General features: G+C 32.5%; 49 protein-coding genes (2 of these 49 running past the window's edge). 48 read left to right on the top strand and 1 reads right to left on the bottom strand.

Features of this window, described 5'->3' with window-relative positions; all coding sequences use genetic code 11:
* From QBK95_RS19565 to QBK95_RS19460, 22 genes are all read left to right on the top strand, one after another.
* A protein-coding gene (locus QBK95_RS19565; protein ID WP_280936243.1) for an IgGFc-binding protein crosses the window boundary here: on the top strand, window positions 1-1096 show its 3' portion. 464 nt of this gene lie to the left of the window's left edge; 1096 of the gene's 1560 nt are visible here — the last part of the coding sequence; its start codon lies off the left edge, out of view; its stop codon occupies window positions 1094-1096.
* Window positions 1018-13011 (top strand): CLIPPER-2 domain-containing protein, encoded by an 11994-nt coding sequence (locus tag QBK95_RS19560; RefSeq protein ID WP_280936242.1) that lies wholly within the window; start codon window positions 1018-1020, stop codon window positions 13009-13011. The genes QBK95_RS19565 and QBK95_RS19560 overlap by 79 nt, the downstream gene beginning before the upstream one ends.
* Before the next feature lie 56 nt (window positions 13012-13067).
* On the top strand, window positions 13068-14015 hold the full coding sequence (locus QBK95_RS19555) for a PorP/SprF family type IX secretion system membrane protein (protein ID WP_280936241.1): 948 nt from the start codon (window positions 13068-13070) through the stop codon (window positions 14013-14015).
* Window positions 14016-14033: 18 nt separating this feature from the next.
* Window positions 14034-16010 carry an OmpA family protein gene (locus QBK95_RS19550; RefSeq protein WP_280936240.1) on the top strand — a complete coding sequence of 659 codons (1977 nt, stop codon included), beginning with the start codon at window positions 14034-14036 and terminating at the stop codon, window positions 16008-16010.
* A gap of 145 nt (window positions 16011-16155) precedes the next feature.
* Entirely contained in the window at window positions 16156-18645 is a 2490-nt protein-coding gene (locus QBK95_RS19545) for a zinc-dependent metalloprotease (RefSeq protein WP_280936239.1), read from the top strand.
* A 250-nt stretch (window positions 18646-18895) separates the two neighbouring features.
* A complete protein-coding gene (locus QBK95_RS19540) occupies window positions 18896-19990 on the top strand; it encodes a S41 family peptidase (protein ID WP_280936238.1) in 1095 nt (364 codons plus the stop codon).
* A gap of 113 nt (window positions 19991-20103) precedes the next feature.
* Window positions 20104-20340 carry a hypothetical protein gene (locus tag QBK95_RS19535; RefSeq protein ID WP_280936237.1) on the top strand — a complete coding sequence of 79 codons (237 nt, stop codon included), beginning with the start codon at window positions 20104-20106 and terminating at the stop codon, window positions 20338-20340.
* Between the two features lie 4 nt (window positions 20341-20344).
* Window positions 20345-20635, top strand: a complete 291-nt coding sequence (locus tag QBK95_RS19530) for a hypothetical protein (protein ID WP_280936236.1) — start codon at window positions 20345-20347, stop codon at window positions 20633-20635.
* Between the two features lie 275 nt (window positions 20636-20910).
* Entirely contained in the window at window positions 20911-21567 is a 657-nt protein-coding gene (darT, locus tag QBK95_RS19525; RefSeq protein WP_280936235.1) for a type II toxin-antitoxin system toxin DNA ADP-ribosyl transferase DarT, read from the top strand.
* A 10-nt stretch (window positions 21568-21577) separates the two neighbouring features.
* Entirely contained in the window at window positions 21578-22615 is a 1038-nt protein-coding gene (darG, locus tag QBK95_RS19520; protein WP_280936234.1) for a type II toxin-antitoxin system antitoxin DNA ADP-ribosyl glycohydrolase DarG, read from the top strand.
* A 231-nt stretch (window positions 22616-22846) separates the two neighbouring features.
* On the top strand, window positions 22847-23716 hold the full coding sequence (locus QBK95_RS19515; protein WP_280936233.1) for a CPBP family intramembrane glutamic endopeptidase: 870 nt from the start codon (window positions 22847-22849) through the stop codon (window positions 23714-23716).
* A 273-nt stretch (window positions 23717-23989) separates the two neighbouring features.
* Window positions 23990-24616 (top strand): hypothetical protein, encoded by a 627-nt coding sequence (locus QBK95_RS19510; RefSeq protein WP_280936232.1) that lies wholly within the window; start codon window positions 23990-23992, stop codon window positions 24614-24616.
* Between the two features lie 80 nt (window positions 24617-24696).
* Window positions 24697-25560 (top strand): hypothetical protein, encoded by an 864-nt coding sequence (locus QBK95_RS19505; RefSeq protein WP_280936231.1) that lies wholly within the window; start codon window positions 24697-24699, stop codon window positions 25558-25560.
* Window positions 25561-25726: 166 nt separating this feature from the next.
* A complete protein-coding gene (locus tag QBK95_RS19500) occupies window positions 25727-26383 on the top strand; it encodes a hypothetical protein (RefSeq protein WP_280936230.1) in 657 nt (218 codons plus the stop codon).
* 192 nt (window positions 26384-26575) lie between these two features.
* Window positions 26576-26926 (top strand): hypothetical protein, encoded by a 351-nt coding sequence (locus QBK95_RS19495; protein WP_280936229.1) that lies wholly within the window; start codon window positions 26576-26578, stop codon window positions 26924-26926.
* Window positions 26923-27354, top strand: a complete 432-nt coding sequence (locus tag QBK95_RS19490) for a hypothetical protein (protein ID WP_280936228.1) — start codon at window positions 26923-26925, stop codon at window positions 27352-27354. The genes QBK95_RS19495 and QBK95_RS19490 overlap by 4 nt, the downstream gene beginning before the upstream one ends.
* A gap of 168 nt (window positions 27355-27522) precedes the next feature.
* Complete coding sequence (locus QBK95_RS19485) at window positions 27523-28089, top strand: hypothetical protein (RefSeq protein ID WP_280936227.1); 567 nt, start codon at window positions 27523-27525, stop codon at window positions 28087-28089.
* Window positions 28090-28214: 125 nt separating this feature from the next.
* Window positions 28215-28856, top strand: a complete 642-nt coding sequence (locus QBK95_RS19480; RefSeq protein ID WP_280936226.1) for a hypothetical protein — start codon at window positions 28215-28217, stop codon at window positions 28854-28856.
* Window positions 28857-29040: 184 nt separating this feature from the next.
* Window positions 29041-29736 carry a DUF6896 domain-containing protein gene (locus tag QBK95_RS19475; protein WP_280936225.1) on the top strand — a complete coding sequence of 232 codons (696 nt, stop codon included), beginning with the start codon at window positions 29041-29043 and terminating at the stop codon, window positions 29734-29736.
* A 181-nt stretch (window positions 29737-29917) separates the two neighbouring features.
* Entirely contained in the window at window positions 29918-30421 is a 504-nt protein-coding gene (locus QBK95_RS19470) for a hypothetical protein (RefSeq protein ID WP_280936224.1), read from the top strand.
* 53 nt (window positions 30422-30474) lie between these two features.
* Complete coding sequence (locus tag QBK95_RS19465) at window positions 30475-30822, top strand: hypothetical protein (RefSeq protein ID WP_280936223.1); 348 nt, start codon at window positions 30475-30477, stop codon at window positions 30820-30822.
* Window positions 30823-31014: 192 nt separating this feature from the next.
* Window positions 31015-31689 (top strand): HAD family hydrolase, encoded by a 675-nt coding sequence (locus QBK95_RS19460; protein WP_280936222.1) that lies wholly within the window; start codon window positions 31015-31017, stop codon window positions 31687-31689.
* A 193-nt stretch (window positions 31690-31882) separates the two neighbouring features.
* On the opposite strand, the gene QBK95_RS19455 is transcribed toward QBK95_RS19460, so the two are convergent.
* Window positions 31883-32767, bottom strand: coding sequence for an SDR family oxidoreductase (locus QBK95_RS19455; protein WP_280936221.1), 885 nt, complete (start codon window positions 32765-32767; stop codon window positions 31883-31885).
* Window positions 32768-32887: 120 nt separating this feature from the next.
* Between QBK95_RS19455 and QBK95_RS19450 the strand changes: the two genes are divergently transcribed.
* The 26 genes from QBK95_RS19450 to QBK95_RS19325 form a co-directional block, all read left to right on the top strand.
* Entirely contained in the window at window positions 32888-33220 is a 333-nt protein-coding gene (locus tag QBK95_RS19450) for a winged helix-turn-helix transcriptional regulator (RefSeq protein ID WP_280936220.1), read from the top strand.
* A 130-nt stretch (window positions 33221-33350) separates the two neighbouring features.
* Window positions 33351-34205 carry a tetratricopeptide repeat protein gene (locus QBK95_RS19445; RefSeq protein ID WP_280936219.1) on the top strand — a complete coding sequence of 285 codons (855 nt, stop codon included), beginning with the start codon at window positions 33351-33353 and terminating at the stop codon, window positions 34203-34205.
* 79 nt (window positions 34206-34284) lie between these two features.
* Window positions 34285-35433 (top strand): helix-turn-helix domain-containing protein, encoded by a 1149-nt coding sequence (locus tag QBK95_RS19440; RefSeq protein WP_280936218.1) that lies wholly within the window; start codon window positions 34285-34287, stop codon window positions 35431-35433.
* A gap of 63 nt (window positions 35434-35496) precedes the next feature.
* Window positions 35497-36336, top strand: a complete 840-nt coding sequence (locus tag QBK95_RS19435) for a CPBP family intramembrane glutamic endopeptidase (RefSeq protein WP_280936217.1) — start codon at window positions 35497-35499, stop codon at window positions 36334-36336.
* Between the two features lie 193 nt (window positions 36337-36529).
* Window positions 36530-37129, top strand: coding sequence for a hypothetical protein (locus QBK95_RS19430; RefSeq protein WP_280936216.1), 600 nt, complete (start codon window positions 36530-36532; stop codon window positions 37127-37129).
* Window positions 37130-37371: 242 nt separating this feature from the next.
* On the top strand, window positions 37372-37914 hold the full coding sequence (locus QBK95_RS19425) for a hypothetical protein (protein WP_280936215.1): 543 nt from the start codon (window positions 37372-37374) through the stop codon (window positions 37912-37914).
* Between the two features lie 401 nt (window positions 37915-38315).
* Window positions 38316-38888: a LytR/AlgR family response regulator transcription factor gene (locus QBK95_RS19420; RefSeq protein ID WP_280936214.1), complete on the top strand. Its 573-nt coding sequence runs from the start codon at window positions 38316-38318 to the stop codon at window positions 38886-38888.
* A gap of 116 nt (window positions 38889-39004) precedes the next feature.
* On the top strand, window positions 39005-39655 hold the full coding sequence (locus QBK95_RS19415; protein WP_280936213.1) for a CPBP family intramembrane glutamic endopeptidase: 651 nt from the start codon (window positions 39005-39007) through the stop codon (window positions 39653-39655).
* A 377-nt stretch (window positions 39656-40032) separates the two neighbouring features.
* Window positions 40033-40476, top strand: a complete 444-nt coding sequence (locus QBK95_RS19410) for a hypothetical protein (protein WP_280936212.1) — start codon at window positions 40033-40035, stop codon at window positions 40474-40476.
* 95 nt (window positions 40477-40571) lie between these two features.
* Entirely contained in the window at window positions 40572-41297 is a 726-nt protein-coding gene (locus QBK95_RS19405; RefSeq protein ID WP_280936211.1) for a tetratricopeptide repeat protein, read from the top strand.
* Window positions 41298-41501: 204 nt separating this feature from the next.
* Complete coding sequence (locus QBK95_RS19400; protein WP_280936210.1) at window positions 41502-42149, top strand: TaqI family restriction endonuclease; 648 nt, start codon at window positions 41502-41504, stop codon at window positions 42147-42149.
* 182 nt (window positions 42150-42331) lie between these two features.
* Window positions 42332-43162, top strand: coding sequence for a LytR/AlgR family response regulator transcription factor (locus QBK95_RS19395; protein ID WP_280936209.1), 831 nt, complete (start codon window positions 42332-42334; stop codon window positions 43160-43162).
* Between the two features lie 198 nt (window positions 43163-43360).
* The gene (locus QBK95_RS19390) at window positions 43361-44014 is read left to right on the top strand and encodes a hypothetical protein (protein WP_280936208.1); all 654 of its coding nucleotides are present in this window, start codon (window positions 43361-43363) and stop codon (window positions 44012-44014) included.
* 334 nt (window positions 44015-44348) lie between these two features.
* Window positions 44349-46511 (top strand): LodA/GoxA family CTQ-dependent oxidase, encoded by a 2163-nt coding sequence (locus QBK95_RS19385; RefSeq protein WP_280936207.1) that lies wholly within the window; start codon window positions 44349-44351, stop codon window positions 46509-46511.
* Between the two features lie 14 nt (window positions 46512-46525).
* Window positions 46526-47650, top strand: coding sequence for an NAD(P)/FAD-dependent oxidoreductase (locus QBK95_RS19380; protein ID WP_280936206.1), 1125 nt, complete (start codon window positions 46526-46528; stop codon window positions 47648-47650).
* 212 nt (window positions 47651-47862) lie between these two features.
* A complete protein-coding gene (locus tag QBK95_RS19375; RefSeq protein WP_280936205.1) occupies window positions 47863-48756 on the top strand; it encodes a TolB family protein in 894 nt (297 codons plus the stop codon).
* An 82-nt stretch (window positions 48757-48838) separates the two neighbouring features.
* Entirely contained in the window at window positions 48839-49378 is a 540-nt protein-coding gene (locus tag QBK95_RS19370) for a GNAT family N-acetyltransferase (RefSeq protein ID WP_280936204.1), read from the top strand.
* A 168-nt stretch (window positions 49379-49546) separates the two neighbouring features.
* The gene (locus QBK95_RS19365; RefSeq protein ID WP_280936203.1) at window positions 49547-49900 is read left to right on the top strand and encodes a helix-turn-helix domain-containing protein; all 354 of its coding nucleotides are present in this window, start codon (window positions 49547-49549) and stop codon (window positions 49898-49900) included.
* Complete coding sequence (locus QBK95_RS19360) at window positions 49894-51195, top strand: type II toxin-antitoxin system HipA family toxin (RefSeq protein WP_280936202.1); 1302 nt, start codon at window positions 49894-49896, stop codon at window positions 51193-51195. Before QBK95_RS19365 ends, QBK95_RS19360 begins: the two co-directional genes overlap by 7 nt.
* Before the next feature lie 98 nt (window positions 51196-51293).
* A complete protein-coding gene (locus tag QBK95_RS19355) occupies window positions 51294-52277 on the top strand; it encodes a hypothetical protein (protein ID WP_280936201.1) in 984 nt (327 codons plus the stop codon).
* A 56-nt stretch (window positions 52278-52333) separates the two neighbouring features.
* Window positions 52334-52831, top strand: a complete 498-nt coding sequence (locus QBK95_RS19350) for a DUF7000 family protein (RefSeq protein ID WP_280936200.1) — start codon at window positions 52334-52336, stop codon at window positions 52829-52831.
* A 25-nt stretch (window positions 52832-52856) separates the two neighbouring features.
* Window positions 52857-53399, top strand: coding sequence for a hypothetical protein (locus QBK95_RS19345; RefSeq protein ID WP_280936199.1), 543 nt, complete (start codon window positions 52857-52859; stop codon window positions 53397-53399).
* Window positions 53400-53498: 99 nt separating this feature from the next.
* Window positions 53499-53864, top strand: a complete 366-nt coding sequence (locus QBK95_RS19340) for a DUF2200 domain-containing protein (protein WP_280936198.1) — start codon at window positions 53499-53501, stop codon at window positions 53862-53864.
* Window positions 53865-54011: 147 nt separating this feature from the next.
* Window positions 54012-54788 carry an agmatinase gene (gene speB, locus QBK95_RS19335; RefSeq protein WP_280936197.1) on the top strand — a complete coding sequence of 259 codons (777 nt, stop codon included), beginning with the start codon at window positions 54012-54014 and terminating at the stop codon, window positions 54786-54788.
* Window positions 54789-55290: 502 nt separating this feature from the next.
* On the top strand, window positions 55291-57267 hold the full coding sequence (locus tag QBK95_RS19330; protein WP_280936196.1) for a tetratricopeptide repeat-containing sensor histidine kinase: 1977 nt from the start codon (window positions 55291-55293) through the stop codon (window positions 57265-57267).
* A 167-nt stretch (window positions 57268-57434) separates the two neighbouring features.
* On the top strand, window positions 57435-57671 hold the 5' portion of the coding sequence (locus QBK95_RS19325; protein WP_280936195.1) for a hypothetical protein. Its footprint extends 93 nt past the window's final position; 237 of the gene's 330 nt are visible here — the first part of the coding sequence; its start codon is at window positions 57435-57437; its stop codon lies off the right edge, out of view.

Below are 57671 nucleotides of genomic sequence, written 5' to 3'. Positions count from 1 at the left end.
ACAAAATAGTCTAAATGCAACCTTAGGTATTATGGCTACGGATCCTGGAACTACGACTATAAACATTTATGGATATGGTACGGATTGCGAATTTAGATTGCAAGGTGATAATGACGGGATTACGGATGATACATTAACCATTACCTTAACACAAGGGCAAACATATGTTCTAGAAGCATGGCGAAACGCCACCATTGCTAACATTGACTGTTGGTTGGGAGCCACTATCCAATCTGATAAAAAAATCGCCATTTCTAATGGAAATCTAAATGGAGCTCCCCGAATTGGATCAAATAACAGAGATGCCCTAATTGATCAACCTGTGCCTGAGAATGTATTAGGAAGAGAATATATATTTATTCGTGGTAATGGTCAGAACGATATCGAAACCCCAATTATTATTGGAACACAAAATGGTACGGATATTTTTGTAGGAGGCGTTCTGGAGACAACAATCAATACTGGAGAATATTATGTGATCGATGGAAGCAATTATACTCCAGCAGCAGTTAGCGGAAATATGTATGTAACCACTTCTAAAGAAGTGTATGCTTATCAACATTTAGCTGGTTCAGGTTCAGCATTTACTGGCGGTTTAAATTTTATTGCTCCAGTAAACTGTTTACTTCCTGATAGATTAAGTAACATCTCAAATATCAGGGATGTCGATGGTGCCAATTTTAATGGAGGTATCACAATAGTAGCTTCTACTACAACTCCGAATACAAATATTATAGTTACAGACGATACAGGAACGATAGCATTGGCCAATGAGCAAGCAGTAATTGGTACTGGAGATTGGAAAACTTTTTACATTCCTGGCCTAACAGGCAATGTTTCTGTACAATCCACAGGTCCTATTGCAGTAGGTTTTCTAGGAGTAAGTGGTGCTGCAGGGATTGCGGGATATTTTTCTGGATTTGATACGGTTCCTGTAGTAGAACTTGATGTAACTGGTGGCGGTTGTCTTCCTGGTGCTGATGTTTTCGAAATTTCATCAAGTTTTGATGCTTATCAATGGTTTCAAAATGGAGTACAAATTGCAGGAGCAATTACCAATGTATTTACGCCTACCGAGCCAGGAGATTTTTTGTAAGAGTTACCAAAGGAACTTGTACCTATGATTCTGCAATATTATCCGTATATAATTGTGATCCGGAAATCGTATTAACAAAAACAGTAGATGCTAGCCCAGTAATAGAAGGAGATACAGTTACGTTTACCATTACTGTAGAACATTTAGGTATTAACCCTGTAACTAATCTTGTAATTAATGATGCGCTACCTTCAGCATTAACTTTCGGGACAGGAACTCCAAGTTTTGGAACCTGGACAGCTCCTGATTGGACGATTGGTTCTATGTTTAGTGGAGAAATACATACACTAACACTAGAGGCAACAGTTAATGAAGGTTCTGCGGGATTAACCATTACGAATACTATTAGTAATACGCAAACCGAAGTAGAAGCAAATGCGTTACCAGACGATCCTACAGAAGATGTTACAATCATTAATAACGAATTAGAAATTACTAAAAGTGATCAGCCAGCTCCTGATGGGAGTTATGATACTGTTGGAGAAATTATCACGTATGATTTTGTAGTTACCAATACTGGTAATCAAGTGATTCCTAGTGTTACTATTTCAGATCCTAATATAGATGCTGGAAGTTTATCTCCTGCATCTGTTTCTAACTTAGGCATAGGAGCTGTTGCTAATTTTACTGCAACGCATACAATCACTCAAGCAGATATAGAAGCTGATCAAGTAGTAAATACAGCTACTGCAGAAGGTACTTTAGCTAATGGATTTGTAATTTCTGATACTTCGGATGATCCAGATACTATTGCGTTAGAAGATCCAACTATCTCCCCAATCGAGCAATTAGGTGCATTAGTGCTTGAAAAAATTGCACAACCATCTCCTGATGGTCTATATGATACACTTGGAGAAGTTATCACTTATGAATTTACAGTGATCAATACAGGAAATGTAAGTTTGGATAATGTTACCATTACAGATTCCAATATTGATGTTGGAAGTTTAAGCCCTGCATCTGTCGCAAATTTACCTGCAGGAGCTTCGGCTGTATTTACTGCAACCCATACCATTGTTCAACTAGATTTTGATAATGGAAATGCGACAAATACAGCGACTGCAAATGGTACAGAACCTGTAGAAGGATTAGTAGTCTCTGATACATCAGATGATCCAACCACTTTAGCTCCGAACGACGCTACAGTTGTCACAATTCCGCAATTTGGTCAATTAGAGGTTACCAAAGTTGATGATGCGCCTACAAATGGCCCATACAATACTATAGGGCAAACAATTACCTACACAATAATAGCCACTAGTGTAGGAAATGTAACATTGACAGATATAAATGTTGTAGATCCTAACGCGGATACACTTACATTAATAAGCACTACTGGAACGGATACAGGAACTGATAATATAGTGGATAGTATGGCTCCTATGGATACCGCAACTTTTGAAGCAACACATACAATTACACAAGATGATCTAGATGCTGCTCAGGTTGTCAATACCGCAACAGTTGGAGCCCAAGATCCTGGTTTAGGAAGTGTAACCGATCTATCGGATGATCCTGACGACCCAACCACAACAACTAATGACCCTACAATTGTTACTCTCATATCTAATCCTTCGATAACAGTAACCAAAATAGCAGATGATGACAGCAATGTCGCAGAAGGTCAAACGATAACGTACACATATACTGTTAGTAATACAGGAAATGTAACATTTGATGAAGTTAGTCTTGCTGATGTCCATTCAGGTAGTGGCACTCTTGGCACAATTACCTTACAAAGTACAACAGGAACAGATGATGGAGCAGATAATGATGTAGATCAATTGGATCCAGGAACGAACGCTATTTGGACAGCAACTTATACGGTCACTGCTACAGACATCATAAATCAATCCGACATTACCAATACGGTAACGGCGACTGCTACTCCAAGAACAGGAAGCATTGCTGATCCAGCAGACCTTATAGCTACCGAAACAGTAACTGTAAATCCAATAGAAACCATATGCGGCGGAACAACTTTAGCACATGATCTAACAGCAGATGTTGATCCAACTATAGTTTCATTTAGTTGGTCCGCTACAAATAACCCTTTTGTTTCAGGAGAAACCTCTGCTACTTCGACCGATTCTAATATTACAGATACTTTAATAAACACAAGTATTACAGATCAAGAAGTAATTTATACCATAACAGGATTTGATTCAGGAGGAATAGTGCTGGATACTTATACTTATACTGTAACAATACAGCGAACTCCTAGAGTAAACAATACTACTCGCACTGTAGACATTTGTACAGGAGATACACTTAATCAAAATTTAATTACACATGTTACCAATTATACTGATGGTGTTACTTTTTCTTGGCAAGCATCCGATAATATTAATGTAACTGGAGAAACCACCGCTACCTCAACAGATGACAGAATACAAGACACTCTTATCAATACTTCAACTACTCCTCAGGATGTAGTGTATACCATTACTCCTACTGCAGATGCTAATGGATGTTTAGGAACAGTCTATACAATTACTGTAACCATAGAACCTCCTTTGGTATTACCTCCAAATGATTCAACTACTGTAGAATGTATTGCAGATGCGACACAACCAACAGCGCCAGTAGTCACTGATAGTAGTGGTACTCCTATTACTCCAGTAATTACAGAAAATACAGATCCTACTTGTGAAGGTGATAAAATATATACCTACACCTATACCGATTGTGCAGGAAATGCTTCTGTATATACATTTACATATACAATTGATGTAACTACTTTACCTGTAGTACCTGCCAATGGTACCGCAACAGTAGAATGTATTGCTGATGCGACACAGCCAACAGCGCCAACAGTAACGGATGTATGTGGAAATGATATCACTCCAGTAATTACAGAAAATACAGATCCTACTTGTGAAGGTGATAAAATATATACCTACACCTATACCGATTGTGCAGGAAATGCTTCCATATATACATTTACATATACAATTGATGTAACTACTTTACCTGTAGTACCTGTTAATGGTACCGCAACAGTAGAATGTATTGCTGATGCGACACTGCCAACAGCACCAACAGTAACCGATGTATGTGGAAATGATATCACTCCAGTAATTACAGAAAATACAGATCCTACTTGTGAAGGCGATAAAATATATACCTACACCTATACCGATTGTGCAGGAAATGCTTCTGTATATACATTTACCTATACAATTGATGTAACTACTTTACCTGTAGTACCTGCCAATAGTACCGCAACAGTAGAATGTATTGCTGATGCGACACAGCCAACAGCGCCAACAGTAACGGATGTATGTGGAAATGATATCACTCCAGTAATTACAGAAAATACAGATCCAACCTGTGAAGGTGATAAAATATATACCTACACCTATACCGATTGTGCAGGAAATGCTTCCATATATATATTTACATATACGATTGATGTAACAACTTTACCTGTAGTTCCTGCCAATGGTACCGTAACAGTAGAATGTATTGCTGATGCGACACAACCAACAGCACCAACGGTAACGGATGTATGTGGAAATGATATCACTCCAGTAATTACAGAAAATACAGATCCAACCTGTGAAGGTGATAAAATATATACCTACACCTATACTGATTGTGCAGGAAATGCTTCCATATATACATTTACCTACACAATTGATGTAACTACTTTACCTGTAGTACCTGTTAATGGTACCGCAACAGTAGAATGTATTGCTGATGCTACACAGCCAACAGCACCAACAGTAACGGATGTATGTGGAAATGATATCACTCCAGTAATTACAGAAAATACAGATCCAACCTGTGAAGGTGATAAAATATATACCTACACCTATACTGATTGTGCAGGAAATGCTTCTGTATATACATTTACCTACACAATTGATGTAACAACTTTACCTGTAGTACCTGTTAATGGTACCGCAACAGTAGAATGTATTGCTGATGCGACACAACCAACAGCACCAACGGTAACGGATGTATGTGGAAATGATATCACTCCAGTAATTACAGAAAATACAGATCCTACTTGTGAAGGCGATAAAATATATACCTATACCTATACCGATTGCGCTGGAAACGCTTCTGTATATACATTTACCTATACGATTGATGTAACAACTTTACCTGTAGTTCCTGCTAATGGTACTGCAACAGTAGAATGTATTGCTGATGCTACACAACCAACAGCACCAACGGTAACGGATGTATGTGGAAATGATATCACTCCAGTAATTACAGAAAATACAGATCCTACTTGTGAAGGCGATAAAATATATACCTATACCTATACCGATTGCGCTGGAAACGCTTCTGTATATACATTTACCTATACGATTGATGTAACAACTTTACCTGTAGTTCCTGCTAATGGTACTGCAACAGTAGAATGTATTGCTGATGCTACACAACCAACAGCACCAACAGTAACGGATGTATGTGGAAATGATATCACTCCAGTAATTACAGAAAATACAGATCCAACCTGTGAAGGCGATAAAATATATACCTACACCTATACCGATTGTGCAGGAAATGCTTCCATATATACATTTACCTACACAATTGATGTAACAACTTTACCTGTAGTACCTGTTAATGGTACCGCAACAGTAGAATGTATTGCTGATGCTACACAGCCAACAGCGCCAACAGTAACGGATGTATGTGGAAATGATATCACTCCAGTAATTACAGAAAATACAGATCCAACCTGTGAAGGTGATAAAATATATACCTACACCTATACTGATTGTGCAGGAAATGCTTCTGTATATACATTTACCTATACGATTGATGTAACAACTTTACCTGTAGTTCCTGCTAATGGTACTGCAACAGTAGAATGTATTGCTGATGCTACACAACCAACAGCACCAACAGTAACGGATGTATGTGGAAATGATATCACTCCAGTAATTACAGAAAATACAGATCCAACCTGTGAAGGCGATAAAATATATACCTACACCTATACTGATTGTGCAGGAAATGCTTCTGTATATACATTTACCTACACAATTGATGTAACAACTTTACCTGTAGTACCTGTTAATGGTACCGCAACAGTAGAATGTATTGCTGATGCTACACAGCCAACAGCACCAACAGTAACGGATGTATGTGGAAATGATATCACTCCAGTAATTACAGAAAATACAGATCCTACTTGTGAAGGCGATAAAATATATACCTATACCTATACCGATTGCGCTGGAAACGCTTCTGTATATACATTTACCTATACGATTGATGTAACAACTTTACCTGTAGTACCCGTTGATGGTTCGGCAACGGTAAATGACATAACTGATGCCACACAACCTACAGCACCAACAGTAACCGATGTATGTGGAAATGATATTACTCCAGTAATTACAGAAAGTGCCGATCCTACTTGTGATGGTATCAAAACATATACCTTTACCTATACAGATTGTGCAGGAAACAGCAGTATATACAATTTCATATATACCATCGATGTTACAGCTACACTAGAAATTTCAGATACTTCAACTTCTGTTTGTAGCAATAACTCTCTTGCATTTAATTTATCAAACTTAACACCCCTTTCTGGAGTGACATTTGATTGGGTAATTACACCAAACCCAAATGTTACTGGTGCTACCGATGGTAACGGAAATACTATTCCTGATACTATACAAAATACCTCAGGGACTAATCAAGATATAATATATACTATTACACCATTCAATAATAATGGATGTAATGGAAACACATTTACGTTCACTGTTACAGTATTACCAGAACCTTTCAACAATACACCTCCAGTTAGCACTAGTTGTAGTAATATCTCGTTAAACCACAGTTTAGGCTTAGACGTAGATATTCTAGGATCCACTTTCTCATGGGTTGCAGCAGACAACCCAAATGTAAGTGGTGAAACAACTACTCCAAGTACTGCTTCAACAATTACAGACACCTTAATTAACACTTCTGGAAATATTCAAACGATAATATATACGATTACTCCAACTAGTCCAGATGGGTGCGTTGGAAACCCTTACACTTATACAGTTACCGTTAGCCCAGAAGCTGAAATCATATTAACCAAATCTTTTCTACCAGCAACCGATGGAAGTTATGATGCTGTTGGAGAGATTATTCAGTACGAAATAATTGTACAGAACGTAAACGATGTTGAAATAAATAACATCAATGTTACAGACGTCAATGCGGATGCAGGAAGTATTTCTCCAGCTGTAATAACTACAATACCAGCAATGAGTTCTGTAACAGTTTCAGCATCACATACAATTACTCAAAGTGATCTGGATTCGGGACAAGTAATTAATAGTGCAGCGGCAGAAGGTATAGATCCTTGTGGGACCATAGTTTCAGACATTTCTGATGATCCAACTACGGCAACTCCTAATGATAATACAATTACACCTATTGACCAAAAACCTTTTATTTCTTTAGAAAAAACGGCCATTTTCAATGATGAAAACGGAGATGGGTTCCCGCAAGAAGGCGAAACATTGACTTACAATTTTTCTGTATTCAATACTGGAAATGTAACGCTTACTAATATTAGCATTTTGGATCCAGTGATTACAATTAATGGAGGCCCAATTAATTTAATTCCAGGAGCATCTGATACAACAACTTTCTTTGGAAATTACGTTATAACGCAAGGAGACATTGATTCTGGGAGTATTACGAATTCAGCTGTAGTTTCTGCAGTAGCGCCAGATGGAAATACTATTAGTGATATCTCTGATGACCCAAACAATCCCGATAACAACGACATTAATGGAGATGGAAACCCTGATGATGTTACCATAACAACTTTACCATCTAATCCCGAATTAACAATCTATAAAACTGGAGTTTTTATCGATGGTAATAGTGATGGATTAGCACAAGTTGGAGAAACCATTCAATATAGTTTTGATATATCCAATACAGGAAATGTAACGGTATTTGGTATTAACATTGTAGATCCTTTGGTAACCATAAATGGAGGACCTATCAATCTATCTCCAGGACAAAATGATAATACTACATATACTGCAACATATATTTTAACTCAAGCCGATATAAACACTGGAAGTGTAACCAATTCTGCTATTGTCTCTGGAACTGATCCTAATGGAAATCCTATAGAAGATGTTTCTGACGATCCTACTACTACAGATGATAATGACAATACAGTTACTTCATTATCTAGAGCCCCACAACTTACACTATTAAAAACAGCTGTATTTAATGATGAAAATGGAGATGGATTTCCACAAATTGGAGAAACTATTAATTACATATTTGATGTGAGGAATACAGGAAATGTAACTATCTCAAATATTGTAATTACAGATCCATTAACTACCGTTTTGGGCGGTCCAATAAATCTTGAACCTAACGAATCTGATACAACCACTTTTTCTGCTATATATACAATTACACTTTCAGATTTAAATAATGGTAGTATTACGAATTCTGCAACAGTTACTGGGCAAGATCCAGATGGAAATCCTATTACAGATATTAGTGACGATCCTAATAACCCAGACAATAATGATATCAATGGAGATGGCAACCCTGATGACATTACCGTTACTCCATTGGCATCAAACCCTCAGTTAAGCCTATCAAAAATTGGTGTATTCGAAGATGAAAATGGAGATGGACTGGCACAAGTGGGTGAAACCATACGCTATACTTTTGAAATTTCTAATATTGGCAATGTTACAGTAACAAATATTACAATAACCGATCCTTTAACAACAGTTATAGGAGGTCCAATCAACCTTGATCCAGGACAGAATGATACAACTACATTTACCGCATCATACAATATTAATCAAGGTGATATCGATGCAGGATTAGTTCAAAATAGTGCAATTACCAATGGACAAGATCCTAACGGAATTTTGATTTCGGATACGTCTGATGACCCTAACAATCCAACTAACAATGATACTAATGGTGATGGTGAACCTGATGATGTAACCAATACTATGCTACCTTTTTTAGGAAATCTTGGTTTTACCAAAACAGCTTTAGCTGCAGCAGATGGAAGCTATGACAGTGTTGGAGAACAAATCACATATGAGTTATCCATAACCAATACAGGAAACGTAACATTGACTAATGTTATGATTTCGGATGTTAATGCAGATATTGGAAGTATTACTCCAGCCGTGATTGCTAGCATATCTCCAGGGCAAACAATTGTTGCAAATGCGACTCACACGATTACGCAAAATGAAATTGATGCAGGTGTGGTTAATAACTCTGCTTCTGTTGAAGGCATAGATCCTTCTGGAAATACAATTGATGATATCTCGGATGATCCTAACGACACTACCAATAATGATATTGATGGAGATGGAGATCCAGATGATATTACAGAAACTAATATTACACAAAACCCATCTATTTCTTTAGAAAAAACAGCCAATTTCAATGATGAGAATGGAGATGGAATACCTCAACAAGGAGAAACAATTACATATAATTTTAATGTAATAAATACAGGAAATGTAACACTTTCGAATATTACAGTTTCTGATCCCTTAGTTACTGTAAGTGGCGGACCAATTAGTTTGGCTCCAGGAGTTTCGAATACGAACACTTTCTTTGCTTCTTATACGATTACTCAAGCAAATATTGATGCTGGAAGTATTACAAATTCTGCCACTGTTACTGCAGAAGACACTAATGGAAATTCAATTTCAGATACATCTGATGATCCTAATGATACTACAAACAATGATACTAATAGTGATGGCGAACCAGATGATGTAACGATAACAACATTAATTAGTAACCCAGAACTTACGCTCTTTAAAACAGGTGTTTTTATAGATTCTAATAATGATGGACTAGCACAAGCGGGAGAAACGATTCAATATAACTTTGATGTAACAAATACAGGAAATGTAACGATTACTAATATCAATGTTTCAGATCCATTAATTCCAGTAACAGGAGAACCAATTACATTGATTCCAGGTCAAACCGACACTACTACATTTACAGCTACTTATGTATTATTGCAATCTGATGTGAATACTGGTGAAGTTATCAATACAGCAACAACATCTGGTATTGATCCATCTACAGGAGTAGTAACAGATAATTCTGATGATCCTACTACTATCGTTAATAATGATGCAACCATCACAACATTAGCTAGAGCCCCACAGCTTACACTGTTTAAAACGGCTAATTTCAATGACGAAAACGGTGATGGGATTCCCCAAAACGGTGAAACTATTTCCTATATTTTTGATGTTAGAAATACTGGAAATGTTACCATTACCAACATTACAATTTCTGATCCAATAGTATCTGTAACAGGTGGTCCAATAAACTTAAACCCAGCACAAACAGACAATACAAGTTTTACAGCCACGTATGTTATTTTACAATCGGATATTGATTCTGGTAATATTTCCAACAGTGCATTAGTAACTGGAGAAGATGATGATGGTGGTATTATTACAGACGTAAGTGATTTCTCTGACGATCCAGACAATCCAAATAATGAAGATCTAAATGGGGATGGCGATCCAGATGACCCAACAGTCACAGACCTTATTGGAAGCCCTGAATTGACGTTATTAAAAACAGGAACATTCAATGATACGAATGGCGATGGTTTTGCTCAAATCGGAGAAACAATTACATATACTTTTGAAGTTATAAATTCAGGAAACACAACCATTACAGATATCATAATTACGGATCCATTAGTTACTGTTAATGGAGGACCCATAGATTTGATACCTGATCAGAACGACACTACTTCTTTTACAGCAACCTATATAATAACTCAATTTGATATTGATTCAGGAAACGTTACCAATGCAGCAGTTGTTTCTGGACAGGATCCTAACGGAATCACAGTATCTGATAACTCGGATGATCCAAATGACCCTACAGATGTTGATGATAATAATGATGGAAACCCTGATGATAATACTGTAACAACATTTACTGTTCAAAGTGGTATCAGTATCTTAAAAGAATCATTAAGTGCTACTGATGGGTTTTATGATACTGTTGGTGAACAAATTAATTATTCGCTAACAATTACCAATACAGGAACTACAACCTTAACAAATATAGTTATTACCGATGCGAATGCTGATACAGGAAGTATCAATCCATCAAGTATTACAATTTTACTTCCAGGTGAAACTATTTTGGCAACTGCAGCTCATACAATAACCCAACTGGATTTAGATGCAGGAATCGTTATGAATACCGCCAATGTAGAAGCCGATGATCCTTTTGGAAATATAGTAAGTGATATTTCGGATGACCCTAATAATCCTACAGATGCAGATAGCAATGGTGATGGTGATCCAGATGATATTACAAATACAGACCTGATTCAAAATCCATCTATTCAATTAACCAAGGCTGCAGACAATGCACCAGATGGATTATGGGATACTGTTGGAGAGATTATTACCTATTCATTACAAGTAACCAATACAGGAAATGTAACCTTAAGTAATATCGCTATTTCAGATTCAAATGCAGATACAGGTAGTATTATACCTGCTAATATCGCTACGTTACTGCCTGGAGAAACTATTGCAATTTCAGCTGCACATACAATTACACAACAAGATCTAGACACAGGTTCTGTAACCAATATAGCTTCAGTAACCGCAGAAGGCACCAATGGCGGTATAGTAACTGATGATTCTGATGATCCTAATAACCCTACTGACAATGACAGTAATGGAGATGGCGAACCAGATGACCCAACCATTACCTCTACTCCACAATTAGGAACTCTTTCAGTACTTAAAACAGTAGATACTATCACTTATACTGAAGTTGGAGATGTGCTGAATTATACAATCACAGTTACTAACACTGGAAACGTAACATTACTAAATGTAAATGTGGTGGATCCTAATGCAGTTTTAAACAATCCTTCATCCATAGCCACACTTGCTCCAGGAGAAACATTTATAGTAACTGCTACGCATGTGATTACAGAAAATGACATGATAAATGGTTTAGTTTCGAATACAGCATTTGCGAATGCATCGATCCCTAACTCCTCTAGAACTATCACAGAAGACTCAGATGATCCTGATGATCCTACCGATAATGATCCTGATAATGATGATGACCCTGATGATCCTACGATAAGTTATTTAGATACTGATGGTGATGGAATTCCTAACATTATCGATCTGGATGATGACAATGATGGTATTACCGATATCGAAGAACAAAACGGTGATCCTTTATTAGATACCGATGGTGATGGTATTATTGACAGTTTAGATCTAGATGCTGATGGTGACGGAATCTATGATTATATCGAAGCGGGTCATGATGGTATCGATAGTGACGGTGATGGAACCATAGACGGACCTTATGGAGATGACGGTATTCCTGATCAGGTGCAAGATGATCCAGATACTGGAGAAGTAAATTATGACCCTCAAGATTCTGATGGAGATGGAATCGATGATTTCCAAGATATTGATGATGATAATGATGGGATACCTACAGAGGACGAAAACCCAGATCCTGATGGAGATATGGTTCCCGATGATGCTTTTGACTCTGATGGTGATGGAATCCCTGATTATTTAGAACCTAATAATTCGGATCCAACAGCAGAAGATGATCTGGAAGTATTCAATGCCGTAACACCAAACGGAGATGGTGATAACGATGTGTTTATCATTCGAAATATTGAGAATTTCCCAGAAAATGAATTAAAAATATTCAATCGATGGGGTGTACTTGTATACGAAGCCATTGGATATGGTCAAAACCAAGAATATTTCAGAGGAGAATCTAATGGTAGAGCAACGGTAAATCAAGAGCGCCAGTTACCAGTAGGTACTTATTTCTATGTATTGGCATACAAGAATGATTCAGGAATATCCAAAACTAGATCAGGTTATCTATACATCAATAGATAATACCAACAATATAAACAACAAACATTTTTATTATTCTTTTCAGAAATAATAATCTTATGAAAAAAACATATTTATTAAGTATTATTTTATTTTCAGTTTCTATGTTGGGGATCTATGCGCAGCAAGATGCTCAGTATACACAATATATGTATAACACCATCAGTGTAAACCCTGCATATGCAGGATCAAGAAACGCAATAAGTATTACAGGACTATATAGAAATCAATGGATAGGTATTGATGGAGCACCCGTGACTCAGACACTAAATATTCATTCACCCATTGGTGCTTCAGAAAAAGTCGGACTTGGATTATCGCTGGTTAATGACAAAATAGGCCCTACTCAGGAAACATATATTGATATTGATTTTTCATACACCATTAATACTTCTGATGATGGCAAATTATCCTTTGGAGTAAAAGCAGGAGGACATTTACTTGATGTTGATTTTAACAGACTCAATCAATATGCAACCTCTGATATTTTATTAGATACTAATATTGATAATAAGTTCTCTCCTAATGTAGGAATAGGTGCTTATTATTATACCTCAAAATTCTATGCGGGAATTTCTGCTCCTAACTTACTCAAGACAAAACATTTTAACGAATCTTCAAATGATAATACAGCCTCTTCTTTTTTAGCTGTCGAAAGAATTAACTACTATATGATTTTAGGATATGTATTTGATATTAATGAATATCTAAAACTAAAACCTGCTGTTTTGAGTAAAGTAGTTTCTGGATCACCGCTTCAAGTTGATGTCTCAGCCAATTTCTTACTTTATGACAAACTTACCTTAGGGTTAGCCTATAGATGGAGTGCTGCATTAAGTGGTCTGGTTGGGTTTCAGGTTTCAGATAGTATGATGCTAGGGTTTGCATATGATTGGGAAACGACAGCACTGGGCAATACAGAATTTAATTCTGGATCCTATGAATTTTTCTTACGCTATGAAATCTTTAAGAAAAAAGAACGTGTATTATATCCTAGATTCTTCTAATTAAAATAAAAGGTTACTATGAAAATCGTTACGTATACATCTCATTTTATAAGTGGTATTATATTGATATTGCCGTTTCTTTTATTTTCACAAGAAAAATCACTAAAAAAGGCAAATAAAAACTATGAAAATCTGGCATATATCGATGCCATCGATTCCTATAGGGATATTATAAATAAAGGAAATGGTTCTATTGAAGTATATCAAAAATTAGCTGATGCCTATTACTATAATTCAGATTTAGAAAATGCAGGTAAATGGTATGGAAGAATGATTGAACACCGTATCGAACTTATAGAAGACAGCACTGTTGTTGAAGAACTACAACCCGAATATTATTACAGAGCCGCACAGTGTTATAAGCATATGGAGTTATATGATCAGGCAAATGAACTGATCGCTTATGTCAATAATCTGGATGTTAAAGATTCCAGATTAAAAAAATTAACAGAAAACCCAAACTACTTAGAAGACATCGTTAAACAATCTGGAAGATATGAGATTATCAATTATGAAAACAACTCTGCTTTTACAGATTTTGCTCCTTCCATCTATAAAGACCAATTGATCTTTTCTTCCTCAAGAGGAAAAAGCAAAGGAACTGCAAAACGAAATCCCTGGAATGAGCAATCATATTTGGGATTATTTAAAGAAGTATCCAACGATTCTTTGGCGCTCTCTTTTACCAAAGAATTTGCCAAAGAACTAAGTTCTCGTCTTCATGAATCCACATCTGTATTTACTATGGATGGAACTACAATCTATTTTACCAGAAATAATATATATAAAGGAAAGTCTAAAAACGATTCCACAGGAATTAACCGCCTTAAAATATACAAAGCTGTGCAAGGTGCAAAACAAAAATGGTCTCAACCAGAAGAACTTCCGTTTAATAATGACCAATATTCTGTAGCACATCCAACCTTAAGTTTCGATGGAAAAAAATTATATTTTGCCTCGGATATGCCTGGAGGATACGGAGCATCAGATCTATATGTTGTTAATATCAATGATGACGGAAGCTTTGGAACACCTCAAAATCTAGGGCCAGAAATCAATACAGAAGGAAGAGACACCTTCCCGTTTATTAGCAAAACAGGAATGTTATATTTTGCGTCAGATGGTCATCCTGGTTTGGGAGGATTGGATATTTTCGTTATCAATACAGCAACACCAAAGAAAAAAATATATAATATTGGCAGACCTGTAAACAGCAATTTTGATGATGTTACCTTTATAATCGATGATGATACTAAGAAAGGATACTTTGCTTCTAATCGATCAGGAGGCAGAGGAGATGATGATCTCTATAGTATTACAGAATTAAAACCTTTGGTCACTGATTGTGCTGGATCCATTAACGGTGTTGTACTCGACAAAAAAACTAATGAACTTTTGATTGACACAGAAATAACAGTTAACAATCAAGATAATGAAGTGGTCTATACAGGAGTAACTGATATGATAGGAGCTTTTACACTGAGAGTAGATTGTGATCATAAAAATTATACGATCCAGGCAAAAAAGAAAAACTATACGCCAATTACCACTACCATCTTAACCAGCAGAGATAGTACAGAAGTACATAAGGAGTTTTTTTTAGAAAATGATGCTCCGGATACTGGAATAGATTTGGCTAAATTGTTAAATCTAAAACCAATTTATTTTGCTTCTAGTAAGGCATTAATTTTAGGAAAAACAGCTGCAGAATTAGATAAGATAGCTACATATATGAAAGAATATCCTACTCTAAAAATAGAAATAGGATCTCATACAGATAGTAAAGGAAGTGATGCTTACAATCTGAAATTATCTTCGAAAAGAGCTACTGCCACTGCCAATTACATCATTAGCAAAGGAATCGATCCTGATCGGGTAAAAAGTAGAGGTTATGGAGAGACCTTGCTGCAAAATAAATGTAGCAACGGTGTTCGCTGTAGCAAAGAACAACATCAACAAAACAGAAGAAGTGAATTTATTGTTACAGAAAATTAATAAATCTTTAAGAAGACATTATAAATAATTCACAAACACACACAATAATATTTGCCGTAAACCCCAGTCTTTATTGCATTTAACGTTCCTTTCACTTTTAACGCCTTGTTATTTCTTTATCTTCGGCCGATAAAAAAAATTACTCATGCATAAAATTACGATATATCTATTACTGATATTGGGGTTAACATTATCTAGCTGTTCCGCATTTCAGAATAAAAAAGGAAAAACACCAGCCGCAGCTGCCGCCAAAAAACCAGGCAAAGACAAAAATGCGATCAAACCTTATAGTGAGGTAATTACTAAAAAAGCTAAAAGTGATCCAGGGCTTTTTACCGTTCATAATATAGAAGACAAATACTTCTATGAAATACCAGACTCTCTATTTAACAGAGAAATGTTGATGGTAACTCGTATTGCCAAAACTGCTACAGGTATTGGATTTGGCGGTGGAAAACAAAACACTCAGGTATTGCGATGGCAAAAGAAAAACAAAAAGGTTTTATTACGTGTGGTATCCCATCAAATATATGCCGCAGATTCATTACCAATTCATGAAGCTGTAGAGAATTCTAACTTCGAACCTGTGTTGCATGCATTCCCGATCAAAGCTTTTCATAAAGATTCTGTACACAACGCTACAGTGATTGATGTTACGAATTTGTTTAAAAAAGACGTAAAAGCGCTTGGTTTTCCTGCTGCTAGGAGGAAACAATATAAAATTACACGATTAGATGAGAGCCTTTCATATATAGATTCTATACGTAGTTATCCTATTAATATCGAAACAAGGCACGTAAAAACATACAATGCAGGAGAACCACCTTCTAATGCCAGTACAGGAACCATTTCTTTAGAAATGAGTAACTCTATGATTTTGCTTCCAGAAACACCGATGAAACGTAGAATGTTTGATCAGCGCGTAGGATGGTTTGCCAGAGGACAAACAGATTATGGATTAGAAGCTCAAGAAAGTAAAACGATCAGATATTTGGATCGATGGAGATTAGAAGTACGTGATGAAGATATCGAAAAGTTTAACCGAGGAGAATTAGTAGTACCCAAAAAACAGATTGTATATTATATAGACCGCGCTACACCAAAAAAATGGGTAAAATACATCAAACAAGGGATCGAAGACTGGCAAGTAGCTTTTGAAGAAGCTGGTTTTAAAAATGCTATTATTGCCAAAGATCCACCAACAGTAGCAGAAGATCCAGATTGGAGTCCAGAAGATGCACGTTACTCTGTAGTACGGTATCTGGCTTCTCCGATACCCAATGCCAATGGACCGCACGTAAGTGATCCCAGATCAGGAGAAATTCTAGAGAGTGATATCAACTGGTATCATAATGTAATGACCTTATTACGCAATTGGTTTTTTGTACAAACAGCAGCCATCAATCCAGATGCACAAGGAGTCGCTTTTAAAGACGAAGTAATGGGTAGACTGATCCGATTTGTATCTGCTCATGAGGTTGGTCATACCTTAGGGTTACCACATAATATGGGAAGTAGCGTAGCATACCCAGTAGAATCTCTACGTGATCCTGCGTTTACAAAAAAATACGGAACGGCACCTTCTATTATGGATTATGCACGTTTTAATTATATCGCACAACCAGGAGATGGTGATGTGGCATTGATGCCAGAAATCGGAATCTATGATAAACATGCCATTCGATGGGGATATCGACCAATTCCAGGTACAACCGCAGAAGAAGAAAAGAAAACCTTAGATAGCTGGATACTAAAACACGCAGATGATCCTAAATACCGTTTTGGGAGACAGCAATTTGGTGTCATCGATCCTAGCTCACAAACAGAAGATCTTGGTGATGATGCAGTACAAGCAAGTATGTATGGTATTGCTAACTTAAAAAGAATTGTACCTAATCTGATACAATGGACCGCAGAAGATGGTAAAAACTATAATGATCTACAAACGATGTACGGACAAGTACTTGGACAATACAATCGATATATGGGACATGTAGCCTCAAATATTGGAGGTGTATACGAATATTATAAAACCTACGATCAAGAAGGAGCCGTATATACCCATGTCACTAAAGAAAACCAAAAACGTGCCATGAAGTTTTTACAAGAACAGTTATTTGCTACTCCAGATTGGTTACTAGATGCTACTATTTTTAACAAAATAGAATCTGCAGGTAGTGTAGAACGCGTACGTGGTTTTCAGACCAGAACGTTAAACAACCTACTGGATCAAGGAAGAATGGCTCGATTGATAGAAAACGAAGCCTTGAATAACACTGATGCCTATACACTGATTGATATGATGACCGAGCTGCGATCTGGTATCTGGAGTGAGCTAAGAAACGGTGCTACCGTAGATGTATATCGTCGTAATCTGCAACGAGCTTATATCGAACGATTAGAGTTTTTAATGACCAAAGAGCAGACACCAATCCCTGCTAATTTTAGACGTTTTGTAAGACGTACCAATGTAGATGTTTCGCAAAGTGACATTAGACCTGTGGTAAGAGCAGAGCTAAAAAATTTACAAAGAGCGATCCGAAATGCCATTGGCAGAACAGCTGATAGAATGACACGTTATCACTTACAGGATGCTGCCGAACGAGTTTCATTAATACTAGATCCGAAGAAGTAAAAGATTAACCATAGTATTATGGCCCTAAAAAACCACAACAGTTATTGTTGTGGTTTTTTTATTCGGGGAATTTACGTTTCTTTGGAAAGCGTTCATAACAAATAACGGCAGATGATGTTTGAATTTAAGCGTTTACAAAGGATTACAAATAGTTACAAACGGAAATAATAACAATTGCTGTTATTCAGTAGTTAGCGCTTATTATAAAAAAACTGATTATTTGAAAAATATAATTTACGGATAAAAAAATATGAAACGAATTCAACAAATCTTAATCCTTTTGCTAATAACACCTTTTACAACCTTTTCTCAAGAAAACATATCTGACAATGAAAAAAGCACCACGATTGAGAGCATTAAGGAACTAATACATACAAATTATGTGTTTGCAAAGCCTACTAAACATTTCAACAACTCTCTGGACAGTCTAAACTTGAGCGGAAAATATGATGGCATAATTGACTATATGAGTTTTGCTGATGCTTTAACCAATGACCTTGTAGAAATCACGAAGGATAAACATTTCAAAATCCAATATAATCCTGAATTGGTAAAATCTAGACGTGAAGGTTTGAAACGACAACAAGAAACGACAACCGAAGAGAAAATAGAAAAGAATTCTGAAGAAAAAATTGATTGGAACTTATGGTATGCAAAAAAAGAGAATTTTGGCTTTGAAAAAGTTGCGATACTGGGAGGAAATATTGGCTACATAAAACTAAATTTTTGGCAACCATTAGACTGGGTTAAACCAACGATTGATGCCACTATGGGGTTCGTAGCTAACACTGATGCATTAATCATTGATTTGACTGAAAATCAAGGCGGATATAGTCCAACCGATAGTTATCTGGCGAGTTATTTCTTTAATGAAAAGCCGACCTTATGGATGTCTAGCTACGAAAGGCGTTCGGAAGAGAGAGAATCTACTTCTACTTTTGAAGAAATTGGAGGAGAACGTTATTTAAATAAATCTGTATTTATATTGGTAAGTGAGAGTACCTTCTCACTAGCAGAACAATTTGCTTATGCTATGAAACATTTTGATAAGGCAATAATAATTGGGCAAACTAGTGCAGGAGCCGCTCACGCAATTGATTTTATGGAAGTAAACAATAATTATCTAATACAACTTCCTGTTAGCCGTAGTATCCACCCTGTTACAGAACTGGACTGGGAAGGAACTGGTGTAATACCTAACATAATTACAAGTAAGAACGAAGCCTTAAAAACGGCACATCTCAAGGCATTGAATGAGCAAATCGAAAGTCTGAAGAAAAAAACAATCGTTGGACCTATATTAAAAAGATATGAAAAAGTTAAGACGGAAATAAACAACCGCTAACAATGGCTATAAGTAATTGCTTGTTCTCGCCTACTTTGGTGTGTACTTGCAAAGTTAATAGCTAAACAACGCAACTACTCATAGCCGAGACCGTTAGCTACAATTCTCAGATAATGAAAAAAGAACACAAGAAAATAATTGACCATATTTCTACTTATCTGAATGAAAATCCAGAACAGAGGTTTGGCCAGGCAATTTTCAATCTTAAAATCAACGAATTCATAGAAGAAGAAAACTTGATTAATCCTAAATACCAACTAAGAGATATTCACAATGACTCGGACGAAAAAATACTTGGGCGGATTGAATCTCAACTAAAGTGGTTTAACAAACAAAAAGAAAGTTTATAATTTTATGAAACTGTCTTGTAAAAAATGTTCGAAAAGAGAATTTGAAGTTCCAAATTTCACATCTGAAGAGAAAAAAAATCTTTCTGAATTAAAAGCCAATAATAAACTTGGAGAGTTAATTCAAAAAATAGAATCACTCTATGACATAGAAAGTATTGATGCTAAGTTCTCCTTTATGCATATTAATAAAAAGTACGGAAAGTGTAATCGCTGTAATGTTGACTATCTTGAAGGGGAATATGTTGAATGTCCTAAGTGTAATGCTTTAAATTTTAACTGGAAAACGGAGAAATAAAAAGTAGCTAACATTATATATAAAATCAGAGCAAAGTTTAGTGCTAGATCGAAAGGTCATTTTCTTTTTGCCAAGGCGCTAGATTTTTATAAATTGAATAAGAAATAAAAATGCGCAGATAGATCGATTGGTTATGGCCTACTTGTCTTGCTCCGATTCATATATTTGGCGTTAGGCAACATACTGAAAAACGAGTGGGAAATAAATTAGTAGTTCACTATCAAAAATAAAATCCTAAATTTGAAAATTAAACGAAAGGAACGAAAAAAGCATTAATGAAATTAGAGAATATATACATATATCGAATGACGCATATCGATAATATTCCTAATATTATGCAAAATGGAATTACACACAAAACTTCACCAAATTCGAATCCAAATTTCATTCCAATTGGTGATATTAGTTTAATAGACACCAGAAGTTCTAAAAGAGTTAGTATTGATAATGGTGAAATGTTTGATTTTGATATGCCAGCTATTACTTTAGGTGATTTCATTCCTTTTTATTTTGGTATTAAAATGCCAATGCTGTATGTGATTCAAAATGGAGGGAATTTTGTTGAAAAAGCAACACCAGCAGAAAAAATCATATATTTAGCCTGTCCTATCAACAATATTATCCAATCTGGAGGAGTTTATTATTTTAGTGATGGACACGCCACAGATAATTTGACCTCTTTTTATGATAGTAGTAAAATAAATGAGTTGCCAAATATTATAGATTGGGATTCTATAAAAGCTCCATTTTGGGGTGGTCAAGAAAATCTTAACATAAAACGTAAAAAACAAGCTGAATTATTAGTTTCTGATGATTTACCTGCTCAATTTATAGCTGGATTTTGTTGTTATAATGATGATGCTAAAGAAAGTTTAGTCAATATGGGAATTGACGAAACAAAAATTAAAGTAATACCTAGAGCTTATTATTAAATTTTGAATTATGATTAACTACGTTACTGGAAACATATTAGATAGTGAAGCTCAAGCTATAGTAAATACTGTCAACACTGTTGGTGTTATGGGCAAAGGAATTGCATTACAATTTAAAAAAGCATATCCAAATAATTATAAGTCCTATTCAATCGCTTGCAAAAACAAAGAGGTAGTAGTTGGTAAAATGTTTGTAACAACTGATAGCAATATTAGTTCTGGAGAAAAAGTTATAATTAACTTCCCTACAAAACAAAACTGGAGAAAACCGTCTGAGTATATTTATATTGAAGATGGGTTAGATGATCTAATTAGTGTTATAGAGCTAAATCAAATAAAAAGTATTGCTATTCCACCTCTTGGAGCTGGAAATGGAGGTTTAAAATGGGAAAAAGTAAAAAAAATAATTGAAGAAAAATTAAATAGCCTTGACATCAATATATATGTGTATGAGCCAACATCGCAAATTGTAGAAAAGCTAAAAAAAGAAAGAGTAAAATTGACAGATGCTAGAGCTTTATTGCTTTATGTTCTTTATGATTTAGTAAAAAACGGAGAGTTTGTTTCTGAGTTCTCAAGTGAAAAAGTTAGTTATTTCCTGCAAAGATTTGGAGCTAAAAAATATTTCAAACTACAATTTACGCCTAACTTTTATGGCCCCTATTCTGGAAAAGTAAGATATGTTTTAAATGCTCTTAATGGCAGTTACATTATGGGATATAGCGATATGGACAAAAAACCTTTTGAACCACTAACTATAGTTTCTGATGGCTTTGACGAAGTGAAAAACCATATTCAAAGTAAGCCAGAATTGGCACTGATTGCAAAAAACACGACAGATTTCTTAAACGGATTTTATTCAGATTTTGCACTTGAATTATTATCTTCAATTGACTTTATAGTTTCTACTGAAAAATCATTCGATAAACAGATTATTTCAAACAAATTAAGTGAATGGAGTGACAGAAAGCAAAGTATGTTCTCAAATCCTAAATATATTGACATATCAGTTAGACATTTACAAAGTGCTGACATCAAACCTGAATAAAAGTACGATTGCCTAACAATGGCTATAATTAATACGGGTTTTGGTGCTTAACCCAAAATTTAGTGCTTTTTAACCAAGTACGCCAAATCTTTTGATTTGACTTTAAAACGAAAAGATAAAGCAAAATAAAAAAAATTGGCTAAGTGCTTAATCGAAAGTTTACTACTTTTAATTCCCGTACTAACCATAGCCGAGACGTTGTACAACATTAAAAGACAAGCTGAAAATTAAATGAATATTAAAGAATTATTTTTCAATGAGAACAAACAAATAAGAATTTTTTGGAGAATACTGATTTTCATATTACTTATATCTCTTGCGATTTTACCTCTTACTCTAATTAATAATTCATATCTACAATTTGTTGGAGCTGTATTTATATTAATTTTTGGTCTATATATCAACTCTAAATATCTTGACAAAAGAAGTTTTTCAGAATACGGTCTTGTATTTAAAATAGAAACTTTTTCAAATTTACTAATTGGAATTCTAATCGGAGTTTTTTCAGTTATTCTCATATTACTTATTGGCAAGATAACTGGAATTATAATTGTTTCTGACCATACATCTACCTTAAAATTGTCATTAATATCACTCTTCGCTTTTAAAATGTTCCTTGTAAGTATATTGGAGGAAACTTTTTTTAGGGGATATCTATATACCAATCTTTATGATGGATTTAAATCAAAAAAAACATCTCAAAAAATGACATTTTTGATTTCACTATTAATATCATCTGTAATGTTTGGACTAGCACATTTTAGTAATAACAATGCGTCGATTCATTCAATTGTATTACTAACAATAAATGGAATTGTTTGGTGTATTCCATTTGCAATTACAAAGAATTTAGGTTTATCAATCGGATTACACTTTGCTTGGAATTTTACTCAAACATTGTTGGGGTTTACGATGAGTGGCAACAAAGCCATAAATTCACTATATATAATCGAGAATCAAAAATCGGATTTGCTTTCAGGTGGCGAATATGGACCTGAGGCAGGTTTTTTAGGACTCATTGGATTTATTACTATGCTATTACTTTCTTTTGCTTATCTGAAAATAAAACAGAAAAAACGTATCACAACACTATATATGTGATCATAGCAGCAAAGTGATTAATCGAATGGACAGTGTATATTCGCAATGGCGTAATGCTTGCACAAAGTAAAAGTTAGCAATCAATACGCAAAAAAATCGAAAAGCAAGGTAACATTTGGCCCTGCTGCGACACATATATTAAACGTTGTGTATTAATTAAAAAAAATGATTACAAACAGACATCTAAAAGAATTAATTCTTCCCATTCTTATTATTCTCTTGAGTTTATTTAATTTTTCAAAGTATATAACATCAATTAATATATTCGGATTATTGACCACAATAATTGGATTAATTGGTGTAGCTATATTCTTTTTAAAAAAGGGCAATCCAAATCTTTTCTTTAAAATTTGGGTATTTTCTCAATTTCCAGCTGTTTATTCGGAAAATATAGAATTACTTGAAAATGGAATACGATTCTTTAAAGAAACTCCCATTCTTAATACTAATCAAATAATAAATTTAAAGTTAGGGTTGAATTTTGGGATCGGTAATAACACTAATCTACATATTGGAATATATTTGATTCCTTTAGCATATCTTGGAATTTATAAGTTAACTGTTGTTTCTCATTTGGTAAATAAAGAAATAGAGTTTTTCCCTATAAAAAATGAGACTGAATTTGAAAATCGGTTTCCAATCAATGGTAGAGTATTAAAACGAGTAGAATTGGGCAGAGAAAAAGATTGGCTTTTAATTGAATGTGACGATGAAATTTCGATTGATAACATAAAAACCAAAAATGTACTCATAAAGCCAAAAGATGAAAAAACTTTTGGAAAGAAAAAAAATATTGTTTCTTATCTTAGATTAGTCAAGGAGAATATGGAAACACCAGATGTAATAAATCATAAAGATGAGTACCCATTTTATGAGTGGATGTCTATCAAATTGAAGTAAAAAATAATGGTAACACTGTATAACAAATCATAGTCACCTTTGGCAGACCATGATTGTTATACTTAACGTTGACAATAATTATGAAAAACTTGATTTACATATTAAACTTTATAATTATTATTTCGGTTCTTTCTTGTGGACAAAACTCATTTGAAAAAGAATTAAACGGGAAATGGTATGGAATAGAAGATAACGGAATAACTAGAATGCATTTTTATCCTGATAGTCTTATTCTAACAGCGGATCCATATGAAAAAGTAACTTGGAAAGCTAATAAGTCAAAAATTGAATTTGATTACCCTTTTTTAATATGGGATTCATTAGGAAGTCCCAATAGAATTCAAGATAAAATCACTATTCATTATAAACTGTCAAAAGATAAGGATACTCTATTCGGCGTATTCGTGAATCAATTTGGAGAAAATAAACTTAATTTACTAAGAACAAAAAACTATTTAGAATACATCAATAAAAGATATGCTGTTGAACTTCCCATAGATAATTCTGTTGAACTTATTAAAACTAAAGGAAAATACGGACTTAAAGTGTTTATGACAAATTCAGACAATAAGATTATTGGAAGAACAGAACTCTCTGAAAACTTAAATTATATAGAGTCTGATATTATAAAATTTAAAGACAGTATTAAACCTAATGGTAGAACTGAAATAGATGGGCATGATAAGTTTTATGACCGCAGGTTTCATATAAGAGTTTTTGCCGATAAAAAAATTTCAGATTCAATAATAACTCAATATTTATCTGTAACAGTTAAACATGAAATTTCAGAAAAAAACGCATATTTACGTAAACCACCTAACGATACTTTACCAATAAAGATTTATAGAATATACCAAAGTGAAGAAACTGAAAATCTTGGTGATCTGAAAGGAAAGGAAATAAAAACTATTGCCAACAATATATATGTGATCACAGCTGATTAACGATTAATCGATTGGTTCTCGCATATTTATGATGGCGCAGTGATTTTAAAGCTGAATTAAAGTATAAAATCTGCGCAGAAATGTCCAAGGTTAGGTAACATTTTGTTCCGCTACGACACATGTATTAAACGTTGTGCATCATTAAACCAAACTCTTGAAATATTTAATGAAGTTATTAAATACAATAGAAATTGAACCTTGGGATTATACCGAAAATGATTATGAATCTCCAGATGTTTCACGAGATGAAAATCCTCAGAAATGGAATGAATTCTGGTACAAGTGTATTTCGGATAGTAATCTACAAAATCTAAAACCTATTGAACTTGGTTCATATTTGGTTGACATAAACAATATTGGTGATTCCGAATTAAAAATTATTCTTCAAAAGGAATTAAAAGATATTGACTTATCAAATGTACAGGAGTATATCGAACCATTATTTGGTGGAATTGTAATTATAGAAAATGACAACATAATTATTGAACCGACTTGTTGCGGTGACATATCTAATGTTAACCATTGGGAAGAAATCGAAAATTCAAAACTAAATCAATGGGAGCAACTATGGATTGGCCATCCTTGGGTATATTGTAAACGGAATGTTGATAGTATAGTCCTTTCAGATTATACAGAAGACTGCTTAGAAGATTTTAAGGAGTTATCCGAAAAATATAAATTCTCAAAACAGATACTAATCAATGAAATTAAATCAAGTCGGAAAGATCTTAACGATTTTGAAAATCAAATAACAAAAGTTTTAGTGGAACTCGGAATTGATAATGCGAATAAAATTGCGAAATTAATGGTTGGAAATAAATAACGATCGCACAACACTATATATACAATAGCAGCTAATTGATAGATCGAATGGCTGTTGTATTTTTGGTTTGACGCAATGCTTGCAAAAAGTAAAAGTTAGCAACCAATGCGCAGAAAAAATCGAAAAGCAAGGTAACAACTTACTATGCTACGATACATATATTAAACGTTACCTGAAAGCTGAAAAACTCAAATGAAATCTGAATTGAAAAAATACTTACTCGAACAATGCCGAGATTTGATGCTTAAAGAAGAAATCAAAGTGTTGATTAGATTAGGGTTAACGGAACACGGAGAGATAGTAACAAGAAAAAATGCATTAGTTGAATATAAAATGGAATTACTTTACGGATTTCAAGACAAAAAAGTAAATGACTTAGTTTCTTTAGGAAAAACTCTTGCAGAAGAAAGAATAGCAAAACGCATATTAAAAGACAATCCTAATATTCTAAATAATTGCTCAAATTGTGGAAAACTAGCAAGAACCCCAAAAGCACAACAATGCAGACATTGCGGAAATAAATGGTTTGACAAAAAATTATGAAAAAAGAACCACGCGGTAGATTATATCAAGATTCACATTTTGAGTTTAATGAATTCAATGGATTAAAAATTGAGAAACTGATTGTATGTGAAAATCCAGAGACTAAAGAACCAATTATTATTCATATTAAAGTAAAAAACAGAAATTGGCATCAGTATTTTTTGGATGCAGGATATGGTTTTTGGGAAAACTGGGATGAAATAGATACCGAGGATGATTCTTATCATTTTATTGATTGTACAGATAAATTTGATTTAAAAGATCAAATTGTTAGTCGAATATTCTGTAAACCTGACTTGAATAATAGTAGAATAACTTTGGAATTGAAAAACAACACAAAATTGATTCTAAAATGTAAAGAACCTAATGTTTTTGATTCTGATTGTGAATTAATAATACAAAAAAAGCCAGCAGGCAACAAGGTATAAAATACATAGAGCGTTTGTGTTAAATCGAAAAGCCTGTGTATATTTATAAAGTCGAAAAATATTATATTTGGCTTAGTCCCAAGCCGAAACGTATCGCTTATCACCTGCCCTACGTTTCTTATACGAGATGTTGTACACAATGTAAGACTTAAATAATATCCCTAAATAATGAAGCTGATAAAAAAAATCTTATTTCTAATCTTTGCAGTATTTTCACTAACTGGATATACACAAAAAACCTCGATTGAATTTGAATCTAATGGTAGAACTAAAAAAGAAACAAAACAAAATCCATTTGAAAAATTCATTGGAGAATGGACTCTCAAAAATGATGATTGGACTCATAATTGGGGAAACGGAACTGAAACTATAAAAATTCCAAATCATCACACTACCTCACAAGAAATAAATACCGACAATAGTTTGTTATCAATTATCGACGGACCTCAACCTAATGGACATATATTTTGGTCTTATAATCCAAATACAAAGGAAATTTATCATTTATCAAGTTTTGGAACTATAAGAGCTGGAAATGGAAAAGGAACAATTAACGCAAACGGAGACGTTAAATTAAAACTGTTTTTTGAAGGAGAACCAGAAGGAACTTATCGGATTTATAATTACAAATGGATAAATGATGATGAATATCATATGAAATCTGTTCAGTTCTCAGAAAAAGATGTTGAAACTGGTCAGTTTTATGAAGGAGTTTTTAGACGAATAAAAAAATAGCACTGTGTACAACATGGTGTATAAAACATAATTATTAAATGTTAAATCGTCAGGTTTAGTATTATTTGGAAAGACCGTCAAATTTTTAGAACAGATTTATGAGTAAAGAATCTTTTAAAAAAAGAATGAACGAATTACCGGACAAGGAATTGATAGCTATTCTTAAAAAAAGACACCAGTACCAAAAAGATGCTATAGACGCTGTCATTGACGTAGCCGAATCTAGGGATATAAAATTAGAGGAAATTAGGAAAGAAATTTTTGATGAACGACTTAGCAAAGAAACTCATCAAAAAACACTAAATGAAAAAAGGAATCAAAAAATTCTTAAACTAACACCAAAGATTGTCGGAATATATCAAATTGTAGGAGGAGTGTTCTTAATTTTATCTTCTTTTTTTATTTCACCGTTTCAATTTAAAACTATTACTCAAATATTTTTGCTGTTCCTTGCTGCCTTTTCAATAATTGCAGGATATTTATTCTTAAAGGAGAAAAAAAATGGAATATTATTATCTATTATTAATCAAGCTTTTCAAATTATAAAATTCCAAATTTTTAGTTATGGCTTCAAATACTATACCCTATTATCTTTGGGATTAATAGTTACAGAAGAATTAAGTTTGGAGGTTGATATTCAACCAGGAATGTCATTTGTTCTTGGAGTATCAGAATCTGAATATAATATGTTTTTCGGAGTGAATTTAATTGCGATAGTCACTATATATTATATCTATAAATACAAAGAACTAAATTATAATAAATAAACTACCTACAACACGATATATGTTATCATAGCAGCTAAGTTATGAATCGAATGGTTCTTGTGTATTTGGTAAGACATAATGCTTACTGAATGGAAAAGTTAGCCGCCAATTCGTAGAAAAATCAACAAACAAGGTAACATTTTACCCTGCTACGACACATATATTAAACGTTATCTTCAAGCCTATGAATAAAAATCTGATAGTAAAATCTCAAAATGAATTACCTGAAATAAGTGAATTGAATGAGTTACTTTCTGAATTTAAAAATTTGACAATAAAGCTTGAATCAGGGAATTTCGAAAATGATTACGTTATTCGATTACAAAATGAAATGCCAAATTTCTGTATAAGTGAGATTAAACACAAAAGCACGCTTATTATAGGTAAAAGTATTTCTACCCAAATTGTGCTTGAAAATATTAGCGAATTTTATAACTCTATCGAGCTTTTTGACAAGACAGCTCATCATCTGATGAATACGATGAGTATTAAATTCAAAATTGATTTAAATAATCCTAGTGAATTATACGAATTCAAAACTAAAAAAAATAATAAACAAAGAGGACAAATAGATAATGAATGGAATTATCATTTTCATGGAATTGGATGCTCTTTTAAAAATGAAAAAACTGGACAATTTTTAGATATTAAGATTAACAATAATCTTGAATTTGGTGTAATCGACAACTACTATCTTTTACAATTCATTAATACGACAGACTCATTGACTAAAATAAAAACTATTCTGAACAATGAATCTGTAAATATGTTCAAAGCAACTCAAGTGTTAAGTAATCATAAATTCTTAATTCAATACTCCAACGATTCTAACAAACTGATAATAAACCGAAATAAAAAGCCAAGAGATAACAATGTATAAGAAAACACAGGGGTTTTTGAGCTTAATCAAAAGGTCTGTATCTATTTGCAAAATCGCCTACTATAAAATTTGCATTTACGAAAAATGATAAATTCAAAATATTTATATTTGGCTTAGTACCGATCCGAAACGCATCGATTATTATGTACTACTTTTCTTATACGAGACGTTGTACAACATTATGAAAAAAACAGAACTCGAAAATAAAATTTCAGATGCTACATCAAGTCTTATTGATATGGCAACTGATATTTGTTGGAATAAAATATCGAGAAACTGTGAATATATAATGTCGGAAATTGACGAAACTGTTGGGGAGAATTATTTTGAACGTGCTAAAATTCGGAAACGAGTTAATGACAAAAAATCTCCCAAATCGTTGAGCGAAATTGTAGCTGAATTGACTGTAATTTATGAAAATCTTTATGACATAAACCTATACATATATAAATCATTACCGAATAAAACCATAATCGAAATTAGATACTTTTTAAAAACCTCACATACAGCAGATTTTTATCCAAAAATAATAAATAACGAGCCAATGCTACATTGCAAAGTTGCTCGACCTTTTTATGTAACTAAATCACTAAACTCAAACGAACCTGAGAAAAAATTTGATGTGAATTGGGAACTTGGTGGAATTAGACACGAACTGAATAAGTTTTTAGGTAAATTAAGATAAAGAATGTGGAAATATAAACACCAACATAGGAAGAAATTATATAGAGACAGTAGATGAAAGATAGACCCGTTTTAATTTCAGCCATAGTTTTAACAGTCATAGTTGAAATCATTTTGATGATTTTAGTTTACAATAAAATCGGAGGAGAAAGACTACCGACTCAAATTGGTCGATTAACAATTCAACTTATATTAATCTTTTGGGTTTTGAATAGTACATCTAATGCTGGACTTTTCTTATTGACAGCTTATCATATTCTCATAGGATTATTTGGAATGTATTCTAGAGGTTCAGAAGAATTACTAGGACAAATATTAATTGGTTTCCATCTCTTTATTGGTTTAGTAATATATTTCCACGATTGGATTGAAGACAGAATTGGAATAAAAAACGTTGGGTAACAACACCTATGCGATAATGCGGAGTTTAGGTTTAATCGAAAAGCCCTCGCCTATTTGGTTTGTCGCCAAAGATTTAAATTTAGTATTTTAGAAAATATAAAAACAAAATATAAACTTTGACTAAGTGCTTGTTCGAAAACTAATGATTTTTTGATTCTACAATGAACATAGCTAAACGTTACCCAACATTAAATGAAACTAATAATATTTGACATAGATGGAACAATTTTAGATTCTGTAAATGCAGATGACAAGTGCTTTATTAAAACTTTTAAAGATTTGTTTAAAATTGACTTAACCAATGTGGACTGGAATGATTTTAAGAATGTAACCGATACTGGATTGACAATTGAAATTTTTCAAAAATGGTTTAATCGAGAACCAAAAAAAGAAGACATAGAAAATATAAAATCATATTTCAAGAGCTTATTAATAAACCATACTCAACAATTTACTGAAATTGAAAAATCTTTATCATTTATAAAACTGATTTCAATTAAACCAGATTTTGAAATTGGTTTTGCAACTGGTGGTTGGAAAGAAACTGCTGAATTAAAATGTAATTCAGTTGGTCTAAATTTAAATGATTACATTTTTAAATCTTCAAACGATCACTACAAAAGAGGTGAAATCATTGAATTCGTAATCAAAGACGCTTTGAAAAAAAATAATGTCAGTGAATTTGAATCTATTACTTATTTCGGAGATGGACTCTGGGACTATAAAACAACTCAGACACTTGGAATTGACTTTATTGGCGTAGACTTTAAAAAAAATCGAAAGTTAAAGAATATGGGAGTAGAAAAAGTAATTGCAAACTTTGTTGAGTCTGAAAAAATTTTGAACTGGATTAATAAAAAAACATAAGATAATAAGGTGTATAAAAAATAGCTAATAAGTACAAAATGAAAAGATTTGTTCTTATTTACGAAGATCGCTAAACTTTTAATTTAGCTTTAAAACTAAAAAGTTAAAACAAAATATAAAAATTCAGCTCTGTGTTAATCCGTAAATGTAGTATCTTTTTACACGCTACGTTTCATACATGAAACATTAGCTATTACTTAGAACTGACCCAATCCACTGATTCAACCCATTGTTTTATAGTCATTGGTTGAATACCAAGCAATTCTTGAGTTCTGGAAAAAGACTTATGAATCAAATGCTCTCTTTCCTTTTCAACATAACGATATAAATTAGAAATCTCTTTTGCATTCAACTCACCAAAAGCAGGTATTAGTTGCTTCTCAAAATCATCAGGTTTTAAGCTAATAAATTTGATTTCTTGGTCCAAATGATCCGAAATAGATGCTGCAATTTCTTCTCCTGACAATAAAGTTCCACCAATTGGCAACTTTTGTCCAGCAAGTTCAGGTTTTTCAATTGCAGAAGTTATAAATCGAGCTAAATCTTGATGACTAATCCACGGAACTTTTTTATCTGATTCTATTGGGTAAGGCAAAATATTTTTTTCGACAACCAAAGGTATTGACCAGGGAGCAGCAAGATTATTTAAATAAATATCTGGCATTAATGTCAATACTTCCAGTCCAGACTTTTCAAATTGCTTCTGTATCTCATATTTGATATCCATACCCAAAAAACTAATTTTGTTTTCAGGGAGGTCAAAACTTGAATTGAAAATAACAAACGGTATATTTTGCTGTTTGGCCGCATCAATAAAGTTTTGAGTAAATGATGTAGCTTTATCCATATCAAAAATCAACGGGAAAGTATAAATAGCAACATCAACATTTTCTAAGGCCTTTGCAATAGAAGGTTTATTACTCAAATCTCCTGAATAAGATTCGATTCCGTCCAAGAGTTCCGCACTGTTTGTATCGGATGATAAAGTGTTTACAGTATGACCATTCAAAATGATCCTCTTAGCAATTGCTGAACCTTGAATACCTCTAGCACCTAAAACAAAAACTTTCTTTGACATAATGATTGATTTTAAAATTCAAAGGCAAAATTATATATTTACCATACTTTTATCAAGTACCTACCTAAAAGTATGGTACTAACCTACAAGTAAAAATTACTGAATATCAGGCTCATAGAGATGAAAAAAAGTGAAAAAAAATATTCTGACTGCCCCGTTAGCCACGCATTGGGAATTATTGGTGGAAAATGGAGTTTGTTGGTGGTAAAGGAAATTGGACTTGATAAAAGGCGTTTTGGAGAACTTAAACGACTAATACCCGAAATTAGTGAAAAGATGCTCATTCAAGAATTGAAAAAACTCGTAGGATTTGGCATCCTGAATCGAAAGGCTTACAAAGAGATTCCGCCAAAAGTGGAATATTCCCTAACAGAGAATGGAAAGAGTGTTTTACCAATTATTGATCAGATCAAAACGTTCGGAACTGAAATGATGAAGAAAAACAACGGCTAACAATGTGTACAAGTAATAACGGTCTAAATAATAAAGCAAAAGTATAAACATAAAACAAAGGTTCGTGAGTAAAAATCCGATACCGTTCATACAAACCGTTGTGTGTAATTAATATTAAAAAAATCGAATAATGAAAATACTCAAATACATTCTCTTATTTTCTTTTGGATTAACACTCTTAGGCATAGTTTCTAGAACATTACTTCCATTTAGAGGTGGTAATGAACTAATAATATTAGGAGTGTTGATTATGGTTATTTTAATTCCATTTTATAGTATTATAGCTTTTGTAAAGAAACAAAATAGAATAGAGTCTGTAATGATGTTAATTTCAATTCCACTAATTTTTGGAGTCCTATTTAGACTAATGACTTGGCCTTTTGGTAATTCAATGATAATTATTGGAAGTCAGATTTTGCTTCTTATTTCGATTCCTATTTTAATATACTCAATCATTAAAAAGATTAAAATATCTGAATCGATTCTATTTGCAACTATTGGATTTTGTAGCTTAACTTATTGTTTTAAAGTCTTGTTTTGGCCAGGTTCAAAAGGACTAATCATTTCAGCTTTTTTAACAATAGCTACCGCCTTATTTATAATTTTAAAGAAAAAAGACGTATTTTCTATTAGTAAAGCAGTACTTGGAATAATTATCTTACTTTTTTCTTTATCCTTTATAACTAAAGAAAGTAAATTATTTCAAACTTCACATATTGATATCTCTAATCAAGAATCTAATCATCCAGAAGATTACTATAATTATGCTTGGATGTTGTATTGTGAAGGAGATACAAAAAAAGCTAAAACTAACCTGCAATATGCAATTAATGAACTGAACAATCCAAATAACGCATATTCAAACATATTATCTAATAATCATGAGAATCATCTTAAGGTATATAAAAAGGCTATGAATATGTTAGAAAACAAAAATTGGGATACTTTAGAGTGGATAGATGAAAGTATGGAAATTAAAAACTAAAATACAACACTATGTAAAAATACATTAAAACGCATTTTACATTAACCGTTGTAAAACATTAAAAAAGAAATACGCTATTTTGAAAGACCTCGCTATCTTTTTGACTTACTCTGGAATTAGTACTATTCTTTTCCTAATTCTATTGTTAAGTAGGACTTGGAAAAAAATAGAGGCTAATAAAATTCTAGCTAGTAATCTTTTAGCCTTTTTACTCTTGTTTATTACCTATGCTTCATCGTATCTAAAATGGGATTTTTTGGTTAACATAATATCGCCATTAGGAGTTATTACTCCTTTTGCCTTAGGAACTTGTATTTTCCAATATATCAAAACCATCTATACATCTGAGATTGATTATAAAAGATTTATAAAAAGCCTATTTCCTTTTGGGATCGCTTTTTTTATCTATAGTATACCTCAATATGCTTTTGGGTTGTCTTTAGACAATAAAACAAGTGTTTTTCAAATCATTTCATTCTTAATCCCTTTTCTAAGTATTTTACACTTAGGCTACTACCTTTTTCTAAGCCATAAGCTATTGAAACGTTATAGAAGATTGGTTAAAAACAATTATGCTAATATAAATACATTAGACTTAAAATGGCTTTCTACTTGGATTCGAGGATTTATTCTCTTCTTAGTCATAGACGTGATTAGTGGGCTTTTGCTCATTGCCTATCCTATTTATTTATTAGTATATACAAACCTCTTCTATTTAGTTTTGCTAATTTGGTACATCGGTTATTACGGAATAAACCAAATGCATGTCTTCTTAATCTCAGAAGTCTCGCTAACATCTATTAAAGAGCAAAATTCTCAACAACAAAAAATCAAAACTACATCTTTTTTCAATTGTGAATCAAAAGAATTTATAAAACTTAAAACTCAATTAGAGATCGTATTTAAAGAACAAGAGCTTTTCAAAAAGCAACACCTTTCTTTAAAAGAAACAGCAGTTATTCTAGATATATCAGACAAGAAATTATCTCACTTGCTCAACATTTGTTTAGATTCTAATTTTTATGAATACGTTAATACCCATCGTGTAAATTATTTTAGAAGAAAATTAGAAGAAGGTGCTACTGAGAAATTGACGTTACTTGCCATTGCTTTTGATTCAGGCTTTAATTCAAAAGCTACTTTTAATCGCGTTTTCAAACAACAAGTTGGAATAACACCAATAGAATTCAAAAAGCAACTTAATAAAAGGTCTCAAAGCTTCCAATGAGTCGATTAAGATATTGTTTATCCGTTCATTTGCTTAGCATTTAATCGTAATAAACAATATTCTATGTACACAATAAATAGCGAACAGACTAATTCGCCCAACTCAATTCATCCTATTCAAAAAGTAAAAAGATACACCCTATTAGTTCTAGGGATTTCTTGGACATTTGGATTCACAACTACATCAATTTTTGACTTTTCAAATCCAATTGCTAATGCAGTTATAATGTTAATTTATGCTTTTATTCCTGCGATCTTAGCTTTCATTTTGAACAAAAAAGAAGGAGGTAACTGGAAAGATTTGAAGTTTTTCAAACCATCTTTCAAAAGTTCATTTTTGGCTTTTCTGATTCCTATTATATACTTTGGAATCATTATTTCAACACAGGTATTATTAAATATTAGAACAGTTCCAGATATATCTAAGATAGGTACACCTTTAACATCTACACTTTTATTATTACTCGGATATCCTCTTACAGTATTTCTTGTTTTGGGAGAAGAAATAGGTTGGAGAGGCTACTTACAAGAAAAATTAATTGGAAGTCTTGGCTCATTTAAAGGAGTAGTTATATTAGGATTAATATGGGGGATTTGGCACATGCCTATTGCACTACAAGGGTATAATTTCCCAAATCATCCATATATAGAAGCTTTTATTACTTATCCTTTAGTAGGTATAGCACTTTCACTTATTATAGCATATCTTGGTTTTAATCGTTATTCTATTTTTATAGGAGCATTGTTACATGCAAGTAATAATCATTTTGGTGGTACCTTATTATCTATTTCAGAAGCTCAAAATGAGTTTTTGCATGCTATGATTTTTAATGTTTTTTATATAATAATCATATTAATCTTTGGGTATTTATGGCGGCAAAAAACATTTTACAACAATGAATAAGAAGACATAAGACTTTTTGAGATTAATCAAAAGGTCTGTGTGTATTTGCAAAATCACCAACTATAAATTTGGCATTTACGAAAAATGATAAACGCAAAATATTTATATTTGGCTTAATACCGATCCGAAACGTATCGATTATTATGCACTACGTTTCTTATACGAGAATTTACATGCAATTAAAAATCAAATCTTGAAAAACAAAAGTTTCCTAAAAAGAGGATGTTTAATAATACTCGTAGTACCCATTATTCTTATACTTCTCGTTATTGGCTATGCTGTAATATTTCCCAAAAAACCTGCTTCGGAAGAGATTAAAAAAAGTGTGCTCTTAAATGAATATAACCAAATTAAAAATTCTGACAGATTAAATAAAAAAATAGAAGTTTTTGAATTTTTAGAAAACAATAAACATGTTATTCTAGACTCCTTAATCACTCCAAATGACAATTCATACGCTTTGTTAGATTTATGGCATTATAATGAAAATAGACCTCATTTACCAAAAAAAATATTTGATGAATTGTCAACTATTAACTCTAAGGATAACTATAGGGATAGCTACAAATTAAAAATAACCAAAAAAGGAAAATTATCGTTAATATATACAATTACAGATTATAAAAATTACTTATATATAGTTCACAGCTTAAATAGAATAGACACTTTAAGTTTAGATAATAAACTTATAAATTATTCTAAAACGATAATCATTAAAGATTCTTTTCAATATAAATTAACTATTAAGGATGCTTTTAATGATATTGACCCGAATAATCTTTCTCCTAATTAGCGATAAAAATAATGATTAAAAAAAGCATCTAACAAAAGCTATAATTAATACGGGATTTGGTGCTTAACACAAAGTTTAGAGCTTATAACCAAGTCCGACAAATCTTCTTGACTTGGCTATAAAATGAAAAGTTAAAACAAAATATAAAAAAATGGCTCTGTGATAAACTCGAAATGTAGTATATTTTTGCACGCTAAGTTTCATATACAAACCGTTAACAACAAGCAGAACATAACACAATAATGAAAAACGACTTTAAAGCATTTATTAAAGATATTATACCTGTTTTATTAGGTGTTTTAATCGCTTTGTACATAAACAACTGGAACGAAGCAAGAAAAGACAGGGATTATATAAAGAATTTCTACGCGTCTTTGAAAAAAGAATTTGATGAGACTAATAAGGAAATAAACGATAAAACACCTTATCAAAAAACATTAGTGGATTCTCTTGATTTTTATTCCAATAATGAAACATTGACACTCATTGAAGTTATTATTAAAGCAGGAGGCATAAATGGCCCTCGTATTAAACTGAATTATTGGAAAGCACTTTCCAACTCAAAAATAGAGCTTATAGACTATGATAAATTATCCATTTTGGCAGACATAGAAGATGGAAATGAACTGTTAATGTATAAACGGAATAAAATCATAGACTTTGTGTATGCAAATTTGACCGAAACAGGTACTAAAGAAAAACGGATCCTAAAATTAATGATGGAGGAACTCCTTAGAACACAAATAAGTGTGCAAGAAGATGTCTTAAAAATACTGAATGAATAAATATCAGTTGCTAATAATGATTATAATTAATTGTGTTTTGAGTCATCCCAAAATAAAGTATTAATCAATGGATGATTCTAAGATGGAATCATAGTCGAGACGTTATACATAAACTTGAAAAATTAAGAAGATAGACTAAAATTTAAATGACAGTAATACTAACTTTTATTAAACAAAAAATTAATTTTTCAAATTTTTGGGTCAAAACTGGTTTAATACTTATAATAATATCAATTTTTGCCAATCACCTTACCGAGCCAGAAAACTTTCCCCTCCATAAATCCTATGCATTCCCTTGGTTTCCTATAATTGTTTCAATTATTCTTGGTAGTATTACTCTAATTATTGCGTATTTCAATTTTAATTATTTCAAAAAAAGGTATTTCGTTGAAAAAATTACTGTGCGCATACTTTTGCGTTTTCTATTCACGACCTTAGGATATATATCGATTGTCTATTTCCTTTTTTACTTTACTTTAAATGGATTGATAAATGGGATCAACTCGTATAACCTTTATGGTCTGCTAACAGGATATTCTGTTTCTATGCTTTCGTGTTTACTATGTATTCCTCTTTTGTTCGCAACCGATATATATAAACTTCATAAGTTTTTATCTATAAACGGAAAACTTAAAGTTGAACATGCTGGCAAAATCACATTGATAGGTTATGATGAAATCGCATTTTTTTACAGCGAAAACAAAATAGTATATATTGTAAAAACTGATGGTACTTCAATGATTACAGATTTTACTTTAAATGAGGCTGAACCTAAAATCAACAAACAAAGTTTTTTTAGAGCAAATAGACAAACCATTCTTCATGCTCGATCTATTGAACAAGTACAATCAATAGAAAATGGAAAATTACTAGTGCTACTTAAACCTACATTGTTTAACAAAAACACTTTTCAAATAACAATCAGCAGATACAAAAAACAAGCATTTATGGATTGGTTTGAAAATAAGATGTAAGTCTGGTTGATTATTCAGCTATAATTTTGCTACCATTCAGTCAAAACAAACAGTTTTTACCCATTTTAAAGCCTTTATGGTTGTTACTTCGTTAAAAATTTTAAAAACGATAAACCATGAATAATGACTTTCTGAAAACAAAATTAACTCCTTTAATCACACTACTTCTTTGTTGTTTATTATATCTATCTGGTTACTTTCATATGATTATAGTAGCGATATTAATGATAGTAACCAGTGCAGTCGAATATAGAAAAGATCTTTTTCGCTCTTTAGGATTTCAGCGAAAAAGATTTAATATTAAAAGCTTATTAGTCATAGCACCAATTTATGGCATCGTAATTTTCCTATTTTATTCTTACGTAATGCTTCCAAGCGTTACTTATATTACAGGACAACCCATTGACTTTTCTGTGTTCGATCCCTATACTGGTAACTTGCCAAAAACACTGAATCTATTTGCTCTTATTTGGGTTGGAGCAGCATTCGGTGAAGAAATTGTATTTAGAGGATATTTAATGCGACAGTTTACCAAATTTTTCGGCTCAAGCAACATAAGCCTGGTTATTAACATTCTACTCTTTGGCTTTATTTTTGGCTGGTTACACGCTTATCAAGGCATAACTGGACAGATCTTATCAGGTATTACGGGTATATTACTCGCTATAATTTTTCATCTTCGTAAGAGCGATTTATGGTTCAACATCGCTGTTCATGGTTTTTTTGATACCGTTGCTTTGGTTTACATATATTATGGATGGCTGTAAAGATCTAATATTTATAATGCCTATTGATAACAATATTTAAGAAAGCATAGGCCTTTTAGACTGAATCGAAAGGTCTATGTTTATTTACTAAGTCGTCAACCATAAAATTTGACGTTTATCAGAAAAAAGATAAAACTATAATATTTATATTTGGCTTAGTACCAATCCGAAACGTATCGCTTATTAATCCCTTACGTTTCTTATACGAGCCATTATAACACATTATGACCAGCCAGATCAATATAAATCGAATTCTAATAATTTCCATTGTATTATTAACAGTGTTTATAAGTTGTAAAAACTCGGAAAAGTCAATTGATAAGCTTGAAATAGCTAAAAAATATTTTGAGGCCTTAGACAAATCGAATAGTTCTGAAATGAAAGCTTTACTCGCAGACAGCCTTGTTACATCCATACCTAAATATGGGTATGAGGTTAGATATTCTAAAAATGATTACTTGGAGAATTGGTTAAAATGGGATTCTGTATTTGAACCAACGTATAAAGTTCTTGAAATGGAATTGGAAAACGGAATTGTCAAAGCAAAAGTCTCAAAAACTGACAAAAGAATTCGTTTCCTTATGGGAAAGCCATTTTTGACATACGAAATTCTGAAATTTAAAAACAATAAAATAATGTCTGTAAAAGAGGAATATTTGAATTTTGACGAATTGGCTTGGGAGAAAAACAAAAATGGACTTTTAATCTGGATTGAAGAAAATCATCCCGAACTGAACCTAAATCGTTTTATCTATGACCAAACAGAATCTGGAGGACAAAAATTTTTAAAAGCAATTGAACTCTATGAAAATGAAAAATAAGATCTATGTGATCATAATAGCTAAATGAATTTTACCATATGAGAATAATTGTCCTACTGCTTATCCCATTAATAATATCTTGTAAAAACAACATAATGGAAAAAAAAGAATCTTTACAAAGTATTATTCCAATTACCTCATCATCTGAGAAAGCAAAAGAACATTTTGAAAAAGCTAGATTTTTAGTCCAAAACGGTATCAATAGTAATCCTACAACACATTATAAAAAGGCAATCGAATTGGACAGTAGTTTTGCAAGAATGTACAACTTTATATCAATGTATTCTCAAGATGATTCAATAAAAAAACTGAATCACGAACTAGCCAAAAAGTATAAGCATTTAGTTTCTAAAGAAGAACAAATATTGATTGATGCAACTGAATTTAGATTAAAAAATCCTGATGATATTTATGAAACTAAATTATTTGAATTAGGAGAACGGTGTCCATCTGATAAATATCTTCATCATAGTATTTGTTTTTTACTTTTTAGAAAAAATCCAAGTCTAGCAATTAAAGCAGGAAAGAAATCAATTGAATTGGATAAAGACTATGGTTCAGGTTATAATATTTTAGGATATGCGTATATAAACAACAATGAGTTAGACAAAGCAAATGAGGCTTTTGACAACTTTATAAGATGCGAACCTAAAAATGCAAACCCATATGATTCAAAAGCTGATTTAATGTTAAAACTAGGTAATTATCAAGAAGCATTAAAGCTAAAACAAAAAGCATATGAATTAGATAAATCTTTTGATTGGATTCCAGAAGAAATAATTGATATAAAATCCAAGATAGATTCGCTTACAAATAAGTAACTTAAATGGGATATGTTCTAATAATATCAATCGCAATTTTAGGGATAATTGGAATTATTTGGAATCCGATAAAAAAGAAAGAAAAAATTCAAAACGACTCTCTAAGAACCGATCTAACAAACGCTTGTCATAGATTTGGAAAATTATATCAAGAAAAAGATCGTAGGCTTTACTTTAAACTGAATTTACAATTGAGATTCTAGTATGGCCAATTTAGATATTTCAAAATACTCAAATCATTTAGAACTTTTTAAAATATCTTCTAAAGAAATAGAAAACGAAATTCTTTCCTTCGAATTAACATTTTTGAAAACACGAAATCAAAAGGCTGAATGGGAAATTAGGTTTCCTACTTTTCTTGACAGTTTTTACAAGTATATTTATAACAACAAAAAACTACCATCACAAAACGAATTTTTCAATTATTATTTAGCAAATAACAAAAAATGGTTTCGTGAAAATTCATTAACAAATGATGTTATGATTGGATTAAAAGCAAGGATTTATAGAACATACCCTTCATTAATTCGTGACTTACATTTCTCAAAACTATTAAGCGAAAACACAAGCAATTACGAAATTATTTACAATACAAATCTTGATGTTGAAGAAGGAATCGACTTGTTAGTAATTGCAAATAAAATCAATATTGCAGTAAATTTATATACCAAAACAAAAAGAGCATTTGTAGGACGCTCTAAAAAAGAAAATAGACATAATTTATACGATAACATTACTTATATAGAATTACCTGTTGAATTTAATGATAGTGCGAAAATTGGAGATTTTTTCTTGTATGGAAATAGAGAAATTATTGAACTAGAAGCCGAAATAGTAAAAATCAGCGGTTAATAACGTGTATTATTAATTGCTTGATTTTTTTATGAGTTAATCAGAAAAACGCTATGAATTCTCCTCCAGTTTACCCCTTTTTACTAACTTTAGTCCAAACGCAACTAACCATACATAAAGGGTTGCAAACATTCGTCAAGCATTAAAAAGAGTGATTCAAAAAAATTATAGACTATATAATAATGGCTGTACCATTTTATTTTAAACAAGCAAATCGATTTCTCCCGCATATCGTATTTGTTGGTCTTGGTATAGGAACTGCCAATTATATCATAAACGAAGATCTAAACTGGATTCAATGGATTATTCAGTCTGTATCCACTAGCTTTTTCATTGGATATACTTTAATTATTATTGGATTGAACAAATCTTGGTTTAAGGATTATTTTAAAACAAAAGCCAAATTATACATATTTATATCGTTAGCTTTCTTTTTAGTTGGAGCATTAGCTTCAGAAATAGAACATATGATACGATCGCTAATCTTTCATAGTCAACAATACCAGCCTTGGTCTTCTGGTAAGATGTATTTATTTAATGGTATTATCTCTTTAGTTCTAGGTTATAGTTTTTTTAAATATGATTTTCAAAAAAGTAAAAACTTCAAGTCCGTTGAAAATCAAAAGACTTTACAAAGTCAAAAAAACAGAACCGATACATTTTTAGATTCTAAAGATGCCATTACAAGTATTCCTGTAAGGCAAGGAGAAAATATCCTTTTAATTCCAATCGGAGATATAATTTATTTTGAAGCTTTTGACAACTATTCATTTGTATACAACTTATCAGGAGAAAAAAAACTCTGCGATTATTCCCTTCTTTTTCTTGAAAAACGATTAAATAAAAATTTTTCAAGAGTGCATAGGAAATATATTGTAAACAAAAGCCACATAAAGCAAATCAAGCCTCATTTTAATGGTCGCTATCTCATTGAGTTTTATAATGGATTAGATCCAATTTCTAGTAGTAAAGGGTACTCAGCAATCATTCGAAAACTTATCAAAATCGAGTAATAACATTTAATCGAAAAAAAAACAGCCTTCTTCTTTTTATTTAATTTATTAAAACTCATTCACTCTCTTTTTCCTATCACTCACCAATCATCTTGATCATTCACCATATTTCGCTTTCACAACTACTTGTATTTAAGTTATTTGCTCCTGAATTAACTTCTCGATTTAGAGAATCTTATTAATTTCAGAAGCTTACATATGGAAATACTACATAATTCAAACATTCTACTTCATATCATAACTGGCTCAATTGCACTATTGCTTGGACTAATTGCCCTAACAAGCGTAAAAGGAGATAAGGTTCATAATACAAGTGGGAAGTACTTTTTAAAATTTATTTCAATAGTAATTTTAACAGGTTTAATAGGAGTCTTTCTTTTTGGAAGAAACACATTCTTACTAATCATAACTGTATTAAGTGGATATGTTTCTTTTTCTGGGTATAGAGTACTACTATTAAAGTCAAATACTCCTAAGGCAATTGATATTTTATTTGCTATAATTAGTCTTTTGACCTTAACTTACTTTTTATATTATTTCAAGTCGATCGGTATGATTTGGTCTCCAATAATAATTTACAGCACAGTAGGTGCTCTACTATTCATAATCACCTACGATTTTATGAGATATTTAATTCCAAGAAAAAAATACATAAAACATCGTATATGGATTTATGAACATATTTATAAAATGACCAGTGCTTTTTCTGCTCTTTTGGCTGCATTTATTGGCACCGTCTTTGAAGAATATCAACCACACAGTCAATATATTCCCTCAGCCCTTGGAATGCTAATTATATTTGGATTTATTATTTACGTATATAAATATGGATTAAGAAAACTACCTAAATAATACAACAGATTTAGTCTCGACCTCGGTAGAATTTGACAAAAGACATAAGAACATAATATCCAGAAAGAACAAACCAACAATCAGAAGTATTTTTTTAGCTTATTTACCTCAGCAAACCTTAGCATTACAACAACCTTTGTTTGATCGAATATTTTAGTTTAAAAAAAACTGTAATTCTCCCCATTAAAAAAAATCAAGTAAAAACACCTATAGCGTATCTGCAGTACTCTTTCTATATTGTATAACCCTGTTAAACTTTAAATTTTCTTGTTTTTAAAACAGGGATAATTCAGTTATTAACACATTGATAATACAGTTATAAAAATCAAAAGAAATGTCAGAAAACTCAGATCCAAATGTGATTGTAAAAGCTGCTATATATCCTCCTATTGGAGTGATGCGTGTAGGAAACAGTAAAAAAGAATACTTTATAGGACCTTTGGTCGACGAACCCGAAGTAAAAAGTGACATCTATGCCTATAGAGACAAAGCAGGAGCCTTAAAACGCCAGGCAGCGCAATTCAGAATTTACGGATTAAATGTTGATGGAGAAGCTGTCAAAGAATTAACAATGGATAATGCAGATATTACATGGCATTCACAATTGGCCAATCAAAAATCCTCTTGGTATCAGTTTCAAATTGCACTGGATATTCCTGAAGCGTTAGCACCTGATATTCCTCCTTCTCTATTAAGAAACATAGATGTGAAAGATCGTGATGCATTAATGATCACAGGAAAACCTCATAAAGTATCAAAACCTAATGTAAAAAAGGGAAATAAATTTGAAGGGAAATTCTTTTCAGAATCTGTATATCTGGGAGAGATGAGAACCGATGAAAAAGGTCGACTGATTATGTTGGGTGGCCATGGAGTTTCTGCCAATGTTAACGGAAACATCGCAGTTACTTTTGCGAATAATGAAGGATGGCACGATGATATGTCTGACGGACCCGTAACTGCCGAAGTTAATTATAAAGGGCAAACACTAGAAGTAGATCCTGCTTGGGTAATTTGTGCTCCACCAGATTATGCGCCTATGCAAAAGTCGGTAAGAACTATGTGGGATTTAATGAGAAACGTGGCGGTTGAAGCCAAAATGATGGACGCTCCCGAAAAACCATCTTTTACGAAGGATATTTTACCAATTTTTGAACGAATGACTAATTTACAATGGGTAAATGCTGGATTCGCAGCTGCTTTTGGATGGGGAGGACAATTCAATTATACCAGTCTGGAATGGGTAGAAAAATTAAACGACCCTTCTAAAGCAAACTTAGAAATGCGTCGTACCATTTCTAATAATTTCCGTCGATTTGAAGAATCAGGTGCCGAAGCACCACAGTTGTGGCCATGGATGTATGGAGATGCGGTAGCAATTCCGACACAAGGTTCAGTTCGACAACATTCAACACTTTCAAAACTACAGTTAACCTTCTTAGATCAATGGGTACAAGGAGATTTTGAATCTGATTTTGAAGGTTTTAATACTTGTGAACCAAAAACTATTGATGAATACCCAATCAAGGAGCAACCAAATATGCTTACAAAAGCTGCTATGGATTTCTGTTTAGCAGATGCTTTTCATCCAGGTTGCGAAATGACCTGGCCTATGAGAACTTCTGGAATGTACATGGCACCGTTTCGATTAAAACACGCTCCCAAAGAACCTAAAACAGATTATAACTATTACGGATCTACTATGGATACTGGTGTTTTAGGAATGTCGGCTGGTCCTTTATTAGGAGGACAAGTGGCAGGAGGAGTTACTCGATGGATGGCAGTGCCCTGGCAAACAGATACTGCAAGTTGCAGAGATGGGTATACCACAGCCTATGATCCTTATTTACCAACCTTTTGGCCAGCAAGAGTACCCAATAATATTTTAGGAGAAAAGCAGTATCACCAAGTACTTAATCCTGATTTACCAGAAGAAGAACGAAGATTGGCTTTTTCCGATCGCTATTTTTGGTTAGATGATCTCCCTTTGGATGGTGAGGCGCCTTCGCAAACAAATCAGATCAATGCCATGGTAAAGTACTTTGATAAACTAGCAGTAGTTCAACATCGAACAGGAGTTAAAGACGACAGTAATTTCCCTGCAGAAATGCAAATAGGCATCGTTCCCAATAAACAACAAGAAGCCGTTTTATTATCTGAAACCATGGAAGAGATCAATGCCATGTTGGATAGCAAGAAATTAAACAAGAAAGAAAAAGACATCCTTGATTCGACAGTAACACATTTATCTGAAAAAGGTTTATTGGATGAAAAGTTATTAATGAGTAATGCAAAAGATCAATTACTGGAATTAGTTGCTCATGAATTAACAGATGAATACAAGCTTATGCCTGCAGTTAAAAACTTATTAAGTTTGATTGCTTCTAAAGAGCACAAAGCTTCTGGAATGAAAACGTCTGATTATTTAAGAAAAGAGCGTAACGAAACAGGAATTCCTGAAAGATTGATTCGTTTCCAACGTTTCATTCCAAAATAATATCAAATTTGTCAATGTTACAAACAGATATAGTAATCATAGGTGGTGGTATTGCAGGTTGCATTGCCGCCATTTCTTTGGTTGATTCTTACCATGTAACCCTGATTGATAAACTCGCAGAACCTAAAGAAAGAATTGGTGAATCTCTTGCTCCTGCTGCTCAACGCATCTTAAAAGAACTTGATTTGCTGGAAGATATAGAACGTGAAGTCGGCGCTTTATATCAACAAAATTTAGGAATGCAATCCTATTGGGGAAGCGATCAGGTACATATTGTAGATCATTTAAGAAATCCTGATGGTTTTGTCAAAAATCTGGACAGAAAAGCTTTTGAAGGTTTCTTAAGAACAGCTGCAGAAAAACGAGGTGTACATTGTATTTGGGACACGAAACTATATAGTAGTTCATATAAATCTGAGTGGAAGATACAAGTAGTATCAAATGATAAAAATTCAAAACCTTTTCCTATTGCCGCATCTTTTGTGATAGATGCAACGGGAAGACAGTCTCATTTTGCAAAAAGTTTAGGAATCAAACGTCAAGTTGTAGACAAACTGATTGCCTGTTGGGTTTCTGTACCCAACACTCAAGAGAATGTAATGAGTACGATCGCTGCAGGCGAAAATGGTTGGTGGTATAGCGCAGTAATTCCAAACAACCAACGGGTTGTAGCTTTTCATACCGATGCAGATTTAATAGATAAAAACGAACTGAAGACTACCGAATCTTTTTTAAAACTGGCACAGGAAAACAAGGAGATTTACGATCTATTAAACGTGCATAATGGCTCCATTAAATTTCACGGAACTGTTGCTGCAAATTCTACCAAATTAGAGCAAGTTGCTGGACGGCAATGGGCAGCCTTGGGAGATGCCGCTGTAAGTTTTGACCCCTTATCTTCACAAGGAATGTTTAACGCTATGGCTAGTGCTATGCAATTAAGTAAATTAATTAAGCAACTAAAATTTACAGATGAAGTTGAAAAAATCTACACACAACAAACACACCAAATTTGGCAACATTACATACAACATAAATCGATTTTTTATAAAGCAGAAACCAGATGGAAAAACGCTGAATTTTGGAAAAGGAGACATCAGGATTTTAAGGTGTTTGTAACAAAAAACGCTGTTCTGTGATGTGATTAAATAACCTACTGAGTCCTATTCATAGGGATCAAAGCATCTCTTTTAATTATTAGTATTTTTTAGTTATTTTAGAAAGATCAACTGGTTGTATCTGTAGTATAGATTTTTATGCACTTTTACATCATTAATGATATCGAAAATAAAAGGTGTATTACTATTATGTTGTAGTTGTGCGACATTCTTACCCTTAAAAGAAATGAATTATGATACAAACTATTTTGAAAAAAGTAATTTTTACCTGCATACTTATTCTAGCTAACTCTAAAATGGTCGCTCAAGAAAATAGCTGTCATTATTTTGATTTAACAAAACCAGATTCTATACCACAAGATTTTAATCCTGCACTTTTAGATTTAAATGGAAGTTTTAAATTTAATGTGGAAATTAAAAAATGTGATGAGATTTATTTCACCACTATTAATTCTAAAGAAAATATCTACTTCTCAAAAAAGCAAAATGATAAATGGAGTTCACCAAAAATTGCTTCATTCTCTGACCCAAACTACAGTGACGCAGACCCTTTTTTAACCAAAACAGGAAATAAATTATACTTTATTTCGGATAGGCCAACCAAACCAAATGATAAAAATTTAGATTGGAATATCTGGTATACAAATAATGAAAATGGTGTATGGGAGAATCCCAAACCACTTCCTAAACCTATTAATTCTGATGAATTTGATGAGTATTTTTTCTCAATTTCGGATAAAGGAAATGCTTTTTTCTCTTCAAATAGAACGGGTGGCGAGGGTTCTTTTGATATCTATACTATAAAAGTATTGGATAACGATGAATTTTCGAAACCAAGGAATGTTGGACAACCATTAAATACAGAAAAATATGAATTTGACCCTTACATTTCACCAGATGAAAGTTTTATAATTTTTTCAATTAACGAAAATGGTAACAGTAGTCTTTATTATAGTTACAAGGATCCAAAAAGCAATTGGACAAAACCTCAAAGTTTAGGAGATCAAATTAACACTACTCGTCAGGATTTTGCACCATCACTTTCTGTAGATGGAAAATTTATTTTTTATTCAAATAATGGAAAGTTAAAATGGGTTAGTTCTGAAATAGTAAATGTGCCTAATTAAAACGTTGCACTGCAAAGTGTATAGCAAATAAAGCGTCTTACTATTATAATTTTAGTTGTAGCTCATTAAAAAAAAAACATAGATGATAATTCTGAACGATAAAGTTAGTTTAAGAAAAGTTGAGGAAGAAGACCATAGGGAATTATTAAGACTAATGAGGAATATTTATCCTCCAGTTTATAGTCATTTGTGGTTGGATAGAGGTACAGAGTACATTAATAGATTATACTCAAAGAATAATTTAATTAAGGAGTTAAAAGACCCAGACTCATTCTACTATCTAATAAACTATGAAAAAGAAAGCATAGGAATATTACGAATTATTATCAATGAACAAATACCAGATATATTAGATAACTCAATGGTGAAACTTCAACGCATATATTTATCAGATAAAACACAGGGTAAAGGAATTGGAACTAAAATTTTAAATTGGGTGGAAGAGGAGTTTTGCAAGTCTGAAAAGAAGACAATTTGGTTGGAGGTAATGGATACACAACACCAAACAATCAAGTTTTATGAAAAAGCGGGGTTCTCAAAAAAAACAAAATTTCAATTTGACTCGGATTTAATGTATAAAAAATACAGAGGAATGTATAGAATGATTAAAGCATGCAAATAAAAACGAGCTACAACTATGTTTTACTCAATTATTATGAATGATTTTTCAGTCATTACTGCTTTTTTTAGTCACTTTGCATTATTTATCATTCATTAATATTGTATTTTAAAACATTTAATACGTATTTTTGTATTAGATAGCATTCAAAAACAACATAATAATTTTATTATGAATGATAAATCATACATAGAATGGAGAGCGATGTCAGATAAATCTTTGATGGAAACCATTGGGAAATTTATTCAATTACATCGTTTAAATCAAAATAAATCTCAAAACCAAGTAGCAACCACAGCAGGAATTAGTCGTTCTACGTTAAGCTTGTTAGAAAGAGGGGAAAAAGTAAGAATTGATAGTCTTATTCAAGTATTAAGAGTTCTTGATTTACTATATGTTATGGATGTATTCAAGGTGCAAGACCAAATAAGTCCAATCGAATATGCAAAACTTAAGAAAAATAAAAGAAAGCATGCCTCTCCAAAGAAAATTGACAACAGTAAAAAAGAAGATTTGGGATGGTAGATGTAGCAGAAGTAAAAATATGGGGCGAATTAGCTGGGGCTATTCGATGGGATGAATCACAACAATTAGGTTATTTCCAATATGATTCAAAATTTATAGAAAAAGGCTGGGATTTATCGCCAATTAAAATGCCAATTGCTCAAGGCTCTAGAATTTATAGTTTTCCAGAAATTAGAAAGGGTCGCAATGAAACTGAAGATACTTTCAAAGGGTTACCAGGACTGTTATCCGACTCTCTACCTGACAAGTACGGAAACAAGCTTATTAACACATGGATATCACAACAAGGAAGACCAGAAAACAGCATGAATCCTGTCGAAAAACTGTGTTTTATTGGTACAAGAGGAATGGGAGCAATAGAATTTGAACCAGCACAAATAAAAACTGGAATAAAAACTTTCTCACTAGAACTTAATAGCTTGGTTGAAGTTGCAAGAAAAATTTTAAATGAACGCGAAGAATTTTTAGCCAACCTTAATAAAAATGAGGAGAAAGCAATGATGGAAATATTAAAAATAGGAACATCTGCTGGTGGAGCTCGTCCAAAAGCCGTAATTGGATATAATCCTAAAACTAAAGAAATAAGGTCCGGACAAGGTAATGTTCCTAAAGGTTTCGAGCATTGGCTACTAAAACTTGATGGTGTAAGCGGAGAACAGTTTGGTGAAAGTTCTGGTTGGGGTCGAGTAGAATATGCATATTACCTTATGGCTATCGAAAGTGGAATTGAAATAAGTGAATGTCAATTATTAGAAGAAAATGGAAGAGCTCATTTTATGACCAAACGTTTTGATAGACAGGAAAACATAAAACATCATATACAATCATTGTGTGGTTTACAACATTACGATTTCAATGACATGTATGGTTACAGTTACGAACAAGTGTTTCAAACAATGAGACTACTACAATTGACCTATCCTGAAGCAGAACAAATGTTTCGAAGAATGGTATTTAATGTATTAGCTACAAACTATGATGACCATACAAAGAATTTTTCATTCATATTAAAAAAGGATGAAAAATGGAGATTAGCACCAGCATATGACTTATGTTTTTCTTTCGACCCTAACAATCATTGGGTAAACAAACAAACATTAAGTGTCAACGGAAAAAGACTGGATATCAATAAAGATGATTTAATGACAATAGCTAAGGACAATAACATAAAAAAAGGAGCGAAAATCATTGATGAAATTAACTCTATAATAAAATCATGGAATAATTATGCCGAACGAGCAGAATTGAGAAATGATTTGAAAGAAAGAATTCATAACAGTTTAAATACATTCTAAAATTTAAAAAGTACAATTGCACAACAAAACCTATACGTAATAGTACCTTCAGAACACTACTTCTCATAGCCAAACCGTTGTCTATAATTTGATAAAATATGAACAAGATTTTCAACCTATTTCTTTTACTGGTTTTAATAACGAGTTGTCATAGCAAAATTGTCTCGCAAAACATTATTGAAAGTTACAAGCCAAAGAGAAATGATAGTATTAGAACTGGAACTGGAGAAAAGGACTTTCTTCCGTTAATTCAAAAGGGTTACACGCTAATACTTCCAAAAAGTAACACTATTAAAGGAGTGCTAATTTTTCTTGAGGATTCAGAATATGACAAAAGAAATAAGAGTGCAAAGCAGATGTATAATCAAGCTTCTGAAAAAAGCTTTGCCGTATTGTCCGTTTCAACCGAAATCCCACTTGACTTTTACTTTTCTGAAGCATCTATACATAGTACACATCGTCAAATTCGAGAAGCTTTTGCAAAACATAACCTACCAAATAAAAACATTTTCTTTCTGGGAGCAAGTTTAGTAGGACATAGAGCGATGAAATATATTGAGTTTATAAAGAAAGGTGACTTTGAATTTCAGCTTAATCTAAAAGGAATTGTCATTTGTAATTTCACAATGGATTGGACAAGAAAATGGTATCAACATAGACGTGATATAAGAATCGATCGAATTAATCTTTGGGAACCAAAATTTATAAATTACATGTTGGAAACCAATTTGAGCGGTACACCTGAAACAGCCTCTGAAAATTATCACAACTTCTCAACATATAGCTACTTTGATGATAAGAATGAAAATATAGAATTTTACAAAGATTATTCGGTAAGAGCTTATATTGAACCTGCCATAAAATATAGATTAAAAAAATATTTCAGAACCCTGTATGAAAATAATGCAACAGACATAGTCGGATTTTTAGCTGAATTAAAACTTGCAGGAAATGAAAACTCAGAATTAATCGTTTTACAACCCCAAGATAATTCAATACAAAATAAAAGTTCACAAGCGACCTGGGATAAAATAGATAAAGATGAACTAATGCAATGGATTCAAAAAATAACGAAAAAATAAACTAAGGGCAACAATAGCTATAAGCAATAGAACTAAGGAATATTAAGATAACTGAAATGGAGGATCTAAATAAATATATTTCGATTTATAAAGAACAACTTAACAAAGGAGATATATTAATCGCCTATAACGAGTTAGTTAAATTTGTTATGAAATTAAGAACAGATTTCATGAAAAGTTTTTCTGACCAATACTCATTTGCTGGAATTCTTCACGGATATCTGGACTATACGTATTTTTACTATTCCAATGATTTTTTAAAAAGTAAAAAACTAAAATTTGGGCTAGTATTAAATCATTTGGAAATGAGATTCGAGATTTGGCTTTTGGGAAACACCATACCGAATCAAAAAAAATATTGGGAACTTTTAAAAATGACACAATGGAATAAAGACAGAACGGAAATGCCTCAATATTCTATTCTTGAAACTGTCTTGGTTAAAAATCCTGATTTTAATAATCTGAATGCACTGTCCGAAAAAATAGAACCCAAAATGACCAAGGTCTCGAATGAAATATTAGATTATCTAAAAACATTAAATTCGGAAGAATAAATAAATCAAAATAAAATCTCGAGCAATGAATAATTTTATAATAATATCTTGCCTGATGTTACTTTTATTTTGCTCTTGCAAAACATCAGATAAATCGAATGAAGGATGGCAAATGGTTTTTCGAAATGATGAGAATGGACAAGTAACTTTTGGAGATAAATCAAAGCTGATTGATGCAGTACGATTAGGCTACCCCGTTAGAATTGGCTGGGGAAGTAATCGTGTAGAACATGTAGCTACCGCCGATTTTTTAACCATTTTTCAAGGAGAAGAAGTTTTTGCACAAATCAATACTATTGTTGGTCAGGCACCACGGATTGATGGTGATTCACTCAAAATCAGATTCAGGACACAAAATCACTGGACCAAAATTTCTGGGACAAATGGATATTCAACTGGTTTTATGACAAATTATTTTCAGGATACGATCGCAGGTGGTGGAACAGATAGATATACTGCTACAACATGGTATGTACAATTTCCTAGTCATCAATTAGACATAGAGGCGCTCCCATTATGGCGAAAAGAATCTCCCAATTGGGAAAAGTGGAAAAAAAAAGAAAAATGAATAAATAATAGTTTAAGAAACTAAAACGATAGAGGAAATATTAGATAAGAAACACAAAATAACTTATTTTTAAAGGAGGAAATATCAACAACAAACGACATGAAAACAACACCAGAACACGATGCGCGAGTAGCTAAAATGACCTTTGCTTCTGTGTATCCTCATTATGTTACCAAAGTAGAAAAAAATGGAAGAACAAAAGAAGAGTTACATCAAGTAATAGAATGGTTAACTGGTTTCGATGATAAAAAACTGCAAGAGCTAATTGATGAGAAAGTGACTTTTGAAACATTCTTTGCAAACGCAAAATTGAATCCAAATGCTCATCTAATTAAAGGAGTAATTTGTGGATATAGGATTGAAGAAATTGAAACTCCATTAACAAAAAAAGGAAGATATCTGGACAAGTTGATAGAAGAATTGGCAAGAGGTAGAAAAATGGAGAAGATCCTTAGAAAAGCTTAACACTGCCTCTACCTACAAGGATTATTTTTCCCAAAAAAAACAGAGAATCAAAGCCAGTAAATAAAAAAGCATTCACAAGCAAAAATTCCATATTACAAAACAATCAGGCTTTATTTACTATGACAATTACTTTATACGTTTTATAACATGAACAAAATAATCATTCAGGGAATCCAGTTTGATGAAAAATCGTCTTTTCAACAAGGACCAAAACTTGCTCCTCCATTAATAAGAAAGGCATTACATTCTGGTTCTATCAATTTATTCGCCGAAAATGGAACGTCTATAGAAAACTCGAATATCACAGATAAAGGGGATTACGAAATTTCGGAATATTTTGATATTGAAAAGATAACTACAAACCACCTTGATACAAATCAAAAAATATTTACGCTTGGTGGTGATCATTCAATTACTTTTCCCATTATTAAAGCCCATTCTAAAAAATATCCAATCTTAGATATTCTTCAAATAGACGCTCATGCAGATTTATACGATAATTTTGAAGGAGATCCATACTCTCACGCCTGCCCATTTGCACGAATCATGGAAAATGGATTTGCGTCTAGATTAGTGCAAGTTGGGATCAGAACGTTAAATACCCACCAAACTGAACAAGCAGATAAATTTAATGTAGAAATACATCAAATGAAGGATTTAAATCTTTCTAAAATTCCAAAATTCGAAAACCCTCTATATATCTCTCTTGATATGGACGGGTTCGATCCTGCTTTTGCTCCAGGAGTTTCACATCATGAACCAGGAGGATTATCTTCGAGACAAGTTATCGAATTAATTCAAAATATAAATACAGAAGTAATAGGTGCAGATATCGTTGAATATAACCCGAATAGAGACTTTCAGAACATGACGGCATTTTTGGCTGCTAAAATGATGAAAGAGATATTAGCCAAAATGATGTAACACATACTATCTTTTATCTCAATATCATGATCCCTTCTGTAAATAAAAATGGTAATTCAATAGTTGGGCAAAAAGTACTATAAAGTATAATCTATGAGCATTTTTTAAATCTACACACTTTATTTTCGCATTCGATATCATATAATCCTTAGTAAACAAAATAAATCTTCATATTCATGAAAAACATTGCTTTCGATTTAGGAACCAATAAGAAGATTCAAAAACCAATAATTAATGTGCTATTTTGATATTTTATTCTTTAAAAAAAGATGCCGTTTAACATATCATAATCAATAAGTTATCATGTAATATTTTCTTTTTCATAATATTTTAATCATATATTTTATCGTCAAAAATCATTAAAAACAGGGTGATTATGTTAAAAATCAGGAAAAATCAAATGATATTGAAGGAATAAGACTACAAGTAAGTGTGTTTTTCGATAATTGTATGTATTTTGCGGACTCAAATTGCATTTAATCCGTTTCCCCAAATAAAACGAATGAGAAAAACTACTTTTATTATATGCTTGTATGTGCTATGGAGTTCCTGTTGTTTTTCGCAACAAAAATCGATAGACAGTATACTTCCTACGATCAAAACCCCAAAAGATTCTATCGGTTTTGATATTGCCATGAAACATTTCAGAAAACTCTGGATTCATGAAGATTATGAAACCGCATTATCCTATCAAGATAAATTATTGAACGCTTCTAAATCCATAAAATATCATAAAGGAATAGGCGACTTATATACGCAAATTGGAAATGTGTACAACCTTACTCATAAACACATAAAAGCATTTCATAATTATGATAAAGCAATCGTATATTATAATATCGCAAATCATCCTAGAGGTCTAGCGATCATTAACAATAACAAATCTACCATAGAACAAGGTCGTGGCAATGCAGAAAGTGCTATTAATTATATTTTAGAAGCCAATCTATATTTTGAAAGAGTCAAGGATAGTGTAGTATTATCCAGTACATATAATAATCTGGCCAATATATATTCTGATATAGAAAATATAGAACTTGCTCAAGAATTTTATAAAAAATCTATTGACTTAAAAAGAAAAAACAATTCTTCTAAACTGGGAGCATCTCTTAATAACTTGGCGCTTTTATATATCGAACTTAATAAACTTGATAATGCTAAAACATTACTAGAGGAATCTTTAGAAATCAGCAAAAAAAACAAGAACTCTACCAGTACGGCATTAGCATACAACAGGTTAGGCTCATTAGCGTATACCAATAAGGAATATAATAAGGCTACAAAGTATTATGACTCTTCTTATATCTCCGCAGAAAAAAGCCAGAATAAAAAACTATCAGCCAATGTTAAGCAACAATTAGGGCTTATTGCTATCAAAACCCAAAAATATGATCAGGCTGAGGAATTACTAGCCGAAGCACGTGTTGAATTAATGAAATTAAAAACTCCTCCGTTACTTCTTAGTAACTACCAGCACGCAGCAACTTTGGATTCTGCAAGAGGAAACTTTGAAGGAGCGTTTGCCTGGCAAAAGAAATATCAAGAATTAGCAGATCAGAATTCATCTGAAGAAACTACAGAAAAAATAACACAGACCGAAGCTCGTTTTAAATCCGAAATAGAACAGCTAAATCGAATTGATGAACAAGAAAAGAGAGAGATACAAACAAAAGAATCATTATTTAGGTACAGAATATTCACCTTTATAAGTTTAGCCATTTCTATAATCATATCCATTCTACTTATTGTTATTGCTAAATCCCGTAAAGAAAGAAAAAGATACATTAAAGAACTAAATGAATCTAATCAGGTCAAAAACAAGTTGTTTTCAATCATCTCTCATGATCTTAAAAATGAAATTCACGGACTGGACGGGACATTAAATTTATTAAAAGAAGATGCCATCTCTACAGAAGAGTTTCAGGAAATTGTTCCGCTATTGGCTAACAGAACCCATCAGACCTCGATCATGTTGAATAATCTCTTGAACTGGTCAAAATCACAAATGAAAGAATTGAATCCAAAACCTATCGAGTTTAATATCAATGACGTAATTAGTAGTAAGTTCACTTTTTTTGAACCTAAAGCAGAAATTAAAGATATTAAACTCAATAATAAGTTAGATCCTACTATGGTTTTTGCAGATAAGGATATGTTTTCTATTGTATCTCAAAACTTAATCGCTAATGCTATTAAATTTTGTAATCCAGGAGATTCTATAACACTGCTTTCTCATGAAAAAGAAAAACATTATGAGATTTGTTTTGAAGATACTGGAGTAGGTATTCCCAAAGAAAATTTACATAAACTCTTTGCAGAAGATCACTTTACCACAGAAGGAACAGGGCAAGAAACAGGAACTGGACTTGGTCTAAGAATTTGCAAAGAACTCATAGAGCTTAATAAAGGTAAAATTATGGTAAAAAGTATTTATGGACAAGGAAGTACTTTTTGCATTACATTGCCTAAAGCATCGTAAAATAATGATCCAATCTTATAGATAAGTAATCTCCAAAATTATAAGATATCATTGAGATATTCATGATCGCAAATGGTTAGGTTTTTTATCTTCAAAGAAAAAATAGTACTTTTACAAGATTACCAGAGTATTTCTATTTTTTGAAATACTTTAAAAATGCTCCAAACATGAACAAGAATATTATAACCCTATGTATCGGAATGTTACTTTTAACATCCGTATCGGCTGTAGCCCAAAAAAAGACATTAGCTAAAAGTCATCATCAGATTTCTGGTACCACTCAAGAAATCACAGATGAACTCACTAGTATGTTAGGCTTATCTAAACAACAGCAATCAGCTATTTATCAGGTGTTTGAAAAAAGAAAAAACAATGCCAAGTCTGAAAATTCTAAAGCAATTAGT

Source organism: Aquimarina mycalae (assembly GCF_029906345.1).
Taxonomy (GTDB): domain Bacteria; phylum Bacteroidota; class Bacteroidia; order Flavobacteriales; family Flavobacteriaceae; genus Aquimarina.
Note: the sequence above shows the minus strand (reverse complement) of the source record. Positions and strands in the feature narration are given on the sequence as shown.

What these genes read in the sequence shown, in the direction of transcription:
- QBK95_RS19560 (WP_280936242.1), top strand. Translation starts at nt 1,018, where the DNA reads ATGGTTTCAAAATGGAGTACAAATTGCAGGAGCAATTACCAATGTATT.
- QBK95_RS19555 (WP_280936241.1), top strand. Translation starts at nt 13,068, where the DNA reads ATGAAAAAAACATATTTATTAAGTATTATTTTATTTTCAGTTTCTATG.
- QBK95_RS19550 (WP_280936240.1), top strand. Translation starts at nt 14,034, where the DNA reads ATGAAAATCGTTACGTATACATCTCATTTTATAAGTGGTATTATATTG.
- QBK95_RS19545 (WP_280936239.1), top strand. Translation starts at nt 16,156, where the DNA reads ATGCATAAAATTACGATATATCTATTACTGATATTGGGGTTAACATTA.
- QBK95_RS19540 (WP_280936238.1), top strand. Translation starts at nt 18,896, where the DNA reads ATGAAACGAATTCAACAAATCTTAATCCTTTTGCTAATAACACCTTTT.
- QBK95_RS19535 (WP_280936237.1), top strand. Translation starts at nt 20,104, where the DNA reads ATGAAAAAAGAACACAAGAAAATAATTGACCATATTTCTACTTATCTG.
- QBK95_RS19530 (WP_280936236.1), top strand. Translation starts at nt 20,345, where the DNA reads ATGAAACTGTCTTGTAAAAAATGTTCGAAAAGAGAATTTGAAGTTCCA.
- darT (WP_280936235.1), top strand. Translation starts at nt 20,911, where the DNA reads ATGAAATTAGAGAATATATACATATATCGAATGACGCATATCGATAAT.
- darG (WP_280936234.1), top strand. Translation starts at nt 21,578, where the DNA reads ATGATTAACTACGTTACTGGAAACATATTAGATAGTGAAGCTCAAGCT.
- QBK95_RS19515 (WP_280936233.1), top strand. Translation starts at nt 22,847, where the DNA reads ATGAATATTAAAGAATTATTTTTCAATGAGAACAAACAAATAAGAATT.
- QBK95_RS19505 (WP_280936231.1), top strand. Translation starts at nt 24,697, where the DNA reads ATGAAAAACTTGATTTACATATTAAACTTTATAATTATTATTTCGGTT.
- QBK95_RS19500 (WP_280936230.1), top strand. Translation starts at nt 25,727, where the DNA reads ATGAAGTTATTAAATACAATAGAAATTGAACCTTGGGATTATACCGAA.
- QBK95_RS19495 (WP_280936229.1), top strand. Translation starts at nt 26,576, where the DNA reads ATGAAATCTGAATTGAAAAAATACTTACTCGAACAATGCCGAGATTTG.
- QBK95_RS19490 (WP_280936228.1), top strand. Translation starts at nt 26,923, where the DNA reads ATGAAAAAAGAACCACGCGGTAGATTATATCAAGATTCACATTTTGAG.
- QBK95_RS19485 (WP_280936227.1), top strand. Translation starts at nt 27,523, where the DNA reads ATGAAGCTGATAAAAAAAATCTTATTTCTAATCTTTGCAGTATTTTCA.
- QBK95_RS19480 (WP_280936226.1), top strand. Translation starts at nt 28,215, where the DNA reads ATGAACGAATTACCGGACAAGGAATTGATAGCTATTCTTAAAAAAAGA.
- QBK95_RS19475 (WP_280936225.1), top strand. Translation starts at nt 29,041, where the DNA reads ATGAATAAAAATCTGATAGTAAAATCTCAAAATGAATTACCTGAAATA.
- QBK95_RS19470 (WP_280936224.1), top strand. Translation starts at nt 29,918, where the DNA reads ATGAAAAAAACAGAACTCGAAAATAAAATTTCAGATGCTACATCAAGT.
- QBK95_RS19465 (WP_280936223.1), top strand. Translation starts at nt 30,475, where the DNA reads ATGAAAGATAGACCCGTTTTAATTTCAGCCATAGTTTTAACAGTCATA.
- QBK95_RS19460 (WP_280936222.1), top strand. Translation starts at nt 31,015, where the DNA reads ATGAAACTAATAATATTTGACATAGATGGAACAATTTTAGATTCTGTA.
- QBK95_RS19455 (WP_280936221.1), bottom strand. Translation starts at nt 32,767, where the DNA reads ATGTCAAAGAAAGTTTTTGTTTTAGGTGCTAGAGGTATTCAAGGTTCA.
- QBK95_RS19450 (WP_280936220.1), top strand. Translation starts at nt 32,888, where the DNA reads ATGAAAAAAAGTGAAAAAAAATATTCTGACTGCCCCGTTAGCCACGCA.
- QBK95_RS19445 (WP_280936219.1), top strand. Translation starts at nt 33,351, where the DNA reads ATGAAAATACTCAAATACATTCTCTTATTTTCTTTTGGATTAACACTC.
- QBK95_RS19435 (WP_280936217.1), top strand. Translation starts at nt 35,497, where the DNA reads ATGTACACAATAAATAGCGAACAGACTAATTCGCCCAACTCAATTCAT.
- QBK95_RS19425 (WP_280936215.1), top strand. Translation starts at nt 37,372, where the DNA reads ATGAAAAACGACTTTAAAGCATTTATTAAAGATATTATACCTGTTTTA.
- QBK95_RS19415 (WP_280936213.1), top strand. Translation starts at nt 39,005, where the DNA reads ATGAATAATGACTTTCTGAAAACAAAATTAACTCCTTTAATCACACTA.
- QBK95_RS19410 (WP_280936212.1), top strand. Translation starts at nt 40,033, where the DNA reads ATGAAAGCTTTACTCGCAGACAGCCTTGTTACATCCATACCTAAATAT.
- QBK95_RS19405 (WP_280936211.1), top strand. Translation starts at nt 40,572, where the DNA reads ATGGAAAAAAAAGAATCTTTACAAAGTATTATTCCAATTACCTCATCA.
- QBK95_RS19400 (WP_280936210.1), top strand. Translation starts at nt 41,502, where the DNA reads ATGGCCAATTTAGATATTTCAAAATACTCAAATCATTTAGAACTTTTT.
- QBK95_RS19395 (WP_280936209.1), top strand. Translation starts at nt 42,332, where the DNA reads ATGGCTGTACCATTTTATTTTAAACAAGCAAATCGATTTCTCCCGCAT.
- QBK95_RS19390 (WP_280936208.1), top strand. Translation starts at nt 43,361, where the DNA reads ATGGAAATACTACATAATTCAAACATTCTACTTCATATCATAACTGGC.
- QBK95_RS19385 (WP_280936207.1), top strand. Translation starts at nt 44,349, where the DNA reads ATGTCAGAAAACTCAGATCCAAATGTGATTGTAAAAGCTGCTATATAT.
- QBK95_RS19380 (WP_280936206.1), top strand. Translation starts at nt 46,526, where the DNA reads ATGTTACAAACAGATATAGTAATCATAGGTGGTGGTATTGCAGGTTGC.
- QBK95_RS19375 (WP_280936205.1), top strand. Translation starts at nt 47,863, where the DNA reads ATGATACAAACTATTTTGAAAAAAGTAATTTTTACCTGCATACTTATT.
- QBK95_RS19370 (WP_280936204.1), top strand. Translation starts at nt 48,839, where the DNA reads ATGATAATTCTGAACGATAAAGTTAGTTTAAGAAAAGTTGAGGAAGAA.
- QBK95_RS19365 (WP_280936203.1), top strand. Translation starts at nt 49,547, where the DNA reads ATGAATGATAAATCATACATAGAATGGAGAGCGATGTCAGATAAATCT.
- QBK95_RS19360 (WP_280936202.1), top strand. Translation starts at nt 49,894, where the DNA reads ATGGTAGATGTAGCAGAAGTAAAAATATGGGGCGAATTAGCTGGGGCT.
- QBK95_RS19355 (WP_280936201.1), top strand. Translation starts at nt 51,294, where the DNA reads ATGAACAAGATTTTCAACCTATTTCTTTTACTGGTTTTAATAACGAGT.
- QBK95_RS19350 (WP_280936200.1), top strand. Translation starts at nt 52,334, where the DNA reads ATGGAGGATCTAAATAAATATATTTCGATTTATAAAGAACAACTTAAC.
- QBK95_RS19345 (WP_280936199.1), top strand. Translation starts at nt 52,857, where the DNA reads ATGAATAATTTTATAATAATATCTTGCCTGATGTTACTTTTATTTTGC.
- QBK95_RS19340 (WP_280936198.1), top strand. Translation starts at nt 53,499, where the DNA reads ATGAAAACAACACCAGAACACGATGCGCGAGTAGCTAAAATGACCTTT.
- speB (WP_280936197.1), top strand. Translation starts at nt 54,012, where the DNA reads ATGAACAAAATAATCATTCAGGGAATCCAGTTTGATGAAAAATCGTCT.
- QBK95_RS19330 (WP_280936196.1), top strand. Translation starts at nt 55,291, where the DNA reads ATGAGAAAAACTACTTTTATTATATGCTTGTATGTGCTATGGAGTTCC.